Annotated in this window: 66 protein-coding genes and 2 tRNA genes (1 of these 68 only partly in view); 13 read left to right on the top strand and 55 right to left on the bottom strand. The window is 44.3% G+C overall.

Annotated elements, in window-relative coordinates; genetic code table 11:
* The 3 genes in view from HYU97_02250 to HYU97_02240 are tightly spaced (at most 14 nt apart) and all read right to left on the bottom strand, a layout consistent with a single transcriptional unit that may run on beyond the window.
* Positions 1-79 carry the start of a permease gene (locus tag HYU97_02250; protein MBI2335566.1) on the bottom strand. Its footprint begins 881 nt before the window's first position, so the window shows 79 of its 960 coding nt (coding positions 1-79); its start codon is at positions 77-79; its stop codon lies beyond the left edge, outside the window.
* Positions 70-627, bottom strand: coding sequence for an arsenate reductase ArsC (locus HYU97_02245; GenBank protein MBI2335565.1), 558 nt, complete (start codon positions 625-627; stop codon positions 70-72). Before HYU97_02245 ends, HYU97_02250 begins: the two co-directional genes overlap by 10 nt.
* A 14-nt stretch (positions 628-641) precedes the next feature.
* Complete coding sequence (locus HYU97_02240; GenBank protein ID MBI2335564.1) at positions 642-977, bottom strand: winged helix-turn-helix transcriptional regulator; 336 nt, start codon at positions 975-977, stop codon at positions 642-644.
* A gap of 163 nt (positions 978-1,140) precedes the next feature.
* On the opposite strand from HYU97_02240, the gene HYU97_02235 reads away from it, so the two are divergent.
* Entirely contained in the window at positions 1,141-1,410 is a 270-nt protein-coding gene (locus HYU97_02235; GenBank protein ID MBI2335563.1) for a hypothetical protein, read from the top strand.
* A gap of 1 nt (position 1,411) precedes the next feature.
* On the opposite strand, the gene HYU97_02230 is transcribed toward HYU97_02235, so the two are convergent.
* The 3 genes from HYU97_02230 to HYU97_02220 all read right to left on the bottom strand — a co-directional run bounded on the left by HYU97_02230 (position 1,412) and on the right by HYU97_02220 (position 4,680).
* A complete protein-coding gene (locus HYU97_02230; GenBank protein ID MBI2335562.1) occupies positions 1,412-2,866 on the bottom strand; it encodes a hypothetical protein in 1,455 nt (484 codons plus the stop codon).
* A gap of 113 nt (positions 2,867-2,979) precedes the next feature.
* Complete coding sequence (locus HYU97_02225; protein MBI2335561.1) at positions 2,980-3,990, bottom strand: inorganic phosphate transporter; 1,011 nt, start codon at positions 3,988-3,990, stop codon at positions 2,980-2,982.
* On the bottom strand, positions 3,991-4,680 hold the full coding sequence (locus HYU97_02220; GenBank protein MBI2335560.1) for a DUF47 family protein: 690 nt from the start codon (positions 4,678-4,680) through the stop codon (positions 3,991-3,993). It abuts the gene before it with no gap.
* Positions 4,681-4,699: 19 nt separating this feature from the next.
* On the opposite strand from HYU97_02220, the gene HYU97_02215 reads away from it, so the two are divergent.
* Complete coding sequence (locus HYU97_02215) at positions 4,700-6,043, top strand: hypothetical protein (protein ID MBI2335559.1); 1,344 nt, start codon at positions 4,700-4,702, stop codon at positions 6,041-6,043.
* A gap of 6 nt (positions 6,044-6,049) precedes the next feature.
* Here the strand turns inward: HYU97_02215 and HYU97_02210 are convergent, their stop codons facing one another.
* Positions 6,050-7,252: a type II toxin-antitoxin system HipA family toxin gene (locus HYU97_02210; protein MBI2335558.1), complete on the bottom strand. Its 1,203-nt coding sequence runs from the start codon at positions 7,250-7,252 to the stop codon at positions 6,050-6,052.
* Positions 7,249-7,554, bottom strand: a complete 306-nt coding sequence (locus HYU97_02205) for a helix-turn-helix transcriptional regulator (GenBank protein MBI2335557.1) — start codon at positions 7,552-7,554, stop codon at positions 7,249-7,251. Before HYU97_02205 ends, HYU97_02210 begins: the two co-directional genes overlap by 4 nt.
* A 216-nt stretch (positions 7,555-7,770) precedes the next feature.
* On the opposite strand from HYU97_02205, the gene HYU97_02200 reads away from it, so the two are divergent.
* A complete protein-coding gene (locus HYU97_02200; protein MBI2335556.1) occupies positions 7,771-8,028 on the top strand; it encodes a helix-turn-helix domain-containing protein in 258 nt (85 codons plus the stop codon).
* 14 nt (positions 8,029-8,042) lie between these two features.
* Positions 8,043-9,341, top strand: a complete 1,299-nt coding sequence (locus HYU97_02195; protein ID MBI2335555.1) for a type II toxin-antitoxin system HipA family toxin — start codon at positions 8,043-8,045, stop codon at positions 9,339-9,341.
* A gap of 44 nt (positions 9,342-9,385) precedes the next feature.
* Here the strand turns inward: HYU97_02195 and HYU97_02190 are convergent, their stop codons facing one another.
* Positions 9,386-9,892: a hypothetical protein gene (locus HYU97_02190; GenBank protein MBI2335554.1), complete on the bottom strand. Its 507-nt coding sequence runs from the start codon at positions 9,890-9,892 to the stop codon at positions 9,386-9,388.
* Positions 9,893-10,434: 542 nt separating this feature from the next.
* Positions 10,435-10,800 carry a hypothetical protein gene (locus HYU97_02185; protein ID MBI2335553.1) on the bottom strand — a complete coding sequence of 122 codons (366 nt, stop codon included), beginning with the start codon at positions 10,798-10,800 and terminating at the stop codon, positions 10,435-10,437.
* 192 nt (positions 10,801-10,992) lie between these two features.
* Here HYU97_02185 and rpsT point away from each other — a divergent pair, with 192 nt between their 5' ends.
* A complete protein-coding gene (rpsT, locus tag HYU97_02180) occupies positions 10,993-11,295 on the top strand; it encodes a 30S ribosomal protein S20 (protein ID MBI2335552.1) in 303 nt (100 codons plus the stop codon).
* A gap of 189 nt (positions 11,296-11,484) precedes the next feature.
* Here rpsT and HYU97_02175 read toward each other — a convergent pair whose 3' ends face one another.
* From HYU97_02175 to HYU97_02160, 4 genes are all read right to left on the bottom strand, one after another.
* Positions 11,485-12,915 (bottom strand): ATP-binding protein, encoded by a 1,431-nt coding sequence (locus HYU97_02175; protein ID MBI2335551.1) that lies wholly within the window; start codon positions 12,913-12,915, stop codon positions 11,485-11,487.
* 189 nt (positions 12,916-13,104) lie between these two features.
* Positions 13,105-14,043, bottom strand: a complete 939-nt coding sequence (gene holA / locus HYU97_02170; protein MBI2335550.1) for a DNA polymerase III subunit delta — start codon at positions 14,041-14,043, stop codon at positions 13,105-13,107.
* On the bottom strand, positions 14,043-16,517 hold the full coding sequence (locus HYU97_02165; GenBank protein MBI2335549.1) for a leucine--tRNA ligase: 2,475 nt from the start codon (positions 16,515-16,517) through the stop codon (positions 14,043-14,045). The genes holA and HYU97_02165 overlap by 1 nt, the downstream gene beginning before the upstream one ends.
* Before the next feature lie 54 nt (positions 16,518-16,571).
* Positions 16,572-17,237: a tetratricopeptide repeat protein gene (locus HYU97_02160; GenBank protein ID MBI2335548.1), complete on the bottom strand. Its 666-nt coding sequence runs from the start codon at positions 17,235-17,237 to the stop codon at positions 16,572-16,574.
* A gap of 135 nt (positions 17,238-17,372) precedes the next feature.
* On the opposite strand from HYU97_02160, the gene HYU97_02155 reads away from it, so the two are divergent.
* On the top strand, positions 17,373-18,035 hold the full coding sequence (locus HYU97_02155; GenBank protein ID MBI2335547.1) for a 2-hydroxychromene-2-carboxylate isomerase: 663 nt from the start codon (positions 17,373-17,375) through the stop codon (positions 18,033-18,035).
* Between the two features lie 232 nt (positions 18,036-18,267).
* Here the strand turns inward: HYU97_02155 and HYU97_02150 are convergent, their stop codons facing one another.
* From HYU97_02150 to HYU97_02010, 29 genes are all read right to left on the bottom strand, one after another.
* Positions 18,268-18,957 (bottom strand): tetratricopeptide repeat protein, encoded by a 690-nt coding sequence (locus HYU97_02150; GenBank protein MBI2335546.1) that lies wholly within the window; start codon positions 18,955-18,957, stop codon positions 18,268-18,270.
* Positions 18,954-19,550: an RNA polymerase sigma factor gene (locus HYU97_02145; protein MBI2335545.1), complete on the bottom strand. Its 597-nt coding sequence runs from the start codon at positions 19,548-19,550 to the stop codon at positions 18,954-18,956. The genes HYU97_02150 and HYU97_02145 overlap by 4 nt, the downstream gene beginning before the upstream one ends.
* Before the next feature lie 395 nt (positions 19,551-19,945).
* The gene (locus HYU97_02140; GenBank protein ID MBI2335544.1) at positions 19,946-20,731 is read right to left on the bottom strand and encodes a tryptophan synthase subunit alpha; all 786 of its coding nucleotides are present in this window, start codon (positions 20,729-20,731) and stop codon (positions 19,946-19,948) included.
* Between the two features lie 7 nt (positions 20,732-20,738).
* Complete coding sequence (trpB, locus tag HYU97_02135; protein MBI2335543.1) at positions 20,739-21,929, bottom strand: tryptophan synthase subunit beta; 1,191 nt, start codon at positions 21,927-21,929, stop codon at positions 20,739-20,741.
* 190 nt (positions 21,930-22,119) lie between these two features.
* Positions 22,120-22,737, bottom strand: a complete 618-nt coding sequence (locus HYU97_02130) for a phosphoribosylanthranilate isomerase (GenBank protein MBI2335542.1) — start codon at positions 22,735-22,737, stop codon at positions 22,120-22,122.
* Positions 22,724-23,512, bottom strand: coding sequence for an indole-3-glycerol phosphate synthase TrpC (trpC, locus tag HYU97_02125; GenBank protein ID MBI2335541.1), 789 nt, complete (start codon positions 23,510-23,512; stop codon positions 22,724-22,726). The genes HYU97_02130 and trpC overlap by 14 nt, the downstream gene beginning before the upstream one ends.
* Before the next feature lies 1 nt (position 23,513).
* Entirely contained in the window at positions 23,514-24,497 is a 984-nt protein-coding gene (trpD, locus tag HYU97_02120) for an anthranilate phosphoribosyltransferase (protein MBI2335540.1), read from the bottom strand.
* A 285-nt stretch (positions 24,498-24,782) separates the two neighbouring features.
* Positions 24,783-25,352, bottom strand: a complete 570-nt coding sequence (locus HYU97_02115; protein MBI2335539.1) for an aminodeoxychorismate/anthranilate synthase component II — start codon at positions 25,350-25,352, stop codon at positions 24,783-24,785.
* Positions 25,353-25,548: 196 nt separating this feature from the next.
* Positions 25,549-27,003 (bottom strand): anthranilate synthase component I, encoded by a 1,455-nt coding sequence (gene trpE, locus HYU97_02110; protein MBI2335538.1) that lies wholly within the window; start codon positions 27,001-27,003, stop codon positions 25,549-25,551.
* Positions 27,004-27,519, bottom strand: a complete 516-nt coding sequence (locus HYU97_02105; protein ID MBI2335537.1) for an adenine phosphoribosyltransferase — start codon at positions 27,517-27,519, stop codon at positions 27,004-27,006.
* A gap of 19 nt (positions 27,520-27,538) precedes the next feature.
* Complete coding sequence (locus tag HYU97_02100) at positions 27,539-28,084, bottom strand: M23 family metallopeptidase (GenBank protein ID MBI2335536.1); 546 nt, start codon at positions 28,082-28,084, stop codon at positions 27,539-27,541.
* Positions 28,085-28,243: 159 nt separating this feature from the next.
* Positions 28,244-28,888, bottom strand: coding sequence for a protein-L-isoaspartate(D-aspartate) O-methyltransferase (locus HYU97_02095; protein MBI2335535.1), 645 nt, complete (start codon positions 28,886-28,888; stop codon positions 28,244-28,246).
* Positions 28,885-29,643: a 5'/3'-nucleotidase SurE gene (gene surE, locus HYU97_02090; GenBank protein MBI2335534.1), complete on the bottom strand. Its 759-nt coding sequence runs from the start codon at positions 29,641-29,643 to the stop codon at positions 28,885-28,887. Before surE ends, HYU97_02095 begins: the two co-directional genes overlap by 4 nt.
* A 377-nt stretch (positions 29,644-30,020) precedes the next feature.
* On the bottom strand, positions 30,021-30,440 hold the full coding sequence (locus HYU97_02085; protein MBI2335533.1) for a YjbQ family protein: 420 nt from the start codon (positions 30,438-30,440) through the stop codon (positions 30,021-30,023).
* A gap of 175 nt (positions 30,441-30,615) precedes the next feature.
* On the bottom strand, positions 30,616-31,281 hold the full coding sequence (locus HYU97_02080; protein MBI2335532.1) for a hypothetical protein: 666 nt from the start codon (positions 31,279-31,281) through the stop codon (positions 30,616-30,618).
* Positions 31,281-31,778 (bottom strand): methylated-DNA--[protein]-cysteine S-methyltransferase, encoded by a 498-nt coding sequence (locus tag HYU97_02075; GenBank protein MBI2335531.1) that lies wholly within the window; start codon positions 31,776-31,778, stop codon positions 31,281-31,283. The genes HYU97_02080 and HYU97_02075 overlap by 1 nt, the downstream gene beginning before the upstream one ends.
* Positions 31,774-32,031: a hypothetical protein gene (locus HYU97_02070; protein MBI2335530.1), complete on the bottom strand. Its 258-nt coding sequence runs from the start codon at positions 32,029-32,031 to the stop codon at positions 31,774-31,776. The genes HYU97_02075 and HYU97_02070 overlap by 5 nt, the downstream gene beginning before the upstream one ends.
* 30 nt (positions 32,032-32,061) lie before the next feature.
* Positions 32,062-32,135 (bottom strand) — tRNA-Pro (locus HYU97_02065).
* Between the two features lie 197 nt (positions 32,136-32,332).
* On the bottom strand, positions 32,333-32,740 hold the full coding sequence (locus HYU97_02060; protein ID MBI2335529.1) for a MerR family transcriptional regulator: 408 nt from the start codon (positions 32,738-32,740) through the stop codon (positions 32,333-32,335).
* Between the two features lie 210 nt (positions 32,741-32,950).
* Positions 32,951-33,226, bottom strand: coding sequence for an integration host factor subunit alpha (locus tag HYU97_02055; GenBank protein ID MBI2335528.1), 276 nt, complete (start codon positions 33,224-33,226; stop codon positions 32,951-32,953).
* A 21-nt stretch (positions 33,227-33,247) separates the two neighbouring features.
* A complete protein-coding gene (locus HYU97_02050) occupies positions 33,248-35,623 on the bottom strand; it encodes a phenylalanine--tRNA ligase subunit beta (GenBank protein MBI2335527.1) in 2,376 nt (791 codons plus the stop codon).
* A 147-nt stretch (positions 35,624-35,770) separates the two neighbouring features.
* Positions 35,771-36,808: a phenylalanine--tRNA ligase subunit alpha gene (pheS, locus tag HYU97_02045; protein ID MBI2335526.1), complete on the bottom strand. Its 1,038-nt coding sequence runs from the start codon at positions 36,806-36,808 to the stop codon at positions 35,771-35,773.
* Between the two features lie 15 nt (positions 36,809-36,823).
* Positions 36,824-37,171, bottom strand: coding sequence for a 50S ribosomal protein L20 (gene rplT, locus HYU97_02040; protein MBI2335525.1), 348 nt, complete (start codon positions 37,169-37,171; stop codon positions 36,824-36,826).
* A gap of 8 nt (positions 37,172-37,179) precedes the next feature.
* The gene (gene rpmI / locus HYU97_02035) at positions 37,180-37,383 is read right to left on the bottom strand and encodes a 50S ribosomal protein L35 (GenBank protein MBI2335524.1); all 204 of its coding nucleotides are present in this window, start codon (positions 37,381-37,383) and stop codon (positions 37,180-37,182) included.
* A gap of 14 nt (positions 37,384-37,397) precedes the next feature.
* On the bottom strand, positions 37,398-37,934 hold the full coding sequence (locus HYU97_02030) for a translation initiation factor IF-3 (protein ID MBI2335523.1): 537 nt from the start codon (positions 37,932-37,934) through the stop codon (positions 37,398-37,400).
* Between the two features lie 10 nt (positions 37,935-37,944).
* Positions 37,945-39,711 carry a threonine--tRNA ligase gene (thrS, locus tag HYU97_02025; protein MBI2335522.1) on the bottom strand — a complete coding sequence of 589 codons (1,767 nt, stop codon included), beginning with the start codon at positions 39,709-39,711 and terminating at the stop codon, positions 37,945-37,947.
* A gap of 13 nt (positions 39,712-39,724) precedes the next feature.
* Complete coding sequence (locus HYU97_02020; GenBank protein ID MBI2335521.1) at positions 39,725-39,967, bottom strand: DUF2442 domain-containing protein; 243 nt, start codon at positions 39,965-39,967, stop codon at positions 39,725-39,727.
* A complete protein-coding gene (locus HYU97_02015) occupies positions 39,942-40,184 on the bottom strand; it encodes a DUF4160 domain-containing protein (protein MBI2335520.1) in 243 nt (80 codons plus the stop codon). The genes HYU97_02020 and HYU97_02015 overlap by 26 nt, the downstream gene beginning before the upstream one ends.
* A 7-nt stretch (positions 40,185-40,191) precedes the next feature.
* A tRNA-Val gene (locus tag HYU97_02010) sits at positions 40,192-40,265 on the bottom strand.
* 188 nt (positions 40,266-40,453) lie between these two features.
* Here HYU97_02010 and HYU97_02005 point away from each other — a divergent pair.
* Positions 40,454-40,750: a hypothetical protein gene (locus tag HYU97_02005; protein MBI2335519.1), complete on the top strand. Its 297-nt coding sequence runs from the start codon at positions 40,454-40,456 to the stop codon at positions 40,748-40,750.
* On the opposite strand, the gene meaB is transcribed toward HYU97_02005, so the two are convergent.
* From meaB to HYU97_01990, 3 genes are all read right to left on the bottom strand, one after another.
* The gene (gene meaB, locus HYU97_02000; protein MBI2335518.1) at positions 40,740-41,675 is read right to left on the bottom strand and encodes a methylmalonyl Co-A mutase-associated GTPase MeaB; all 936 of its coding nucleotides are present in this window, start codon (positions 41,673-41,675) and stop codon (positions 40,740-40,742) included. The genes HYU97_02005 and meaB overlap by 11 nt on opposite strands.
* 114 nt (positions 41,676-41,789) lie before the next feature.
* A complete protein-coding gene (locus HYU97_01995; protein MBI2335517.1) occupies positions 41,790-42,131 on the bottom strand; it encodes a hypothetical protein in 342 nt (113 codons plus the stop codon).
* 57 nt (positions 42,132-42,188) lie between these two features.
* Positions 42,189-43,547, bottom strand: coding sequence for a radical SAM protein (locus HYU97_01990; GenBank protein ID MBI2335516.1), 1,359 nt, complete (start codon positions 43,545-43,547; stop codon positions 42,189-42,191).
* 242 nt (positions 43,548-43,789) lie between these two features.
* Between HYU97_01990 and HYU97_01985 the strand changes: the two genes are divergently transcribed.
* The 6 genes from HYU97_01985 to HYU97_01960 all read left to right on the top strand — a co-directional run bounded on the left by HYU97_01985 (position 43,790) and on the right by HYU97_01960 (position 48,076).
* Entirely contained in the window at positions 43,790-44,203 is a 414-nt protein-coding gene (locus HYU97_01985; protein MBI2335515.1) for a hypothetical protein, read from the top strand.
* A gap of 61 nt (positions 44,204-44,264) precedes the next feature.
* Positions 44,265-44,720 (top strand): hypothetical protein, encoded by a 456-nt coding sequence (locus HYU97_01980; protein MBI2335514.1) that lies wholly within the window; start codon positions 44,265-44,267, stop codon positions 44,718-44,720.
* Positions 44,721-44,799: 79 nt separating this feature from the next.
* Positions 44,800-45,225, top strand: coding sequence for a hypothetical protein (locus tag HYU97_01975; GenBank protein ID MBI2335513.1), 426 nt, complete (start codon positions 44,800-44,802; stop codon positions 45,223-45,225).
* A gap of 94 nt (positions 45,226-45,319) precedes the next feature.
* Complete coding sequence (locus HYU97_01970) at positions 45,320-46,078, top strand: hypothetical protein (GenBank protein ID MBI2335512.1); 759 nt, start codon at positions 45,320-45,322, stop codon at positions 46,076-46,078.
* A 32-nt stretch (positions 46,079-46,110) separates the two neighbouring features.
* Positions 46,111-47,052, top strand: a complete 942-nt coding sequence (locus tag HYU97_01965; protein ID MBI2335511.1) for a hypothetical protein — start codon at positions 46,111-46,113, stop codon at positions 47,050-47,052.
* Positions 47,039-48,076 carry a hypothetical protein gene (locus tag HYU97_01960; protein MBI2335510.1) on the top strand — a complete coding sequence of 346 codons (1,038 nt, stop codon included), beginning with the start codon at positions 47,039-47,041 and terminating at the stop codon, positions 48,074-48,076. The genes HYU97_01965 and HYU97_01960 overlap by 14 nt, the downstream gene beginning before the upstream one ends.
* 91 nt (positions 48,077-48,167) lie before the next feature.
* On the opposite strand, the gene HYU97_01955 is transcribed toward HYU97_01960, so the two are convergent.
* From HYU97_01955 to HYU97_01915, 9 genes are all read right to left on the bottom strand, one after another.
* Positions 48,168-48,548 (bottom strand): LapA family protein, encoded by a 381-nt coding sequence (locus HYU97_01955; GenBank protein ID MBI2335509.1) that lies wholly within the window; start codon positions 48,546-48,548, stop codon positions 48,168-48,170.
* Positions 48,549-48,596: 48 nt separating this feature from the next.
* Positions 48,597-49,088 carry an HIT domain-containing protein gene (locus HYU97_01950; GenBank protein ID MBI2335508.1) on the bottom strand — a complete coding sequence of 164 codons (492 nt, stop codon included), beginning with the start codon at positions 49,086-49,088 and terminating at the stop codon, positions 48,597-48,599.
* A gap of 7 nt (positions 49,089-49,095) precedes the next feature.
* A complete protein-coding gene (locus HYU97_01945) occupies positions 49,096-49,395 on the bottom strand; it encodes an integration host factor subunit beta (GenBank protein MBI2335507.1) in 300 nt (99 codons plus the stop codon).
* Entirely contained in the window at positions 49,392-50,291 is a 900-nt protein-coding gene (gene sppA, locus HYU97_01940; protein MBI2335506.1) for a signal peptide peptidase SppA, read from the bottom strand. Before sppA ends, HYU97_01945 begins: the two co-directional genes overlap by 4 nt.
* Positions 50,292-50,339: 48 nt before the next feature.
* Positions 50,340-51,992: a 30S ribosomal protein S1 gene (locus HYU97_01935; GenBank protein ID MBI2335505.1), complete on the bottom strand. Its 1,653-nt coding sequence runs from the start codon at positions 51,990-51,992 to the stop codon at positions 50,340-50,342.
* 220 nt (positions 51,993-52,212) lie between these two features.
* Positions 52,213-53,520: a 3-phosphoshikimate 1-carboxyvinyltransferase gene (aroA, locus tag HYU97_01930; GenBank protein ID MBI2335504.1), complete on the bottom strand. Its 1,308-nt coding sequence runs from the start codon at positions 53,518-53,520 to the stop codon at positions 52,213-52,215.
* Complete coding sequence (locus tag HYU97_01925) at positions 53,517-54,362, bottom strand: prephenate dehydrogenase/arogenate dehydrogenase family protein (GenBank protein MBI2335503.1); 846 nt, start codon at positions 54,360-54,362, stop codon at positions 53,517-53,519. The genes aroA and HYU97_01925 overlap by 4 nt, the downstream gene beginning before the upstream one ends.
* A complete protein-coding gene (gene pheA, locus HYU97_01920; protein MBI2335502.1) occupies positions 54,359-55,435 on the bottom strand; it encodes a prephenate dehydratase in 1,077 nt (358 codons plus the stop codon). The genes HYU97_01925 and pheA overlap by 4 nt, the downstream gene beginning before the upstream one ends.
* A 40-nt stretch (positions 55,436-55,475) precedes the next feature.
* Positions 55,476-56,090 carry a hypothetical protein gene (locus HYU97_01915; GenBank protein MBI2335501.1) on the bottom strand — a complete coding sequence of 205 codons (615 nt, stop codon included), beginning with the start codon at positions 56,088-56,090 and terminating at the stop codon, positions 55,476-55,478.
* Positions 56,091-56,361 lie beyond the last annotated feature (271 nt).

Raw genomic sequence — 56,361 nt, 5'->3', positions numbered from 1 at the left:
TTACTGCTCCTCCTATGTGCGTATCGGGGCCAAGACGCATCACATCATATGTCAGCCAATCGGCAAATTTTAACAGCAAGAGGAGCCTCCTTTTTTATTGCCTGTGCAGCATGATGTTTTTTTGGCTTTATCTTCGAGCTTTTTGTCGAGTTGATCGACAATTTTTGCGATGAATCCTTTTTTTGCTTTGTTCAGTGATTCTGGCAAGGTGTCCACAAACGCTTTGATTTCATCTCGAACCTTTCGGTAGCAATTCAGCTGATCCTCTTCAGAAGCACCCCGATCTGCCATGGCTTTTGCCAATCGTGGTGGATCGTCAAACGGGTGGTGTATCTTCGTAGCCTTTCCAGGAAATACCGGGCAGGTTTCATGGGCATGAGAGCAAACCGTAATGACGTAATCAAAAGGGATGCCCAGCACATGATCCACATGTTTTGACTGGTGATGGGATATATCTATACCCACCTCCTTCATGACTAAAACGGCACGGGAATCGAGCCCGTGGGGGTTTATGCCAGCGGAATACGCATTGATGCTGTCGGCTTTCATATGTCGAACCCAACCTTCAGCCATCTGGCTTCGGCACGAATTCCCTGTACACAAAAACAATATGTTCAATTTTTCCATAGTGGGTTTCTCCTTTAGAGATTTTTCACCAACATTTTAAATTGGCGTAATGAGATGGGTTCAAGACAATAACACGTAGACGGCCCTCTAATTTCACCGCGAATCAGCCCCACCTTTTTCAATACCTTGAGGTGCTGAGACACCGTTGCCTGCGACAACGGCAACTGATCAACAAGGTCCCCGCAAATGCAGCCCTTAGTTTTTTTTAGAATAGTAAGGATTTCAAGACGGATGGGATGCCCCAATGCCTTGGCAATTCGGGCCAAGTTCTCCTGATCTTGGCCTGGATTTACATTACGCCGAATGCGCTTGTTATTTTCAGGACAACACTCTTTTTCTTTTTTTGACATCGGCCTACTTTATCGTAAAATTACGATAAAGGAAAGCTATTTTTTGGGTGAAAATATCTATGACTGAGAAAATAAAAAGTAAAATAAGGATAAAAATTGTTTATCCCCTTTAAGGGATTTTCTGAATGCCTCCGACCGACGCGAACGTGACCGATTGGAATTCATGAGGGCACAGCTTGTTTTTTTTCTGCTGGGGGCCATCGGAGATAAAAAACATTGTCATCTCGGGCAAATCCAAAAACGACATTGGGAACAAACAGCCAAAACAGTGGCCTTTCCAACCCAAAACCTTGAACATTTGTTGGAAGACTTGCAAGAACGGGGGCGGCATCTGGAGGATGCGGTCAGCGACTTTAATAAGCTTTTGCCGGCACAGCTCATCACGACCACTCTCGCACAGATTAAAAAACAACTCTCAAAACTCCTCCAATAAGTTAATGCGGAGGGGGATAAAATCGACAAACTTGATCCTGATAGTTAATGAATCCACCTTGAGATTGTTGTTTTGCTATGTCCAAACATGAGCTTAGACAATCAGAGGGGTTAGTAGCGGTTGTGCAGTCATAAAAACAAGAACCGTCATTGTAGCGATATCGTGAATCAGTAGTGTCGTAGCGAAGACAAGAAGGGGTAGCTTCCGCAAGTGACGTGCCAGCAGCCAATGCCTGGCACTGCCAAGCGTTGGTACAGGGGAGCCTTGCACCGCAGGCAAGATCCCCTGCACAATCGGAATCATTACAGTCTGTGGTTCCATCAAAATCGTTATCACTTCCATCGGTGCATTCTCCGGTTTCATAAAGGGTCTCGGCAACGCAACAGTTGCTCACGCAACTCACATTGCTTGTCGTAAATGGGTCGGTGAGATCGGTATCAGCAAACACCTGACAGGCAAAATCACTGGTGCAGGAGATTGTGCCCGAACCACAAGGACCTACTTGGCAATAGGGGTCAGCTGAACAATCGGAGTCATTGCAATCGGTATTGCCATCAAAGTCGTTGTCTTCACTGTCGGAGCATCGCCCGGTTTCGGAAACAACACAGCAACCACTCACACAGGCAACATTGTCTGTATTGAACGCATCATTGGAATTATTGTCTGCAAAAAGTTGACAAGCAAAGTCGCTGGCGCATGAAACCGTTGCGGTGTTGCACGATTCTCCGGATTGCTGACTGCACAGATCATCCAGATCATCCAACTCCGCCACTTCATTATTAATACATGCGCTGCCACTCTGAGAGTCTCCGCTGGTCCCCGTGCTCCATATTGCTGAAAACCCAACCGTATCCGTAGAACTATCTTCATGAGTCGTAACTAACCCCGAACATTCACTTTCAGTTCCAAACGTGGCGGTCAGAGTTTCAGAGGAAGTGCATCCACTGAAGCTATATTCAACGGTACCCTGAATGCTGCCCGTAAGCGTCAAACTCTCGCCGCATTCTTCAATAACACATTGGTCGAAAGTTATGGTGATGTTGCCGCTGATGCTTGAAGATGAACCGCTATCTCCATTCGTCGTTTGACAGCTCTGTTCGGTCCTGTCAGAACTAAAAACCGTCGTGATGGTCCCGGAAGCTTCACCATCAACAGTACAATTGCAGGTTATGGTAAAGCCTGTTGTCGACCCGGTGTTGATGCTTTCTACGCAATCGCTGACACTTGTCGAGGTAGAGATGTTTTCGGCTGATAGCGAAGAATTCAATTCATTGGGATGAACTGCAGACGATAGAAGAGAGGTTTCAATCGCCTTCACCGCTGCCGTAACTGAACCCTGGCCCGAGGAGACGGTTGTACTTGTGTTATTACTTCCCCCGCCGCCACATCCCTCAATGCCACTTCCAAGCAATGCGAGAGATAGACTGAAGCCCCATACAATTGTTAATATTTTCATATAGTTAGGTTATCATCGTGCCATTTTCACAGCACTCTCTAAGTACCCCCGCTTTTTTAATTGTACTGCGTTTTAAAAATTATTTTCAACGCAAAAAGCGGAGGGGGAAGTGTTTAAGCCAAATAGGCAATAAGTCGCGCCAAACCGTAAGTGAGGGCAGCAATTAAAGCAGATGCCGGAATGGTGATAACCCACGCCCACACAATGCGAGAAGCGACTGACCAATGCACGGCCCCCAAACCGTGAGTAGCACCTACCCCCATAATGGCGCCCGTAATCGTGTGAGTTGTCGAAACTGGCACGCCCAATACCGTGGCCCCAAACAATGACAAAGCCGCTGAAGTTTCTGCGCAAAAGCCTCCAGAAGGCTTCAACTCTGTGATGCGCACACTCATGGTCTTGATGATACGCCAACCACCCAGCATGGTCCCTATGGCCATTGAAAAGTAGCAAAAGAAAATAACCCAAAAAGGTACATAGAAAACTGGCCCTAGGTAACCCGCGGTAAATAACAACATTGCAATGATACCCATGGTTTTCTGGGCATCGTTGCCACCATGCCCCAAACTATAAAGTGCCGCCGACAAAAGTTGAAGCCGTCGAAAATATTTATCCACACGCGTAGGCTTAGAACGTGCGAACAAGATATTGACTAGGGCACCCAACACAAACCCCAAGAGCATTCCGACTAAGGGAGAAATAAGAATAAAAATGCCAACCTTGATAATGCCGCCCCACACCAACACAGAAAATGTTTGTGTCTTGGCTAATGCGGCCCCAACTAGGCCACCAATGAGTGCATGAGAGGAAGAGGTGGGAAGCCCCCAATACCAAGTCACCAGATCCCAAATGATGGCACCCATCAGCGCCCCAAAAACTACCCACATGTCAACGATGTGTGGGTCTACGATGCCTTTACCTACGGTTGCGGCTACGTGCAAACCAAATACAAATGCGGCTGCAAAATTAAAAAAGGCTGCCCAGATGACTGCCTGTTTGGGCGAAAGAACTCGCGTCCCCACAATAGTGGCCACCGAGTTGGCCGCATCGTGAAAACCATTGATGAAGTCAAAACCCAAGGCTAGAATTACAAGCGTAATTATGAGAAACAATTGAAGTGTCATTTATGCGTGCTTGAGAATAATCCCTTCAATAATATTAGCTACATTTTTGCATTGATCCGTAGCTGCTTCTAATTTTTCACCCAACTCTTTGAGTTTAATAAGCTGGAATGCATCTAAACCATTACTAAAAATGAGTTCAATCGCAGCATTCAAGACAACATCCGCTTTTTTCTCTAACGATTTAATCTGAATGCAATGTTTAAGCACATCATGAAATCTTTTGGGATGACTTAGGTCTTTAACCGCTAAAGCCACCTCATCGGCTGAAGCCGAAACCAGGTCTGCCAACTCTACCAACTCACTAGGAATGGCATCAACATCATAACGGGTAAGGCGATTACCAATATGATAAACATTGTCTAGGATATCATCCATCCGGACAATGAGATTGTGCATGTCGGACCGATCAAAGGGGGTAAGAAAGGTTTCACGCACTAAATTAATGGTTTCGTGAGTAACGCGATCACCTTTATGTTCACAATCTTTAAGCTCTTTGAGCAGATCGACTCTTCGCTCTTTTTCCGCAATCATCTGACACAACAATCTGGAACCTGCCGAAATATTAGCAGCCAGTTGGTCAAAGTGGATGAAAAAATCATGAGTCTTGGGGAAGAGCCTTAAACCAGAAATGATTTGGCGTAAGCTTCTAAGAGGGGGTTTGGAAATTGCAATATCTTCTTGATTGGTCATAAATCACCTCGCCCGCCTTATGCCACTAGATGAATCAAAGGCAAAGAAGAAAAAGAGAGGAATGAAAAAAGATTACATTCTTGGCTTGGCTATCTACCGTCAATCGATTATGAACAGTACCTTGCTGGACTTTCTCGCAAACACTTTTGTTGCCCATATTCATCTTCCCACCCGCGTGGCCCTCTTTTCCCTCTTTTTGATTATTATTGGTCTTTTGTTCGTTTCATCACGAAATTTTCTTGTTTTGCTTGGCTCAGCCGGCTTGCTGATGTTCATCACCTCTCCGCTCTACATAGGCCTTTTTGTGGGTGTCACCTCGCTGCTTTACCTGATTTTTCGAAGGCTTGAAGAAAGCCCTCATCGCAAAGGCCTAAGCTACCTTTTGGCAGCGTTCTTCGTGTTCATCCATTTTGCCGCGATGAATTTTGAATTGCTTCACTCGCCCTGGACAGGGCCTACGATCCACAAATTTGGCATTGCCTATTCGCTGATTCGCCTGCTTATGGTGGTAGTTGATGTGGGGAATGGCAAAAAAATCCCACTAAAATTTTTTGATTATTTAACCTACCTTTTTTTCTACCCCACTTTTTTTCAGGGTCCCATTGAGAGAATAGAAGAATTTAAACCAAACCTGGCACTTTCATCCCCTCTTCCAACAAAACCATGGGCCCAAATTTTTTTGCGAATCCTTGGGGCGTTTTTAAAAAGTTGGGTCGCCCTTTATTTTTTCACCCTCGATTGGAAAAATTATTTTGATTACCCCCAGCAATACTCTTATTTATATTTACTTTGGGGCATGTATGCCCGCGCGATCAGTTTTTATCTTTTTGCCTCTATGGCCAACGATTTCGCAATCAGCTTCTCAAGTTTAGGCGGCTTTCACCTTGAGGAAAATTATAACTATCCTTATTTCAAACGAAATCTCGCAGAGTTCTGGCGCTCTTGGCACATGACCTTCACCCGTTTTTTAAGAGACTACGTTTATATCCCACTGGGGGGAAGCAAGCGTCATGTTTATTTCAACTATCTGGTTGTTTTTATGGCGATTGCCTTGTGGCATGTGCCTAGCCTTGCCTTTGTCATTTGGGGTTTGTGGCATGGATTGGGGATGTGTTTTTTAAGGCTCTGGAAAAATTTTTGGAGAAAGATCGAAACAAAAGACTCCGGTTACTTAAGAAGCCTGCAACTTTGGATGAGGGCACGGCCCCGTTTCACTTATAGCCTCTCGACTCTCTTCACCTTTCACTTTGTCGCCTTAAGCTGGCTGCCCTTTTGGGGTGGCCACCCCCAGGGCTTGAGCATGATTTTAAGGATTTTGACCGGCAACCAATGGAGCTTGTTTTTATGGGAAATAAAAAATTAACCGATTTCAAGAGAAAAAATCAGAAATTCGTTTTGTTGCAGACAGGCTCACTCCTGCTTTTTTTGCAAACTTTTTCCATGACACCACAGCCGATCGAACCTCCTCCAAAATGGTTTTCATGATGGTTTGAGAAAGCCCCGCCTTTTTACCCAATTCGAAAAAATGTTTCGCTTGGGGATTTTTGCCTTCACCCGCAATCGTCATTTGGTGCTCACCCCCCGGCCCCAAACTGAAGGTTAAGTCATAGGCCGGGGAAAGACTCCAGTCCCCGGTTTCAAAATCCATAAGAAAGGCAAAATTTTTGACATGGTCATCCCGATTATGAGCCAGCCCATTAAAGACCATACGACGAAAAGCTTGCTGCACATCCTTTTGATTTTTTGTAAGAAGCGTTGTTGCCCGAAGCAGATCGGCATAGTCACAGGAGGGAATGCGAAAATTGGAATGAACCAAATTGCCAAACGTGTGCACGTGATACCGATCGTTTTTGCTTCGATCAAAGCGTTTGATTCCAAAAAAAGAGGCGACCTTTGTTTTAAAAAGTTTTGTTTCCGGCATCGTGATGCCTGCCGCCCGCGCCATCAGGGAATAGGCGTATTCTATCGTCCCCGCATCCGGCAGATCTTCTTTGGCACAAAACTTGATGATCCAAGGATCAAAACCTTCTGGCAAATCTTGCGCACCCGAAACAATTTTATCCCCTTGAATACCAACCACAACTTTGGGTCTAGCTCCCGCCGGGCTTCCCCCGGCCTGCAATAATTGGGGCAGAACTTCTCTTGCCCTCCCTGCTAGCAGCGCCTGTGCGTGTGTTGCCAGTATTGATAAATCAAAAGGACCTGCTTTTTGCTCCACCTTTTCAGATGGCGGATGATAGGTCAATGCGCCCATAGTACGCATACCCAACCAAGCCAAACGATCCAGAGGGGAAGCAGCCAGCCTCAACTTTTGAAAGTGACGATTCATTAATAACAAACCCCAACCGTCGGGCAGGGAGTCTTCAAAAAGCCCCGGCAAAGGGCCAAAGGATAAATCCTTGTGTTCAAACAAATTTGGTTCAAAGGGTAATCGGAAGGGAGAAAGATTGAACCCCCGGCTTAACCACTCGGGGGCATATTCAAAAAAAATGCGCCCACTTTCTTCCGCCAGGGTTCCAACTTCAAACGACTCTTTTGGAGTACGGGTGAAACGGACTTGGATTTTTTTCATTCTCTTCCCCTTTTGGGAAAGGCCGCTTCCCTTTCCAGTTCAGCCAGACTATTGGCGGAGGGACGTTCGGCCAGCCTGTTGAATTCATCTAAACACCCTAAGGCATGGGCAAGCCGCAATAAAGAAGCAAGAGAAACTTCACCCGAACTTTCAAACCGCTTTAGAGAACCAAGCGTGACCCCCGACCGAGCAGCCAAGGTCATCTGCTTCCAGCCTTTTCGCAGACGAAACCCCTTGAATCGCTTGGCGATAGATTGCTTAACTTCCTCGGGTGTTTGCAACGACAAGGCCCCTGAAACCATATTAACAAACTATCATGAATGTAAATAAAGGACAATATATTATATATAAATTGATAATTTTATAATTATAGATAATATAATATCTATTATGTCTGACCGGCAATCAATACAGCTTATTTTTATGGGAAATACTATCCTCTCAAAAGGATAAACTTGACTTATCCTTTAAAAAGGATAAAAATTATTTATCCCTTATAAGGGCTAGAAAGGGCTGTCATGACAAAACATTCCAAAACCCATGCACTGGAACCGGTGGTGCGCAATTCGGCTCAGTTGGGGACAGCCTTGCTCCGCTTTCGCAAACAGGCAAAATGGACCCAGCAACAGGCAGGCCTGAAGTCTGGCATCAAACAATCCATCGTATCGCTAATCGAATCAGGGGCACCCGGCACCCAACTCGGCACGCTCTTTAAGCTCACAGCCGGTCTCGATCTAGAACTTGTTTTGAGAAATCGAAAAAAAACCATGCCTTAAAATAAGGAGCTTTGATGGGACGAAAAAGAAAACAGCTTCGTCTTCAGGTGTTACTGAATGGTCAACAAGTTGGCACGCTGACACGAAGCGCTTCCGGGAATGTGGCCTTTGCCTATACCGACAAGTGGTTACAAACAACCGGATCCTTGCCTGTCTCACAATCAATGCCTCTGCGGGAATCACCTTATCAAGGTGCAACCGTCGAGGCTTATTTTGACAACCTGCTCCCCGACAATGATGAGATTCGCCGCAGATTGGCAGAACGAATGGCAACCAATAGCAACAAGGCGGTTGATCTGTTAGCAGCCGTGGGACGTGATTGTATTGGTGCACTGCAATTCATCCCTGAAGGCGAGCCGGTGTCGCCGCCAGGGCCTATTCAGGGCGAGGTACTTTCCGAACAGGAGATCGGCGACCTGCTACGCCACCTAAAAACCGCTCCGTTGGGGCTCGACCGCGAGAAAGAATTTCGAATTTCTATCGCCGGGGTTCAGGAAAAAACTGCTCTTTTGTACTGGAAGGGGCGCTGGCACCGGCCCAAAGGAAGTACACCAACGACCCATATTCTAAAGCCGGCTATGGGCAAACTGTCGAATGGAATCGATATGAGCGCGAGCGTTCAAAACGAATGGTTATGCCTGAAGTTGGCTGAACATTTTGGTCTTAGGGTTGCAAAAGTAGATATAAAAAATTTTGGCGGCATCAATTGCCTTGTCGTTGAGCGTTTCGACCGACTTTGGTCCCAAAATAAGAAAGACATTTCCCGCATACCCCAGGAAGACCTGTGTCAGGCCTTGGGCATTCCTTGGGCACAAAAGTATGAATCGGATGGGGGGCCGGGGATCGCACAGATTATGAGTTTCCTCAACGCCTCCGACCAGCGTGAACGGGATCGCTCAGAATTTATGCGGGCACAACTGGTTTTTTTTCTGCTGGGGGCCATTGACGGACACGCCAAAAATTTCAGCATCAACTTGCTATCAACCGGTTTTTATCTCACACCGATTTACGATGTCGTGACAGTATGGCCTGCCCTGGTAGCGCGACAGATCGAACCAAAACAAGCCAAACAGGCCATGGCCATCGGAAACAGAAAACATTATCACCTCGGGCAGATCCAAAGACGACATTGGGAACAGACAGCCAAAGCGACGGGTTTTCCAGCACGAGACCTTGAGCATTTGTTGGAAGAATTGCGAGAGCGGGGGCAGCTCATGGAGGCTGTAGTCCACAACTTCAACAAGTTTGTGCCGGCACAGCTCATTACAACCGTTCTAATACAAATTAAAAAACAACTCTCAAAACTCTTCTAGTAAAAATCTGCTTTAAATAATTTCAATGAGTTAATTTTCCTCCGTCATAAAATTTCCCTAGTTTTGAATACACGAATAGTGTGCTCTTCATGGGCAGCAATGACAATAGTGCGTGCTTCGCCAAGTTCATCTTTTTTTAATCGAATAAAAATAGCTGGTTTGCCATTGGCTCCACCATATAGGTTGTAGTCTACGTTTTCTACGACCCCCCAATCTAATTGTGCGGTTCTACTGCCTGAAATATCATCTTGCCTTACTAATACCTCTCGATCTCTCATCAGCCCATTAAGAAAACGCGTTTCTTGCCTTGCTTCATTGTGATAGTGCCGAGGTTCAGCTTTTATGTCGTCTACCAATCTTCCAGCTGCCATATTTTGTGCGGAGACAGCACCGAAAAGCTCGTCTGCCTCGCGACGAGGAACACCTGTGGAAAACCTTTGCGTTCGATAAGCCTGAACCAAATGGGGTGACTCTCGTGCCGGTAGCAGATTGGCGCCTAGGGTTGAAAGTCGAACAGTTTCCGCATGCCGGCCATCCATAGTCTGTACCATAATTGTTCCACCAGAACGGTCATGGTACCCCCCATACCCTACCGAAACTTTCGGTTTAGAGGTATAGAGCCAAACAAACGCCCTTTCGTCATGCCCGGAACATATCGTTCTTCGCCAAATTGACGAGCGTATTCCGTAACGTTATTTTGCTCTATTTCTCCCCTTGATCTTGTTACGATACCCCAATCACCTAAACACGGTTCACCGATAACTAAATTTATTCCACAGCCCATACCAGTGCCTACTGTCCCACCTATAGCCACTGCAGTACCCACGAGTGCTGCGCCAGCTGCACCCCCTTCTGCTAGAAGTGTGCCTACGCTTGTAGTACCAATTTCATAAGCAACAACAGCACTGGAAGTGGTTACAGTTGCGGCAACTGCTGTTTCTTTTCCCCTTCGAGCAATAATGGATCGTGTCCAATCTCTGATATTTAGCAATCTATTAAAAAAAGAACTCTCCCAGTATTTATCGTAAACAGATCTTGCAGTTTGAGCTTTCTTTAATAACTCCTCTATTGTTTCAACAGACTGGCTAAATTCTTAAGATGCCGCACCTAGTCTATTTCTAATACCTGGCAGGGCTTGTTCTACAATGTAAGTTGCCAAATTATCCTTTGAGTAGGGGCTTATTCCACGAACTGCTCGAGATGCGCGGGTTAAATATTGAGTAGCCTCTCGAAAAAGCACCTCTACTTCTTCTACGGTGGACCTTTCAACCATGTATTTTATGAACCTGTCTCGAAAATCACGGGTTTTACTGGATGATTCAAGAGAGTCAAACAAAGCCCGAAGGGCATTGGCAACTCTACCTGTACCACCCTCCACAAGAAGTTTATTGACTTCGTATCCAAGACCAGTAGCTTCATGTCTTGCAGTATCAATCAAACCTTTAAGGAAATCAGCCATTTGGTTCTCCTTTAAAAAACCCTGCCCCTTAATTAGTTTTTTCGGGAAAAATAGAAATTTGGTTCCTAGAAACTAGAAACTTCGTATACATTCTGTATACATTCCTACACAAACGCACACCTTATGGATGGTCCATTGACAAAGGGTTCAGGCTTTGTTACGGAAGGGGCCCTTAAATGTTACAGAGGATTTATGGCTGACGCAAAAGCAGTTAAACGCAAGTTGCCCAAAGGGCGACACACTTCGCAAATTAAAAGGCAACGGCAAAACCTAAAACAACAAGCCCGTAACCTCACGGTTCGTTCGCAGGTAAAAACTTTTATTAAAAAGGTTGTGCATAGCATTGAACAAAAAGATAAGGCCCAGGCCACCGCAGCTTTTCAAAGTGCCAGCCGTATCATTCAAAAGGCTGTCACCAAGGGCATACTCCACAAAAATAATGCTGCCCGTAAGATTAGCCGCTTAGCTAAGAAATTAGCCAAACTCGCCGCTTAACAAACCCAACTCCTTACTAAGGACTTCATAAGTTTCTACACATCTTGCTTCAGCTTATGGCCTACGACTTCGTCCGATTTCACAAAAAGTCCTCGATGTAGCACTTTGGCTACACCTCCGGGCTTTTTGCTCATCGTCCTTGTCTCGGCTCATAATCTTGTGCAATATGTGTAGAAACTTATGAACTCCTTAGTAAGCACTCAAGAGCGTGGAGAAATCGATAATGTTAGAAAAAAAATCGCTCTCCAAAACGGAATCATCAACTCCATTGACATGAATGAGAACAGGCCGAACGGAAAAGCCGCGCGGAATTTGTAATCTTCTTATTTTGTCTTCGACTTGACGAACGACTTCCTTCTGTACGGGCCGGCCGTGAAACTTAATCTCACAAAGATAAAGTGTATTGAACTTCGTTTGGATCAAAAAATCAATTTGGCACCCCTCTCTTGCCCCCGCTTTTGTTTGAAAATAAGGGTCAGACCACAAAACCTCATGCGAGGCAATGCCAAGACGTTTAAAAAGAAGAGGCCTGTTTTTTCGCCCAAGCACTAGATTTTCAAACTGCAATCCCATAATGGAAAGCCAGGAAGAGGGCAACTCTCCTGCCGCGCCGCGAAGAATTTTCTTTTTTGCAGGCTCGATGTATTTCAAATAAAATCTAACGTAATTATCACTGAGTCGATAACGACTCAGTTTGGAAGGAGATGCGGTCTTAATGTCCCATGTATAATCCCGCGTGATAAAACCAGTTTTGCATAGATCATCCAGGCAGTGACTGATATCTCCTCCCTTTTTTCGTCCAAGAACCTTTGCGATGACTTCAATGGATGCTTTTTTTTCGCACAGAAGCCCAACGATTTTTTTGTATTTATCGCTTCTTTTAGAGAATAAGTCTGAAAATATTTGTTCAAATTCGTTAAACAAGAACCCTTCTGGCCGAAAACAAAGATGCTTGATATTTTCTTCAGCAGTTTTTTGCGGTTGGATTTCTTCCAAGTAACGTGGAACACCCCCCGTGATGTTCAAAATTTTCAATTTTTCATAAGCCGAAACCAGGAGTTTTTGTTTGAACCAAAATTGATTGCATTCTGGCAAAGAAAGTTCTTCGAGAGTAAGGATGTAAGAAATCCGCCCGACAAAACCTGAGCTACTTAAGATGTTTTTTTCAATCCATGTCGATTGCGACCCTGACAAAATCAAAATAAGCTTCTGATTTTTTTTGAAGTCGTTATCCCAGACAGTTTTTAATTTCCCCAAAAAAGTGGGGTCTTTCATCCCCATCCATGAGATTTCATCGAAAACGACAAGGATCCTTCCGGCATGACATTTTTGCGCAACAGCCTCAAAAAGATCTCCCCAGTCCTGACTGCCGAGAGAAGGAATGCGATAGTGGTGCATTTTTCTTTGGAATTCATCTCTCTGGTGTTGTGCCATTATTCCTTTTGTCGGTGGAAGACCGGAAAAAAAGAAGGCCTGTTGAAAAAAACGCGAAAACTCCTCTCCCAGACGGCTTTTACCAATACGACGCCTTCCTTTGATCACGGCAAGGCTGGCGCTCCTTTTTTCCATAAGGGCCCGAAGCCCCTCCATCTCTTCTTTTCTGCCGACAAAATGGGTCATTTTTATTCCACACCAAATCCATAAATTCTTTTTTGGTGTAGGTTTATGATTACCCAAAAAGCCACACTAAATCAAGTTTTTTGTTTTTAGTGAGAAAAATGACAAAACCTGAAACAAATAGAGATTGCTTCGCCATCATGGATCCTCAGGTCTTGGCCCGGGATGACGTGGACCGCAATGACAGGGAAATTAATTAGATAGGCTCTTGAGTTCAAGGCGAAATCGCCGCTCCCCTTCTCGTTCACTTTTTAAGATTTGATCTAAACGTTGTAATTTTGTAATCACGCTTGGTTGTAAGCGCGCCCCTAATTGCTGCAGCTGTTGTTGGTAGCGGCTTAACGCTGCATGAGGCATGGGGAAAAACCGCTGCACTTCACTTGCCCCTTCTTTTTTCAAAAATAATAAAATATTAAAATGCCTCAGTAACAGGCTTAAAATTTTTACATAGGCTTCGCCACTGGCGACTAAGGCTTTTAAGCGTTGCTCAATCTTTAATGCCTCACCCATGGTAACGGCTTCGACAAAGTCAAAAATGTTTTCTTCTTTAACTTGAAAGATTAATTCCCCCACATACGAAGCGGTAATGGCGTTAACTTGGCCAGCATAAGTAATCACTTGAGCAATAAAATTTTTAATGGCCCACAAATGATTGCCCATTTGCTCGATAATCAGTTGAACCGCATCGGCGCTCACGGACCTACCCTGTTGTTTAAACTCGGCTTGAATAAATTTTAGTATTTCTGCCTCACTTAAGGGCGTGCAGGCAATAACTTCTGCCGTTTGATAGATGGTTTTGGCAAGGCTGGTGCGTTTATCTAAACCTTCACTCACTAAAATACATACCGTAGTGGGCACCGGGCGTTTAAGATATTCTATGATCAATGCTGATTCTTTTTTGTCTGCCCTGTCGACACTAGATAATAAGCATACCCGATAAGTAGCCATACAAGGGTAGTCTTTGGCCTCACGCAAAACTTCTTCCAAAGTATTATCCCCTTTTACCCATCGGCCAAAATTTAAACTTTCCATCCCTTTAGGTAATACTTTGGCTTTTAATTGCAAAATCCATTGCTCCCGCAAGTAACTTTCGGAGCCTTCTAAGAGGTAGACTGGTTTTAAAGTAGACATTAAACCACCAAGCTTACTAGTTTCTCGGGTACATAAATGGCCTTTTTAAGAACCTTACCTTCCAAGTAAGGCCGGACTTTTGGATTCGATTTGGCCAGGGCAACAATTTCTGATTCGACAATACCCCGTTTTACTTCTAGCTTGGCTCGCACCTTGCCATTAACTTGCACGACCACCGTGATTTGGTCTTTTACCGTGGCTTGATCATCATGGGTGGGCCAAGCCACTCCGCTTAAACTTTCATCACCGGTTAGGGTTGTCCAAAGTTCTTCAGCAAAGTGAGGCACAAAAGGCGACAATAAAAGGCAAAGATTTTTGAGGAGAGTGAATAAAAATTTTTTATCTTGTGGGCTCACCAACAACGATGGCGAAAGGCTTTGCAAGGTATTCACTAAAATCATGATGGCTGAAATGGCCGTATTAAAATGAAAATTTTTCTCTAAATCTTCGGTCACTTTTTTGATGGTGATATGCATTTGTTGATATAACTCATGCAACGCCGGGTTACTGGGATGGGCCGTATTGTCACTCTTCACCGCCAAGGGAATCAATTCGCCATAAAGCCGCCATACCCGATTCAAAAAACGAAACGAACCCTCGACCCCTTGGTCGTTCCAATCCAGATCACGCTCGGGGGGTGCAGCAAATAAAGAAAAAAGTCGCGCGGTATCGGCCCCATATTTTTCAATTAAATATTGAGGGTCGACCACGTTGCCTTTACTCTTGCTCATCTTGGCACCATCTTTGATCACCATCCCTTGGGTGAGTAAATTTTGAAAAGGTTCATCGATTTTAACGTAACCTAAATCGCGCAATACTTTGGTAAAAAACCGCGCATACAAAAGATGCAACACCGCATGTTCAATGCCCCCAATGTATTGATCCACCGGCATCCAATATTGAACTTGTTTGGGATCAAAGGGGCTTTGAGTTTCGCTTGGCGAACAGTAACGCAAAAAATACCAGGAAGAATTAATAAAGGTATCCATCGTGTCGGTATCGCGACGCGCTAGCCCTTGACATTGCGGGCATTGGGCTTGAACAAAACTTTGGTGTTTGGCAAGAGGCGACCCACCTTCACCGGTAAATTCAACATCCAGCGGTAATTTGACCGGAAGGTTTTCAAGCTTTTCTGGCACCACCCCACAGTGGGGGCACTCTAACATAGGGATGGGGGTCCCCCAATAACGCTGCCGGGAAATGCCCCAGTCACGTAGTTTATAGGTAACGGTGCCTGCCCCAACTTTTTGCTGTTCTAATTTTTCAACAATCTTTTTCTTGCCCTCTTCACTAGGAAGATCGTCAAATTCTTGAGAGTTGACCATGGTGCCAGGTTCTTCATAGGCAGCCGTTAAATTTTGGGGGTTATTGGGTTGTTCAATAACCACCTTGATGGGTAAGTTATATTTTTTAGCAAACTCAAAATCGCGCTGGTCATGAGCTGGCACGGCCATCACGGCCCCCGTACCATAGTCCATCAATACAAAATTCGCTGCATAGATGGGGACTTTTTCACCCGTCAAAGGGTGAATTGCATAGCGGTCGAGAAAAATCCCTTCTTTTTCATAATCATCAGACAGGCGTTTGTCGCGGTCGATCGAGGCGGCCCGCTCACGAAAAATTTTGATCTCTTGGGCTGACTTAAGGTCTGGCAACCAACGGTCGATTAAGGGATGGCTTGCTGCCAAAGATAAAAAAGTCACGCCATAAAGGGTGTCGGGGCGGGTTGTAAAAATCTCGATTTTCTCATCGCTGCCTTCAACCGTAAAAAAAACATTGGCCCCCTGCGATTTGCCAATCCATTCCCGTTGCATGGTCAAGACCCGCTCGGGCCAACCTTTTAGCTCATAGGTTTTTTGCAACAATTCTTCGGCATAGTGGGTAATTTTAAAAAACCATTGCGCTAGTGGTTTGAGCATAATGGTCGTTTCGCAGCGCCAACAGCGGCCCTGCTCCACTTGCTCATTGGCCAAAACCGTTTCGCACTTTTCACACCAATTGACCAAGCTCTTCTTTTTATACGCCAAGCCCTTTTCAACCATTTGAATAAAAAAAGCCTGTTCCCAACGATAATAGTCGGGAGCAAAGGTCGTAACCTCCCGTTGCCAATCATAGCTAAACCCCATGGCGGTTAATTGCTGTCGCATATAAGCAATGTTGGATTCGGTCCACTCCGCAGGGTGAATCTTTCGTTCAATAGCCGCGTTTTCAGCCGGCATGCCAAAGGCATCCCATCCCATGGGGTGCAACACATTATAACCCCGCATGGTAAGAAAGCGCGCCATCACGTCGCCAATGGAATAATTGCGCACATGGCCCATGTGAATTTTCCCCGAGGGATAGGGAAACATTTCTAATAAATAGTACTTAGGTTTTTTGGGATCTGCCTTAACCGCAAAAGTGTTATTTTGTTGCCAAAATTTTTGCCATTTGGATTCGATCGTTTGTGGCTGGTAGTCTTTGGGTAAACTCATGCAAAAGCATTAGAAAAGGAATGACAAATCATCAAGTGATATTTTAAAACCCATTTATTTAATCATACCCCTCAACCGATCGGCATAGGCCGATTCAAGATGCTCTAATGCCTCAAGCTCTTTTTTGGCTTCCGCATGTTGGCCCTTTTTAATATACCAAAGCCCTAAATTATAGTGAGCCTCTACGACTGTGCCATCCAGTTTGATGGCCTTTTTGTAGGCCTCGCCTTCTTGCTCGGTCATGCCCTTTTTGCCGTACATCAAACCCATGCTGTAATAAGCCGGGGCGAGGTCGGGTTTAACAAGGGCTGCTTTTTGATAATATTCCAAGGCCTTGTCGGTGTTGCCCTTTTCATCCCATACTCGACCCAAATTATAGACCCCTTTAAAATGTTTTGGATCCATGGCAATGGTCTTTTCAAAATCGGCCAAGGCCTGGTCCCAGGCTTGTTTTTCACGATAGGCCACACCCCTGGCAAAGTAATAATCGACTTGACTGGGATCGAGTTGAATCGCCGAATTAAATTCGGCCAAGGCCTTTTCCATTAAATCTGATTTCCCGGCCAAGGCCTCCGATTGAAATTTCCTGCCCACATCATAGTGTTGTTTGGCTTGCACCGGATCGAGTTTGGCAGTTTGAGAAGAAAAGTTTTCATTTGATTTGCCAGAACAGCCTAAGCTAAAAATAAAAAGAATTAAAAAACTATTTACAATTTTCATAAATGCCCCCTAAGATTGCCGTCATCGCGAGGGCCTTCAGGCCCGTGGCGATCTTCAATTTTATAAAACTGAAGATTGCTTCGCCCTGCTGGACTCGCAATGACAACATATAGCATTATCCTGTAACTGAGGCTTATGCGTAAAGCAGAAATTAATTTTTATTTTGATTACTTATCTCCCTACGCTTATCTGGCTTGGTTGCGGGTGCAGAAACTTTGTAACCAATATGGTTGCAATCTTAAAAATCACCCCATTCTGTTAGCGGGTCTACTGAACCACTGGAAACAATTGGGGCCGGCAGAAATTCCGCCCAAGCGGGAGTTTGTCTTTAAAGACACCTATCGCTTTGCAAAAACCCATAACATCCCCTTTCGATTGCCCAAGAGTCACCCTTTTAATCCGCTCATGCCTTTGCGACTTTCTTTAAAAGAAACGGCGGGCGATCAGCAGACGCAAGTGATCAACACGCTTTGGCAAGCCAGTTGGGGCCAAGGCCGCGATATTAGCACGGTAGAAGAACTGACCAAAATTTTAGACGAAGCTCAATTGCCTACTTCAAAATTATTAGAAAAGATCCAAGACCCGGCTATTAAAGAAAAACTAAAATCCGAAACCTCAGATGCCATTGCCCAGGGCGTATTTGGAGTACCAACGTTTATAATAGATGGGGAACTATTTTGGGGTAATGATCAACTTACCTACCTTGAAATGCACATTCAAGGCCAAGACCCACTCGACCTGACCCCTGCTGAGTTAGAATTTCTCCATTCCCATCCTCGTAGTGCTAGCCGTATTTGAAAAATTAAAGAGAAGAGTTGGGGGCAGGCCTTCACGAAACCCTTTGTGCGAGAGCGACGAGTCATGAGCATCAAAAAAATGTATGGTTTGTAGGAGTTAGGGTATGACCAGAGGGAATACACTAACTCCTAAACAAACCAACATTTTTTTGATGCGGATACGAGGAGTCCTTCGCTATGCTCAGGATAAACTCCGCACGGGTTTCATGAAGGCCTACCCCCAACTCTTCTCTTTAATTTTTTAACCAGCGTTCTTGTAATATTTGAGCTCGTTGGGAGTCCACGCTTTTTAGGTAGGAAAATTCTTGCAAGGCTTCATAATTTTTGCCCAAGCGAAACAAGGCATCAATGCGAATCGTTAAAACATCGGCATTGCGTGAATAAGTTGGATGTTCTTTTAAAATTCTTTCTAATAACTCAGCCACACCTTCATAATCACCCTTGGCCCTGAACCGTAAGGCCTGCTGAAATTTAAAGGTCGCCATATATTCCATGACCATGGGGTTTAAATCTCGAGCGGTCAATTGGGGATCCATCGCCATAGTATCAATAGGGTCTTCTTGGTCTCCAAAGCTGGCTAGAGAAATCCCCCTATTCGGCACTACAAAATTTAAATCTTGATTACTCACCGGCGTTGGTAACGCGCTAACAACCTTATGCGTGGTATTTTCGCTCACGTGGGTCGTCGATGTTGTATTATTAAACAGCGCACGAAAATTTTGCAGGCCCAAGGTCAACAACACAGCCGCCGCAATGGGCAAAACATAACGCATGGTTCTTTTTACAAAAGAGGCCTGGCGGGTTGCTTTGGCTAAAATTTTGACATGTAAATAAGGAGAAACCGCAACATCTGGCAATTGGTGAAATAACGCACCTACCTTGCTCATTTCTTGAATTAGTTGTTCGTCTATTCGATCATTCATATTCTTACTAAATCTTTGAACTTAGTTGTTTCAATCGCTCTTTTTAAACCCTCTAAGGCATACCGCATCCGGCTCTTCACCGTATTAACTGAAACTTTTGTCATGTCGGCAATTTCTTCAAATTTAAACCCAAACTTTTCTCGTAACAAAAAAACCTCGCGTTGATCTTCACTCACCTGAGCTAATGCCCATTCTAAAACTCTTTCTAACTCATTGGCACTGCTCTGTACTTCTGGCCCTACGCTCTTACTTTCAACCTGTTCTAACCTCGGTGTCTCTCCATCTTCTTGCACCTCATCGAGCGATTGCACTTTGCGGATCCGTTTCTTTCGATAATGATCTACACAAAGATTACGTGTTACCGTGAACAACCAAGTCTTAAACTTCCCTACTGGTGAATATTCAGCAACACTTTTAAAAATTCTAACAAAGACTTCTTGCAATAACTCTTCGGCTTCTTCGCGGTTACCAATAAATCGAAAGATAAAATTGAAAACGCTATGCTGATGCCGCTTAACTAAAATTTCAAAGGCCTCTTGCTTGCCGGCTTGAAAGGCCAACATAAGACTTTCATCACTTGGCTCCACATTCATACCCTCATGTCTTATGCTTCAAGCCCAAGGCCGTCAAGCTTACTGTTAATACGAGCTAAGGTATTGAAAAGTTTTAAGAAGTTAAAAATATTTCGACCTGGCCCCAAGCCATTCTATGTACAAAAGGCTTTTGTCAGAATATGACATAATTATATGTAATTATTAAGTATTTTATAAATAACCTATTTACCCGAAGTCTTTTCGAAGTAGGCTCAAAGCCAATAGAGAACCTGTAGCGCAGAAGGGAGGCCTATGATAGTTTCTGTCATTGCGAACCCAGCAGGGTGAAGCAATCTTCAATTTTAAAATGTTGGAGATTGCCACGCTCGTTATCATGGGTCCCCGCCTTCGCGGGGATGACACCGCTCGCAATGACAGGGGAAACCCTGCTGGGTTCAGACCTTACTAAGACGATGGGCGAAAGTTTGTAACTTTTTGGCGGCTATTTTAGGAGAAAATTTTTCGATGATTTGCACCAAGGCGCTCCCCACTACAATGCCATCCCCAACCCTCGCCAACTTCTTAGCCGTAACCACATCTTTAATACCAAAACCCACCATTACCGGTAACTTCGACATTTTTTTTATTTTGGGAACTAAACTAAAAATTTTTGCGGATTGGGTAAGTTTTGCGCCCGTAATCCCGGTGAGTGAAACAAAATAAATAAAACCCGAAGCCAACTTGGCAACTTGCTGCATACGTGATTCGTCACTGGTGGGTGCTAAAAGAAAAATAAGGTTGATGTTGTGGCGCCGACATTCTTGGTGTAAAATTTTTGCTTCATCAGGGGGCAAATCCACAATCAACAAACCATCCACTCCAACTTTTTTTGCACTAGCCACAAAATGCTTAACGCCAAATTTGAAGATGGGATTATAGTAACCCATCAAAAGAATGGGAATCTGCGATAGAACTCGAATTTTTTGCACTAAACCTAAAATCGTTTTTAAATGAGTCTTTGCCTTCAGGGCGCGCTCATCAGCCCGTTGAATTACCGGGCCATCGGCCATGGGATCAGAAAATGGCATGCCCAATTCAATAAGATCCACCCCCCCTTTTTCTAAGGCTTCTACAAATTTGAGAGTCGCCGAAGGATGAGGATCGCCCGCAGTTAAAAAACCTGCTAAAATTTTTTGGCCTTTTTTCTTTTTTTGAGAAAATAATTTTTCGATGCGATTCATATTAATATTATTCGAGAGTAATTTTTTTATACTCAGCCACAGTTCCCATGTCTTTGTCTCCCCTTCCCGATAAATTCACCACCACCACCGCACGCCTATCTAATTGTTTGGCTAATTTTTTAAGATAACCTAAGGCGTGCGACGATTCGAGGGCCGGCAAAATGCCTTCTAGTCGAGTGAGCAGATCAAAGCCTTCCATGGCTTCATCATCGGTTACGGCTACATATTGAGCACGGCCGGTTTGTTTAAGGTAGCTATGCTCCGGCCCAACGCCAGGGTAATCAAGGCCCGCTGAAATAGAATGGGTGGGTAAAATCTGCCCATCGGCATCTTGTAATAGATAAGATTTACTGCCATGCAACACGCCCACTTCACCTTTTACCAAGGTAGCTGCATGTTGCTTGGTGTGCAAACCCAAACCCGCGGCTTCAACACCAATGAATTTGACCTTGGTATCTTTAATAAAAGGATAAAAAATCCCCATCGCATTAGAACCACCGCCCACGCAGGCTACGAGGGCATTGGGCAAGCGACCTTCTTGTTGTAAAAGTTGTTTTTTGACTTCACGACCAATCACCGCTTGAAAATCGCGCACCATCACAGGATAAGGATGGGGGCCAGCGACCGTGCCTAAACAATAATAAGTGGTTTGAATGTTAGTGATCCAATCACGCAAGGCCTCATTGAGCGCGTCTTTGAGGGTGCGTGTTCCACTGGTAACCGATAATACCTTAGCCCCTAAAAGTTTCATGCGAAAGACGTTCAACGATTGGCGATGAATGTCTTCTTCCCCCATATAAACTTCACAAGGGATGTCGAGCAAGGCGCACATCGTAGCGGTAGCCACCCCATGCTGGCCAGCACCAGTTTCAGCGATCACGCGCTTTTTCCCCATGCGCTTGGCCAACAAGACTTGACCTAAAGTATTATTAACTTTGTGCGCCCCGGTGTGACAGAGGTCTTCGCGCTTTAAATAAATTTTTGGGCCTTTTAAATGTTCACTTAAATTTTTTGCAAAATACAGCGGAGTTGGCCGCCCCACATAATGGCGAGCATAATCTGCAAAGGTTTTTTTAAAAGCAGCATCTTTGGAAAAGCGCCGGTAAGCCGCTTCTAATTCTGCCAAGGCCGGCATGAGAGTTTCGGCCACAAATTTGCCACCAAATTCACCAAAATGACCATGTTTGTCAGGATTCATTTGATCACCCGTACTAAGGAGGACATAATCTACTGCACATATGACACAGGATCATGAGCCGAGACAAGGAAGATGAGCAAAAAATTCGGAGGCGTAGCCTAAGCTACGTCGATGAATTTTTTGTGAAATCTGACGTAAGTCGCAGGCCATGAGCCGAAGTCAGATGTGTAGTAGATTATGTCCTTCTTAGTTAGCCCGTCCCTTTAACATGATTAATAAAATCAAGCATGCGGATTTTTAATTTAACACCCGGGCTCACTTCAACTCCACTGGCCACATCCACCATCATGGGATGCGTTTGTTGAATGGCATTTTCTACATTATCGGGCGTTAAACCACCTGCTAAAATAATGGGTTTGCCAAACTTTTTTGCTTGATTCACTAAATTCCAATCGCAAACCTGCCCCGTGCCACCATAATGGTTAGCACTATAAGCATCGAGCATGATCCATTCACAATCGTAGCTAGCAATTTTTTCTAAGTCTGCTTCATGATGCAAGCGAATGGCCTTATACCAGGGGCGCCCCAACTCATTGAGCTCTTCGGCCGTTTCATCACCATGAAACTGAAGATAATCTAATTCTAATTGAATGGCCAAATCAACGACCTTATGCAGAGGCTCATTAACAAACACCCCCACCTTCGGAATACCACCAGGCAAATCCGGAAAAATCGCCGCAGCCATTTCTGGATTTAAATAACGGGGAGACTTTGGATAAAAGTTAAACCCCAAATAGTCAGCACCGGCTTCAATGGCATTTAAACAATCTTCTAAATTAGTAAGCCCACAAATTTTAACGAGCACCATGAATCAGTTCCTCTAAAGCACGGCCTGGATCAGGCTTAATAACCAGGCTCTCTCCAATCAGAAAACCTGCGACGCCTTTCTTGTTTAAATCAACCAATTGCTGATGACGGTCAAGGCCACTCTCGCTAATCAATGGCACATTTTTACTAACTAACGGCAAAATTGCTTCTGTCTTACTTAAATCCACTTCAAAAGTATTTAAATCACGATTGTTAACCCCTAATAATTTAGGGTTAGAAGTTTTGGCTAATTCTTGTGGATCATAAACTTCTACTAAGACATCCATGCCTACTTCGCTAGCTAAACCTTGTAAATCCTGGATTTGCAGCTTAGAGAGCATTTTAGCAATGAGTAAAATGGCACTGGCACCAGCCACTTTGGTTTCATAAACTTGATACTCATCAAAAACGAAATCTTTGCGTAAGAGTGGCAGCGTTACTTTATTTTTTATTTGTTTTAAATGCTCAAGGCTCCCGCCAAAAAAATGCTCGTCTGTTAATACCGAAATGGCCACGGCCCCGGCCTTGGCATAGGCCACGGCAATTTCAACGGGGTTAAAATTTTTTCGCAAAATCCCTTTAGAGGGAGAACGATGTTTAACCTCGGCAATAATTTTCAAAGCTGGATTTTTTTGAGAAAAGGCTTTTACCAATGAAGGTGCCATGTCAATATCTTTAGCTTGAGCTTGAAGTTCAGCAAGAGAGACTTGATGCTTAAAATGGGCCAATTCCTCTTGCTTATATTCGTAAATAGTATCGAGAATTGTTTTAGCCATGTTAATTGCTTTGCCTAATTTTATTCAAATATTCAAAGGCTAGCCCTGATGCCATTTGAGTTTTAGCCAACCGCACCCCTGATTTTAAATCTTCAACTTTGCCAACTACCATTAAGGCCGCGGCTACATTGAGGGCAATCGCATTGACTAAAGGGGTATCTTGTTCTTGACCTTGAAAAATTTTTTCTAAACGGTCGGCATTTTTTTGTGCGGTATCGCCTCGTAAGTCGCTGGCTAGGGCTGGTTTTAGACCAGCATCTTCTACAGTGAAAGAAAATTCGCGAATTTTTTTAGGGGTTACTTCTGCCACAAAAGTTTTTCCTAAAAGAGAAACTTCATCAAGATTACCCTCTCCCCATACGACCCAAGCCCGTTTGCGCCTCAACGCTTGTAGGGTTTTAGCTACCGGCATGAGTAATGCCTGATCATAAATCCCCACCAATTGGTGGGTAATCGGGGCTGGATTGGTGAGTGGCCCCAGCAAATTAAAGATAGTGCGTATTTTTAGCTGGCGTCGTACTTTTTGCACCTGAGCAGTGGCCCCATGATAAAGGGGGGCAAATAAAAAAACAAAACCCTCTTCTTTTAAAACTTGAGCGGCCGCTAGTGGATTTAATTGAATTGGGATTCTCAAAGCCTCTAATAAATCGGCACTCCCTGATTGAGAAGTTAAGGCGCGATTACCATGCTTGGCCACTTTTACTCCAAAACTCGCTACCAACAAAGCTGCTGCCGTAGACAAATTAAACGAATGACTTTGATCTCCACCCGTTCCACAGGTGTCAAGTAAGAGTTCACTTTTAAAATCGATCTTTTTAGCGTGTTGCAGCATCAACCGAGCAAGGGCTGTTAAATCTTGCTCATTAATTTTACGGGAAGCAATAGCAGTGAGAAAAGATTCAATCTCTTGATCTGTCACAGCACCCGCAAAACACTGCGCTACAAATTGCGCCAGATCTTCTGTTGTTTTAAAATTATTTCTCATAACTAAATTTGCGAAGAAGTCTTTTCGGGGAGGGTAGAGGTAACTTGAGAACCTGTAGCGCAGGAAGGAGGCCGTAGGAGGGCTATAAAAATTCTATTGTTTTTGTGAGTTGGAGGACGACAGAGGAGTACTCCAACTCACAAAAAACAAAGAATTTTTTAGCCCGACTAGGCCGACTGGGCGCGGGTTCTCAAGTTACCTCTACCCTCCCCGAAAAGACGTGACGAAGAATTGGCAGATAAAATGGAAGATTCTTCGCCCTGTTGGGCTCTGAATGACATTATATTATGTAAGCAACTTCAAAAAATTTTTGAGCAGCTCTTTCCCCACCGTTGTCAAAATCGATTCGGGATGAAATTGCACCCCCTCTACAAGAAGATGCCGATGCCGAATCCCCATGATCTCACCGGCTTCGGTCCAACTGCTCACTTCTAACGACGCTGGCAATGATTCGCGTTCTACAATAAGCGAATGATATCGAGTTGCGGTAAAGGGATTGGGGAGATTTTGATAGATGGTTTTACTATCGTGATGAATCGCTGAGGTTTTACCATGCATCACATGTTGAGCGCGAATAACCTTGCCCCCCAAAGCCTGAGCAATCGTTTGATGCCCCAAACAAACCCCCAACAAAGGAATAACCCCGGTTAATTTTTTTACGACCTCCAAACAAATTCCCGCCTCATTAGGCGTGCAAGGGCCTGGTGACATCACGAGGGCCCGTGGGGCCTTGGCTTTAATTTGATCGACCGTAATTTCATCGTTGCGATACACCAAAACCTCTTGCCCTAATTCACCCAAATATTGAACCAGGTTAAACGTAAAAGAATCATAATTGTCGATCATTAATAACATAATAAAACTAATAACCCTACTTGAGTGGTAAAACAGAAACGGGAAGAGGCTTGTAGGGGTTTGTCGGAGGCTTACACATCCATGGCTATAAAGCCGTGGAAGCCGAGACTTTGAGTGCGCCTGGGGGCCGTAACCCCCAGGCGACACGGACCCCGGAAAGCCTCTGCCCGTTTCTGTTTTACCACTAATTAAACTTTTATATTTGCTTCAACGCCTCCATCATCACCTTGGCTTTATTTTCGCATTCTAAATATTCACGCTCCGGAATCGAATCGAGCACAATCCCCGCGCCCGATTGCGCAAAAATGCGATTCTTATGAAAGGCCAAAGTTCGAATGGTAATGGCCATATCCATATTACCAAAAAAATCAAAATATCCCACACAGCCCCCATAAGGCCCACGCCGATCTTTTTCTAAACCTTCAATGATCTCCATCGCCCGAATCTTAGGCGCTCCCGTAAGCGTGCCAGCTGGAAAGGTTGCTTTGAGCACATCCATGGCATTCATTTCTTTTCGAGCCACTCCCTCCACATTAGAAACAAGATGCATCACGTGGGAATAGCGCTCTACCACCATTTGCCGGGTAACCCTCACCGAACCCGTTTCGGCCACTCGCCCCAAATCATTGCGAGCCAGATCAACCAACATAATATGTTCGGCCCGTTCTTTGGGGTCAGCTAACATTTCTTGCTCCATGGCCAAATCGTGTTCTAAAGTTTTACCACGCCGCCTGGTACCTGCAATCGGGCGCAGGGTCATTTGCCGACCTTCTAACCGCACCATCACTTCAGGCGAAGACCCTGCCAGGGCATCTTCACCCATTTGCAAACAAAACAAATAAGGCGAAGGATTGATTTGCCGCAACCGCCGATACACTTGAAAGGGATCTACCCGCTGCTTGCCTTCCATTCGCAACGACAAAACAACTTGAAAAATATCCCCCGCTCGAATGTATTCTTGGGCTTGCCGAACATTGTCAATGTATTGTGCCTTGCTGGTATTGGCCGTTAAACGAAGATTTTTTTTAGAAACCGGTGGCGAAGCTGGCAAGGAACGCTTTAAACGCTTAACCATTTGCATGAGGCGCACTTTGCCTTTCTCGTATTGTTTAGCGAGGCTCAAATGAGCATCGAGGTGCACTTGCACAATAAAACTTAATTTCTGTTCCAAATTATCAAAGGCAATAACCGAATCTTGCAACATTAAACGCGCATCGGGAAAAGGTGAAGCTTGCTCGATCGCCTTAGGCAATTTTTCCATGAAACGAACCATGTCGTAAGACAAATAGCCAACCCAGCCCCCTGAAAACCGCGGCAATCCCTCCACGGCTACGGGGTGATACTTGGCCAACATGGATTGAATAAATTCCAAAGGATCGCCTTGAAGATTTTCAATCTTTTTCCCTTGAGTTAAACGAATGTGTTGACCTTGGCTTTCTAGAATAAGGCTAGGTTCTGAACCCAAAAAAGAATAGCGACCCCAGGCCTGGCCACCTTCCATACTTTCAAATAAAAACCGATGGGAACCTTGGGTTAATTTAAGATAGGCACTCACCGGCGTTTCGGTGTCGGCAGAAAGGTTCATCACTAAAGGTACTAAATTGCCCTGATTGGCAAGACGCTTAAAATCCGAAAAGGAAGGGAATTTCATCTAATTGTATACCACTTGTGAAAAAATCTCGTAATCTTTTAATCGTTTGGCTCCTCCCAAGGCACCTAACTGCACAACGAAAGAGAGCCCCACTACGGTAGCACCAAATTTTTCAACGAGCTGAGCCGCAGCCAAAGCCGTCCCCCCGGTAGCCAGCAAATCATCGATGACCAATACTCGATCCCCCGGATTCAACGCATCGACATGCATTTCAATCGTATCAGTGCCATATTCCAATTCGTAGGTAACCTCGCGCGTTTTGTAGGGCAATTTGCCCTTTTTACGAGCCAAGGCAAAACCCACACTTAAGCGCTCTGCCAATACCGCCCCAAATAAAAACCCGCGAGATTCTATGCCCACAATTTTATCTAACCTTGAATTTTTATATCGATCGACAAATGTTTGCACAATGTGGCTAAACACCTTGGGGGTTAACAATAAGGGGGTTATGTCTTTAAAAACAATCCCAGGTTTTGGAAAATCCGGAACATCGCGAATATATTGCTTCAAATCCATAGTTTCTCTCCTTATTGGCTCAACGCCCGGGCAAATATAGTAAAGGATCTACAGGCTCTTTGCCATATCTTATCTCAAAATGAATATGTGGCCCGGTGGAACGCCCTGTAGAACCTGACTTAGCAATGACCTGACCCCTTTTTACTTTTTTGCCTTCTTTGGTTAAAATTTTAGAATTGTGAGCATAAGCTGTAAATAAATTATTTTTATGTTCCACCACGACTAATTCTCCATAACCACTCAAATCCCCAGCATAAACCACCTCACCCGGGGCTGCTACCTTCACCTTGGTACCTTTTTCAGCCTGAATGTCAATACCTTGATGAAACCTCCCCCACCTTTTGCCATAAAGGCTGGTTACCGTACCATCATAGGGCCATTGAAAATAACCTTTTTCAATGTTCAACTTTTTTCTTTTATGTTTTTTATATTCTTTAGGGACGCGTTTAGTAGAATTAGGCGCTAAATCAGGGCCCCCAACAAAAATACCCTTAAAAGAAGCACAGCCACTTTCAACCAGCAGCACCGTAATAATACAAATGATAGCCGTCTTGCCTATCGGCACAATAGACCCTCTAACAACTCGATTTTTTGTGGACCTCTAAAAAGGGCCCAGATGCAAGGCGCCCGCAAAGACGCGACCGGAGCGTATATGGAAATACGTGAGGATCGCGGCTTTGCGGGCAACGCGGCAGATGGGTCGTTTTTAGAGGTCCACACAAGGTTATTCCTTCATATAGCCATACTGCCCTTTTAGCTTAACAAATCGACAGGGCAGTAAAGTCTTTTCCAAAACCCTTCCTTGAACCTTTTTAACCAAAACCAGGTCTTGAGATTCTTCGCCTCCAACCGGTAAAATCATTCTACCACCTTCGGCCAATTGTTCTAGTAAAGGTTTTGGAATCAAAGGTGCCGATGCTGCAACAACGATGGCATCGTAGGGGGCATAATCTTTCCAACCTAAGGAACCATCGCCCAATTTTAAAACGATGTTACGCAGGCCTAAACTTTTCAAATTTTGTCGAGCTTTAAAAAATAATTCTTTAACTCGTTCAATCGTATAAATGGTTTTTGCTAAATGGGCCAAGAGAGCGGTTTGATAACCACAACCCGTACCAATTTCTAAAACCTTATCAGTTGTTTGTAGCTCTAATGCTTCTAACATAAAAGCAACAATGTAGGGCTGACTAATCGTCGCCCCCCAACCGATATTAATTGGCCCATCTTCGTAAGCCCTAATCCATAATCCTGAATCAACAAAGTGATGCCTTGGCACCTCACTCATCACTTGCAGCACCCGCTGATCTTTAATCTCCCGGCCCACCAATTGTTCAGCCACCATTCTTTTGCGGGCGATATTAAAACTCATAATTTCCATTGCTTCATGGTTTCGATCATCTCATGATGGGTCATATCAACATAAATCGGAGTTATCGAAATTTTCTTGGCTAAAATGGCATTGCAATCGCTATGTGGAATATTTTCAAACCCTGAATCATCGCCCGTGATCCAATAATATTTTCTTTTCTTGGGGTCCAACTTTTCGACAATCAAAGAACCATAATTGCGTTTGCCTAACTTAACAATTTCAACTCCCTTAAGTTCACGCTCTAATACATTAGGGACATTGACATTGAGCACCACACCATGGGGCAACCCTTGGTTTAATACCTGTTTCACTAATTTAACCGCGAATTTAGCCCCTGCCGTATAAACGGGTTTTCGCCCATTGGCGGTAACCAGAGAAATGGCAACTCCCGGAATCCCAGCAATAACTCCCTCCATAGCCGCTGATACCGTACCCGAATAATGAACATCTTCTCCCAAATTTCCTCCCCGATTAATCCCCGAAACCACCACATCGGGTTTACGTTTCAAGATTTCATGCACCGCCACCACCACACAATCGGTGGGAGTACCTTCTACCGAATAAACATCTTTCGCAATGCGTTCGTAACGAATGGGACGATGCAACGTTAAAGAATGACTCGCCGCACTCTTTTCCCGATCCGGCGCCACCACCACCACCCGCGCATGAGGAATATTCTTCAAAAACCGCGCCAATGTGCGAATCCCCTTGCTCAACACCCCATCATCATTACTCACCAAAATTAGCTTGCTCATATTTGTACCGAGTTGAATTGTAACACGATTATTGAAAAAACGATAGTGATTGAAGTTGGGCTATTTGTGCGAAGTCTTTTCGAAGTAGGCTCAAGGCCAATTGAGAACCTGTAGCGCAGGAAGGAGGACGTAGGAGGGCTACAAAAATTCTATTGTTTTTGTGAGTTGGAGGACGACAGAGGAGTACTCCAACTCACAAAAAACAAAGAATTTTTTAGCCCGACTAGGCCGACTGGGCGCGGGTTCTCAATTGGCCTTGAGCCTACTTCGAAAAGACGTGGAGATAATTGCAGATGAATTGAAGAATAAAATGGAAGATTCTTCACCATCATGGGTCCCCGCCTTCGCGGGGATGACATTGCTCGCAATGACATCGATTACGATCCAATAATCTTGACTAAAACGCGTTTTTTGCGCCTCCCATCAAACTCCCCATAAAAAATCTGCTCCCAAGGCCCAAAATCAAGCCTCCCTTCCGTCACCGCCACCACGACTTCACGGCCAAATAACTGCCTTTTGAGATGCGCGTCGGCATTGTCTTCGCCGGTATCGTTGTGACGATATTGTTCAATAGGCGCATGGGGAACTAACTTTTCTAAAAAGGTTTCAAAATCTTGATGCAAACCACGTTCGTCATCGTTAATAAAAACCGATGCCGAAATATGCATGGCATTCACTAATACCAATCCTTCTTTGATATGACTTTCGGCAAGCGCCTTTTCAACTTCATGGGTAATGTTCATAAAAGCCAAACGCTTTGGAATATTAAACCATAATTCTTTGCGATAAGATTTCATTGGCACCTCTAACAACTTGGATTTGGGGGGACCTCTAAAAAGGGTCCAGATGCAAGGCGCCCGCAAAGACGCGACCGGAGCGTATATGGAAATACGTGAGGATCGCGGCTTTGCGGGTGATCCTTCGCTTGCGCTCTGGACAGGCTCCGCAGATGGGCCCTTTTTAGAGGTCCCCTCATGTTATTTTTACCTCATAGCGACGTTGGTTCCACTTATACCAAAGATGATCAACCAGTGATAAGACCGCAAGCCCAATCACGCCTATAAAAGTTAACATCACCCCTTGATATTGAAAACCTGTTTTGATGTTCACTTCATAATTTGCCCAGGTAAATAAAAATATTCCCGCCATAACTAGCATGAATAGTGAACTTCGTGATCGAATGATGACACTTAATAAGTTAATCAACGCCACAGCCCAAGGGAAAACCACCCACATGAGCCAAAGAGGGTTGAGCAAATATTTATTAGAATAACTTGTATAAGTGGCTTCTTGCCATGCCGTGGTGATGAGGGTCCATTTGAGCAAAGGCCCCATGACGCTTGCAAACCCAAAGGTGAGTGTCAAAAACCATAAAACCACGATTTCCCAATAACGTCGTTTAAGAACGAAGCGTTTTAATTCATCACGCTCAGGTTTATAGTGAGTCGTTTTGATCCCTATGATCAAAAGCAACATCCCTAAGAAAGTTAGGATGACATCTAATTGCGGCGTAAGACGAAAGGTGTAACGAAAAAAGAGAGGCATGCGGACAAGCAAAACCTCCCGGCTAAAATTGACCCAGTAATAGAGGGCAGACCCAATCCAAAGAATACCCAATAAAGATATTAGCTTCCCCATCAAGATCTGCTCCTTTCATGTTTTAATAACCATCCTTTCTTACGCTGACCACAAGCATAACCACCCAATTGCCCATCTTTATTAATTACCCTATGACATGGCACCACAATCACCCAAGGATTTTTTTTATTGGCCATCCCTACCGCCCGCATGGCCTTTGGATTACGCACCCATTGGGCGATTTGAGCATAAGATTCAGTGCTACCAAAAGAAATTTTTTGTAAGGCTGACCAAACCTTTTGTTGAAAGGCCGTACCCTGCTTGGCTAATGGCAAAGAAAATCTTTTGCGTTTGCCTTTAAAATATTCATCGAGTTGATTCACACATTTTTTAAGAACCCCATTATGGATCCCCGCCCCCCGATCGGGGTCGAGGGCATGCTTCGCGAGGATGACATGGCCGCTCTTTGAATTTACAAATTGAATGGAAAGGATGGTTTGATGAACCGCTTCGATTTTTATTAAACCGAGCTTAGAGGAATAATAAGCCGTCTCAATCATCTTCATCTCGCCTACGGTTGGGGCGATTTAAATACAAAATTAACCGGCGATAACTGTTCAATGCCCCACTCAAAAACAGGTAAGCACCTAAAACCGTTACAAGGTAATCAAGATGGGGCAAAAGCCGAAACCCAAATTTAAATAAGGGCGGCAGGGCCTTAGTTGGCACGGTTTGGCCAAACTGCATCCAATAATAAATCGCAATCGAAGATATACCTAAACCAAGGAGGAATTTAAAAAATTGAAACAATTTTCACCTCCAACCATAAAACGTAAAATGTCGGGACGAGAGGATTTGAACCTCCGACCACTCCCACCCCAAGGGAGTGCGCTACCGGGCTGCGCTACGTCCCGATCTTCGAATTCCCACTACCCCAATCCTTTCCTTCCTGCATATGCACTTGACTCCACTCACTCTTTCTTGTCATCCCTGCCCCTGCCTGCGCAGGGGTAAACTCCGGCAGGGATCCAGTCTTTTCAAACACTTCTAGATTCCCGCTTTCGCGGGAATGACAACGGTGGCATCAAGTGCATATGCAGGCTTTCCTTTATCAAGAAGCAACTTCTTTTAAAATATCTGCTAACCCATCGCGGATTTTTTTAAGCAAGTGTTGGGTTGATTCTGCCATGGGTAAACCAAGTGAAATTTGGCCTTCGGTTTCACCTGCTTTATCTTTTTTAGGTTTCTCAACCAGTTTCTTGCGAGCACCATCAATGGTGAATTTTTCTTTATAGAGCAAATCTCGAATTTTCAAGATAGTTTCGACATCTCGTTTTTTGTAAAGCCTTTGCCCTTTCTTACTCTTCGTGGGAGTAATTTCGGTAAATTCTGTTTCCCAATAACGCAAGACATAAGGCTTAACACCGATAATCTTGGCTACCTCACCAATTTTAAAATAAAGTTTATCTGGGATTTGGGGAGTCGAAAAAACTTCTTTTTTTAAGGCTGCTTTTTCCAAGGCTAAAACCCTCTTTTAAATAAGTTTAAACCAAACCATTAACAATTCTAAACAAGCTACTAAAACTTATTTAAAAACAAATCAACTTTTTATTAATGTCATTCCCGCGGAGGCGGGAATCTAGAAATGCTTAAAATCACTGGATCCCTGCCGGAGTTTACCCCTGCGCAGGCAGGGGCAGGGATGACACCCCTTTACAATGACAACTATTTAGGAATTTAAACGCGCTTTAAGAACTTGTGATGGCCGAAAAGTTAATACCTTTCGTGCTGAAATCGTAATTTCTTCTCCGGTTTGAGGGTTACGCCCTAATCGTGAACGTTTGTTACGCACGACAAAATTACCAAAACCGCTTATCTTGATTTTATCACCACGCTCTAGGGTCTCTTTAATAATATCAAAAACCATCTCGACGATATCGGCAGATTCTTTTTTAGAAAAACCAATTTTCTGATAAACTGCTTCGATTATTTCAGCCTTTGTCATAGCTCTCCTCACGAATTAAAATTAAGTTCTCAAACTTGCTTTTAACGTTACCTGTAATTTTTCAATCAGTCGATGATGCGCCTCATTGACCTCTTCATCGGTTAAGGTTCGATCTTGGGTGCCGTATTCGATGGAGTAGGTTAAGGCCTTTTGCCCTTCTGTTAAAGGCTTACCGCGATAAATGTCAAATAACTCTAGCTTGCGAATCCAAGGATTTTGGGCAGTTTCAATCACCTTTTCCACCTCGGCATGTTGGACTTTCTCATCTAAGATAAGATTGAGATCCCGCCACACAGAAGGGAAAGGTGAAAGTGCTTGAAAAACCACCTTACCTTTATGTTTTAACTTTATCTCATCTAAATAAATTTCGCAAAGAATTGTTTTTGTTGGTAATTCTTCCTTTTGGACAAGGCTGGGATGGATTTCACCCAAAAAGCCTATCTTTTGCCCATCCACTTCGACCGACACTTGCCGCTTAGGGTGTAACATATTGATATTACTTGATTTTATTGAAAAATCTTGTTGCAAGGTATCGGATAGCAAACCCTGAAGAACCCCTTTGAGAAAATAAAAATCAACCTCCACCGGGGCTTGAGAAAAATGGAGTTGGCCCCTATTTCCACAAGCAACCATGCCAAGGGCATTTCGCTCACCTGGCACTTTGGATTGTTGGTAAAAAATGTTACCTATTTCAAAAAGCTTGATGTCTTTTTGGCCACGAGCCAAGTTCCAACGCATATTTTGAATAAGCCCTGGCAAAATACTTGTGCGTAAATAACTCCAACTATCGCTGATTGGATTTGCCAAACGAACCCCTTGCCCACCCCAAGTTTTAAGTTCAGCCTCTGAGATAAAACTAAAATTAACGGCTTCGGCAAAGCCTTTTTGCATTAAATATTCACGAGCCATTTTTGCGTGATTCAATTCGACTTGAGGCAGCTGGTTTAAGGCAATTTTTGGGAAATGTGCCGGTACAGTATCATAGCCGGCTAAGCGCACTACTTCTTCAATCAAATCGATCTCGCGGGTAAGATCGGATCGAAAGGTTGGGATGCTTACGGTATAGCCCTCGGGCTGTTCTGAAAAATCCAGCCCCAAATGTTGCAATTGGGGTAAAAATTTTTTTACATTGAGTTGAGTACCCAAAACTTTTTCGACTCGAGCGTTTCGCAACGATACGCGGGGTGATTCTATTTTTTGAGGGTAACGATCAACCACAGCGCTTACTTCTAAAGCTGAACCCTCTGACCATTGAACAATAAGTTCGGTTAAACGATCCAACGCTTCAACCACGGTATTGGGATCGACCCAACGTTCAAAGCGATAGCTGGATTCACTCGCTAAATTTAAACGCCGCGAAGTTTTGCGAATGCTCTCGGGCAAAAAACATGCACTTTCTAAAAGTAAATCTTTTGTGCCTTCTTTTACGCTAGAAAATGCCCCACCCATGACCCCAGCTAAAGCTAAAACTTTTTTAGTATCGGCAATCACCAAATCTTCGGTGGTTAAAGCATAGGTTTTATCATCAAGGGCAAGCAATGATTCACCGGATTTTGCTATGCGCACTTTGATTTCACCACCTTCGATGGTTGAAAGGTCAAAGGCATGCAAGGGATGCCCTAATTCCAGCATCACATAATTAGTGGCATCAACGACTTGATTGATAGGGCGCAAACCCGCACGTTGCAAACGTTGCTGCACCCACAGGGGTGAAGATTTTATAGCTAAATTTTTGATGAGCCGGGTGGCATAACGCAAACCTTGGTTTGGCGCTTGAATTGAAACATTCGTTGGATTGGCAATTTGATTTTTCAATGGAAATGCCCCACCCACTCTTTGTAGGGGCTGATCCAATAGGGCTGCGACTTCACGGGCTATGCCTCGCATGGAGAGGCAATCACCACGATTGGGGGTAACATTGATTTCTAAAATGGCCTCTTGCATCTTCAAAATATCACTTAAAGGTTCACCCAGCGGAGTTGGAGGCGGAAGGATCATAATCCCTGCGCTCGTATCGGCCAGGCCCAATTCTTTTTCTGAACAAAGCATGCCAAAACTTTCTGCCCCACGAATTTTGCTTTTTTTGATTTCCATACCACCCGGCAACTTTGCCCCTACGATAGCTAGCGCCACAACATCTCCAGCCTTCATATTGCTGGCCCCACAAACTACTTCTAAAATTTGATTTTGCCATTGCACTTGGCAAAGGGAGAGGCGATCGGCATTGGGGTGTTTATTCACCTCCAAAAGTTTGGCCGCATAAACATCAGACCACCCCGCTGCTAGCTTGGTAATTAATTCCACTTCTAGCCCGGCAAAGGTCAACCGTTTAGCAATTTCTTCTGCAACCAACGGCTGCTGAAAAAATTCTTGTAACCAAGAAAGAAGAACTTTCATAAATTATCCCTGTCATTGCGAGGCCAGCAGGCCGAAGCAATCCCATCGATTAAGCAGAAGAGATTGCGGAATTTATCCTGAGGCTTACCGAAGGACCTCTGGGTTCGCAATGACAAATAAGCATAGTTTCTGGCTCGCGATGACACCTCAAAACTGCTGCAAAAATCTCAAATCGTTTTCAAAAAATAACCGTATGTCGGGAATGCCCAACTTTAGCATGGCAATGCGCTCAATCCCCATCCCAAAGGCAAAACCCGTATAACGTTCAGCATCCACGCCCACATGGGTAAACACGGCTGGGTCGACCATGCCGCAACCCATAATCTCTAACCACCCACTTTGTTTGCAAACCCGGCAGCCCTGTTGTTGGCACAACACACAGCCAATATCCATTTCTGCACTAGGTTCGGTAAACGGAAAAAAGCTAGGCCGAAACCGCACGGGAGTTTGATCGCCAAACACCCGCTGCACAAACAGGGTCAACACCCCTTTCAAATGGGCAAAAGTAATATTTTCATCGACCCACAAACCTTCTAGTTGGTGAAACATGGGGGTGTGAGTTACATCATGATCGTGACGATAAACCGCGCCCGGGGCAATCATGCGAATGGGGACTCCGTCTTTTTCCATGGCACGGATTTGTACGGGTGAAGTGTGAGTGCGCAGTAAATATTGGGAATTTTCTAGATAAAAGGTATCTTGCATATCCCGAGCCGGATGATGGGCGGGGATATTCAAGGCCTCAAAATTATAATAATCGGTTTCGATTTGTGGGCCTTGATAGCTTTTAAAACCAAGCCCCAAAAAGATGAGTTCTACTTCGGCTAAGGTTTGAGTGATAGGATGTTTGGAACCGCGAGTCGGAGGCAACCCTGGCAAGGTAACATCAAAGCTATCTTTTGCTAAGGCTTCGCTTAACGATTGTATTTCGAGTTTTTCTAATTTTTGTTGTAAGGCCTGTTGCAACTGCTCTTTTACCTGGTTGGCTACTTGCCCAACCGCAGCACGCTCAGGTACATCGAGCTTGCCCAAGCCCTTCATGATTTCGGTGACGGGCCCCTTTTTCCCCAAAAATTTAACCTTTAATTCTTGGAGTCCCTGGATTTGTTCAGTGTGCTCAAGTTCAAGGCTCGCCTCTTTTTGAAAGGCTTTTAGCTTAAGAACTAAGGGATGTTCCCGCTCCAAAACTACCTCATGAATTTAGGCCCTAACTTGTTTGACAACGGATTCAAACCCTTTAGGATCGCTCACCGCTAAATCAGCTAAAATCTTTCGATTGAGAATAATCCCAGCTTTGGAAAGTAGCCCCATGAAAGCGCTGTAAGAAACACCATAACCATCGAGAGCGGCCCCGATACGGTTGATCCATAGGCTTCGATAATCGCGTTTTTTCAAGCGCCGGCCCACATAGGCGTAGCTTAAATTTTTCTTGACCGCTTCAACCGCCGTACGAAACAATTTAGAACGACCTCCACGGCCACCCTTGGCTAATTTTAAAACTTTATTGCGACGACGTCGGGCTTTAAAACCCCTTTTTACTCGTGGCATAACAACTCCTATCGACCTACATAAGGCAAGAGCGCTCGAATGCGCTTAGCATCGCTGTCATTGAGAACAATGTCATTACGCGCCTGCCTCTTTTGTTTAGTGGGTTTATTAGTCAGGATATGAGCCCGCATGGCTTTACGAACTTTTACCTTTCCAGTTTTAGAAACTTTAAATCGTTTTTGAGTACCTTTGTGAGTTTTTAACTTTCCCATAATAAATTCCTTTACTATTTCTTTTTAGGTGCCTTGGGCGCCAATGCCGGTGGCAAGATAATCATATAGAGTTGCCGACCTTCTGAAGACATGGGGGCTTCTAACACACCATGTTCGCCAATTTCATGAACCACTCGATTGAGCAACTCTGCCCCTTTTTGTTTATAAGCCATTTCGCGCCCTCGAAACACTACGGTAATTTTAACTTTGTCGCCGTGTTCTAAAAATTTTAAAATATTCTTAACTTTAAACTCAACATCATGCGTATCGGTTGTGGGCCGAAACCGAATCTCTTTTAAGTGAACTATGATTTGTTTCTTTTTGGCCTCATGCTTTTTGCGGTTTTCTTGATATTTATATTTGCCATAATCTAAAATTTTACATACCGGCGGTTTAGCGGTGGGTGATATTTCAACTAAATCCAAACCTTCTTCTTGAGCACTTTTCATGGCCTCTTCTGTTTTCACCACCCCCAATTGTTCTCCGGTAGAAGAAATGAGCCGAACTTCTCGGACTCGGATGCGGTGGTTGATGCGTAAATCCCTTTCGATACGAACCTCCTTATTGTCTTTTACCTATCTCTTGCTTCAATTTCAAAATAAAATCATTTAAAGCCAAGCGGCCTTGCTCACCTTTTAAGGTGCGAAAGCTTACCTCACGCGCGGCCTTTTCTTTTTCGCCCAACACGATCATGTAAGGCACCTTTTCTAACTGAGCCTGGCGAATCTTCAAGCCTAATTTTTCTTCCCTCAAATCAAGGCCTAAGCGCATGTTCTCTTGTAACAAAAGATCACGAATTTCAAGTGCATAATCATGCACTTGGGTATTAATTGCCAAGATCTTGACCTGATGGGGGGCTAACCACAGTGGAAACGCCCCGGCATAGTGCTCGATCAAAATACCAAAAAAACGCTCGAGCGAGCCCATGAGAGCCCGGTGAATCATGATGGGCCGCTTTCGGCTGCCATCTTCGGCCACATATTGCATGTCGAAACGTTCAGGATTGTTAAAATCGACTTGAATGGTCGAACACTGCCAAGAACGATTTAAAACATCTTTGATTTTAATATCGATTTTGGGCCCGTAAAAAACCCCCTCGCCAGGGTCTATTTTATAGGCAATTTTTTGATCTTCTAAAGCCCCTTTTAAACTGGCGGTGGCTAACTCCCAGTGCTCATCACTGCCCACCGATTTTTGAGGCCGGGTGGAAAGAAAAACCTCAAAATCTTCAAAACCAAAAGTACGCAAAAAACTAAATACAAAATTGAGAACCTTAATCACTTCATTTTGTAATTGCTCAGGGGTGCAAAAGAGATGGGCATCGTCTTGGGTAAAGCCACGTACCCTTAGCAACCCATGCAAAACCCCGGAGCGTTCATAACGATAAACCGTGCCCAATTCTGCCAAACGCACGGGAAGATCACGATAGCTCTGCACCAGCCTATTAACCATGAGCACATGGAAGGGGCAATTCATGGGCTTGATTTCATAATCTTGGCCTTCGACCGGCATGGGGGCAAACATGTTTTCTTTATAAAATTCGACATGGCCGCTGGTTTTCCAAAGATCAAGCTTAGCCATGTGCGGGGTAAAGACAAGCTCGTAGCCCTCTTGGGCATGACGATCGCGCCAAAAATCTTCTAACACCCGCCGAATGCGCGCCCCCTTGGGTAACCACAAAATAAGACCTGGCCCCTCGGCCTCCATACTGGCAAACAGTTCTAAATCTTTACCTAGCTTGCGATGATCACGGGCTTCGGCTTCACGCAAAAAATCTAGATGTTCATCGAGGGCCGGTTGACTAGCAAAGGCAGTCCCGTAGATACGTTGCAGCATCTTGTTTTTTTCATCGCCCCGCCAATAAGCCCCAGCGACACTTAACAACTTAATCGCCTTAACCTCACCAGTAGATTTGACATGAGGGCCGCGGCACAAATCAATAAAGTCACCATGCTGATAACAGGTAATGACTGCATCAGCGGGTAAGGCTTGAATGATTTCAATTTTATAATTTTCACCCAATTTTTTAAATCGCTCAAGGGCTTCACTGCGCGTCATTTCAAAACGCTTGAAAGGCAAATCTTGCTGGATGATTTCTTTCATCTTCGCTTCGATTTTATTTAAATCTTCTTCAGAAAAAGAATGCGAAGCATCAAAATCGTAATAAAACCCCATATCAATGGCTGGGCCAATAGTAAGCCGCGTGCCTTTGAAGAGCTGCTGTACCGCATCTGCCATAATGTGCGCCGCAGAATGCCGCAACCGCTGCAACGGAGAATAATTAAGCGTTTCGTCAAGTGCTTGCTGGGAAATGTTATGTTCGTTCATAATTTTTACGGGGTTAATCGAAGAAGGCCTTGACGCTAATATCTTCATCGATATCAGGCCAATGAATACCATAGCCACCAGGAGAAATTTCGAAATTTTCAAGTTGTTTTAAAGACGCACTTGCTAAGCGAGCAAACCATGCTGTTGGTATAGAAACTTCTCTACCATCGCTCATAAGGGAAGAAATCTTCTCTTTACTCACCTTAACCTTCAGAATGGCTGGATAAGGATTATTTTTTCTTACTGCTAAATTCATTCCATGCCTCCATAAACAGTTTAGTATTTTCTTTAATCACGCCTATTATTTTACGTTGCTCGGTAGGGGAAAGACCATAGGAAAACTCAACCATTATCTTTGGAAGCCATACCTTCATTTCTCCACCTTTTCCAGTGACATGAATATGAGGTGGCTCCTTACCCTCATTGGAATAAAAATGAAACCGATAACCAAATTTTCTTAATACTGTTGGCATTTTATAGTGGGTCCGACTGGGATCGAACCAGTGACCTCTTGCATGTCAAGCAAGCACTCTAACCAGCTGAGCTACGGACCCATTAGATTTGTTCAGCTATTGTAAAAGCCCCATAGGGTCAAGGTTTTTATATCCTCGCAAGAGGAGTTTATTGTAGGAAATGAGTAACTATGATAGGGTTAGCCCGATATGCATTGGAAAATTTTAGATTCAGCAAGAAAAGAAATCCTCTTCGAAAAGGAAACCGTACATTTAGCAAAAATTTGGTTATGAAATTAAAGCAAAACGAAATCCCTGATTATGTGCAAGCTAGCCTTTGGTTTGCTAACCCTAAGGTCATTGATCTAAAAAAAGAACAGCACCAAGTGATCACTGCTATTTTGAATCGGGGGGTATGGGATGCGGTGCGGTGGTGTTATCAATTTTATGGAGAAGAAGCCATCAAAGCAGCGGTTACCTCGCCTCAAAGGGGTTGCTGGTTTCCTCAGGCCCTCCAGTTTTGGTTGGTATTTTTTGCCCTTTCTCTAGATAAGGGCTCTTTCAATCAGGCAATTTTCAAACTTTAAGTTGGCTAGCAGCCGTATAAGGGCTCATTTCCCCGGACTCTACTTGCTGTTTTAATTGAAGGTAACGGGGATCTTTTTGAAATTTTTCTTCTAATTGTTTATTGAAGTTTTCCAGCAAAATGTCTTTGAACTCCTGGCAACGAATTTTAGAGATTCGCTCTGTATATTGACCACCTGTCCTAACAGTTTCTTCATGTTTTTCGATTTGTTCAAAGAGTTCTGATATGCCAACACCATTCACCGCCTGCATTGACAAAACAGGAACTTCCCAACTATTGTTTTGTTGACCCGACCCCATGTGAACCATGCTTTTCAATTCTAAAACAATTTTATCAGCTCCTTCACGGTCGGCCTTATTCACCACAAAGATGTCCGCCACTTCTAAAAGCCCGGCCTTCATGGTTTGAACGGTATCCCCCGATTCTGGAGTCAAAACCACGACCGTGGTACTGGCAATTTCCATAATATCAAACTCGGTTTGCCCCACCCCCACGGTTTCTACAATCACCCAATCCATACCAAAGGCATCAAACAACCGTACAATATCTTGTGTGGCCCTAGAAAGCCCACCATGAGCTCCACGGCTGCCTAGGCTGCGAATAAACACCCCCTCATCACCCACATGGTCTTGCATGCGAATACGATCCCCTAACACCGCCCCGCCAGAAAAAGGGCTTGATGGATCAATCGCAATAACACCTACTTTTTGACCTTTTTTGCGAATTTGGAGGATAAGCTGATTAACCAGGGTCGATTTGCCTGCCCCCGGTGGCCCGGTAATACCTAACACCGAGGTATTACGAACCCGATCATGAATGGCATCCATGATCTTTGCCAATTGATCAGAGCGATTTTCAACCACAGAAACCAACCGTGACAAGGCTAAGCGATCGTGCTTTAAAAACTTTTTTAGAAGTGCGTCCATGGAACGCATTCCCTAACAAACCAAGCTCTAACGACGCAATAAAAAAACCCCTTCCACAAACGGATCGTAGAAGGGGCTTGAAAATCTTTTTAATGGATCCCGGATGACGCTTAATTAAGCGGGTTTAGCGCCTGCAGAATCCATGGTGGCAGCGAAGGCACCATTGTCTTTTTCGGGGGCACTGGATTTGGGATTGGCCATGGCACCGCGCGATTTTTCAACTTCTCCATTCAGGCCAGCCCAGGCTTGATCAACACTTTTATCCATTGAAGCCTGTGCCGTCTTTAAAGCCTCACCCGATACCTTCTTCGCAGCTGCATCTCCTCCGCCTTCTGGTTTAACACCCTTTGTCTTGGCGGCAGCCCCGGCACCTTCAGCTGCACCACCTAAACCTAATGTATTGGCTACTTCTGGGGCTACTGCACCTATAATTCCTGCTAAAGCTGGTCCTGGCATAAAATCCTCCTCAATAGTTTCTAAAGGTTGTATCGTCACCCTTTGAGTTCGAAGTTGCTATAAATACTTGGCCTCGCCTGTAGGATTCATCTCTGTGAATACCTGATTTGAACCAGGTCGTTGATAAATCACATTGTAAAGGGTTTTAAATTCGCCCATGATTTCCATGAATCGTTTGGGGTTAATATTTCGATTCAAATAGGGAAATTCTTCAGTGTTATAATTGGGAAAGAAAGCCGCTTCTTTTAAGATACTAAAATCCATAAAATCATGAACGAGGCCTAACTTTTTACCCTCTTGCCATAAAGCGGTGCCTGGCCAAGGGATGGATACATTCAATTCAACCTGAGAAAGTTTAGCCAGATTATGAGTTAAAAATTCATGGGTGGCTCGCAAGTCTTCTTCTTGTTCCAAGGGATGACCCATTAAGATTGAACAAGCCGGATGAATGCCTTCATCATACAAATAATCAATGGCTTTTTGATTGAGCTCAACACTAGAGCCCGGTTTAATTTGCGCCATCATGCGGCTGGAGCCCGACTCAGCCCCAAAGGCGACATACTTCATATTCATCTTTTTAAAGGTTTTGACCATCGCATCATCAATGAGATTGGCGCGGCCCCAGCAACTAAACGATAGTTTTTTATCCAGACCCTCAGCGTGGATCAACTCTGCAATCTTTTCAACCCGCCCGCGTTGCACAATAAAAAGATCATCAAAAAACCGAATATGCTTAACCTCTGGGAAGTGGTTTTGAATGGCCTTAATTTCTTCCACCACATATTCGGGTGAATGCACCCGATAACCACTGGTAACATTGGGAATGACACAAAATGAACAATTATAAGGGCAACCCCGCGAGGTCATCATGTAAGGCATCCCCATGGTTTGAACAAATTTTTCTCGTTTAGGACGGGGAATGTCGTCTAAACAAGCAATGGCCGATCGTTTGGGATTGACGATTACTTTACCGGCCTTGCGATAAACCACTCCGGGGAAATTAGAAAAATCAATTTGTAATAGAGGTTTTTGTTTTAACAAACCAACCAACTGGGAAAAAGTTTCTTCACCCTCACCGATGACCCCAAGATCAAATTCCGCAGGTAAAGTATGGGGCAAACTGGTTAAATGCACTCCACCCAGAACCGTCAAACAACCCCACTTGGCCTTGGCCTTACGGGCCAACCACTTGGCATATTCAAAATTCTCAGTAACAGACGAAACCCCTAAGACATCAGGATTAAACTGACCAAAATCTGCCAACCGATCTTTAATCTGCACTTCAACTTCAGGATGAGTCTTTTCTAAATAGGCCGCTAAATACATGGGCCCTAAATTGGTGGAATACCTTTTGATGACCCTCTCAAAGGGCTTGGTATGATCTTCGCGAATGGCGGTAATAAACCCTATTTTCATAAGATACATGACTCCCTTGAGGTTTTCGGGTCTGGCTTGGGGTAGAGTTGCTAGGTTATAATTATTTGAAATTACTAGCAAATTTGTTCCTCCGTCATACTAGTTTGATGCTGGCTCTTCTTTTTAAATAAAGCGTCTAGTGTGCTCAAAATAAGGTCATTTGAAGCAACTTCAAGTCGCTGAACTAAAGATAACTCCCTTAGAGTTTGTTTTGTTATTTGGATCTAGAATTGGGGGGAATTATGGTCATTTATATCGCTGTTGCTGCTATTGTTGTGGTTGGTGCGATCGTTACAACTGTCATTGTTACTGAAGCCAGCAAAGAAACCGCCAAAACTAACGCCGAGGCCCAAAAATACACGGCTGATCAAGCTAGAATCGCCCAAGTTGAAGCCGCTACCAAGCAGGCCGATGCGGAAAAACATGGCTACAATATCGACAAAGAAACTGAAGGAATGATCCTCGCCCAAGACGAACGAGAATTTGAAAAAGAACTGGCCAGCGAAAAAGAAATTGATGCCGCCCAATGGGCCTTGCTTCAAACCTATTACACCCCAGAAACCGCTGAATTTTCAGCTATTAGCGAAGAATACGACTATGGTTTCGAAGGTGTTGAGGCCAGTTATGATAGCGAGGGCGATGTGATTTTAGGCTAATTTTGATCGTGTGTCAGTATAGGATGGAATTCAAAGGGGTCTGACCCCTAGGAAGGACCCTATGGTTGTTTTCATTGCTGTCTCTACTACCGCAACTCTTACGGCCAGCGTTATTGCTGCTGGTGTGACTGTTGTGGCAATCGCTGGGATTGCCACTGCTGTTGTTGTCACTGAGGCTTCAAAAGAAACGGCTGAAACCAACGCCGAGGCCCAAAAACACACTGCCGATCAAGCTAGAATCGCCCAAGTTGAAGCCGCTACCAAGCAGGCCGATGCGGAAAAACATGGCTACAATATCGACAAAGACACTGAAGGAATGATCCTCGCCCGAGATGAACAAGAATTCGAAAAAGAATTGGCTAGCGAAAAAGAAATCGATGCCGCTCAATGGGCCTTGCTTCAAACCTATTACACCCCAGAAACCGCTGAATTTTCAGCTATTAACGAAGAATACGACTACGGTTTTGAAGGTGTTGATGCCAGTTATGATAGCGATGGCGATGTGATTTTAGGCTAAACGCAACTCTACCTGCTAAAATCGAAGATAATCCATTTAGAACTTAATTATGGGGGGACTTTGTAAAAGGAGTCTTCCTATGGTTATCAGTGCTGCTGTCCTTATTACCGTTGTTGCTGTCGTAGCCGTTGCTGGCACCGTAGTAGCAGTCGTAGTCTCAGAAGCTTCTAAAGAAACTGCTAGAATCAATGCTGAGGCCCAAAAATATACGGCTGATCAAGCTCGAATCGCCCAAGTTGAAGCGTCTAAACAGCAGGCCGATGCGGAAAGACATGGCTATGATATCGATAAAGAGACGGAAGCCATGATCCTCGCCCGAGATGAACAAGAGTTTGAAAAAGAGTTGGCCAGCGAAAGAGAAATCGACGCCGCCCAATGGGCCTTGCTTCAAACCTATTATACCCCTGAAACAACCGAATTTGCTGTGACTAACGAAGAGTATGATTATGGTTTTGAGGGAGTAGATGCCAATTACGATAGCTCGGGTGATGTTGTGTTGAGCTAAATCAGATTGCTTCTCCGCCAAAGGCGGATCGCAATGATATCGAATTAGCTTTTTCCTTGCTTCGTGGACCCTTTCCAGCCAAAATTAGCCTACTATGCCTAAAGAACCTACCGAGAAGGATTATATTGCTATTAACCGGCTCGCCATGGAGTATATTTGGCGAAAGGTCCAAAAAGTTAAGCGCGAAGGCAAAGACTATATTCGTTACCTGCCCGATGATATCCCTTACCTTTATCAATCAGGCCTCATCGATACCGAACGGGTAAGCTTAAAAGCACTCAACGAATTCTTCGAACCGTTGCGGGGCCCAGATGGTGCCTTTTATGTTGACCATAAAAAAATTATTGAATTAGGCAAATACCGTTACCACAAGATTGTAGGCAAACCCTTTGATCCCCTTAAAATGCGGCGAGGGAAATATACGCTAGAACGTCTAAGACGGATATTTGAAAATAGTCTCATCCCCTCTACCTCGCTGGATCCAAAATTTATTTGGAATCAATTCAACACCACGATTATGTCCAAAGCTAACTCTAGAGGGGAAATCGAGTTTACCGAAGAGATGCTACGTAGCCTTGCCAAGACCCTTGAACTCTACCCCTCACCGCGTCGTAGGCTGGAATTAGATGTAGAGTCACTGCGTGCTCAAGAAGTTCAAGAAAATGTCAAAATTCATCAAAATCCAGAGCTAAGTCAATTCACCCATAAAACGGATATTAAAAAAGCCACGGTCAAGAGTTTAAAGGATGTACTTGTTAAAACTAAAGAAGCTATTGCAGATCCCCATCGCCAGGGTAAAGGTGAAGTAATCGATATCAAAAAATTAAAAAAACCCAAACCTGGCAAAATATGATTCTTGTCTTTCATCAAAAGTCCGACCCTAGTGTGACCATTGCACCATCGATGTTGGCCGATCTTCAAAAAGAATTTTCCAAAATGGAGTTCGTCATTGCTAGCAGTGTCGATGAATATTTTAATCACCTGAGTCGTGCTGAAATTATTTGGAGCAATGTCTTCCCAGTGGGCTTTCCCCAAAATACCCTTCAGTTAAAATGGTTTCATACAACCACAACCCATACGGGTGGGCAAATTCCTGAAACCGCCTTTCGTTCAAGCGTCTTTTTAACAAACAATCGCTCGGTTTATGCTGAAAATGCCTCTGAAATGGTGATGGCTTATTTGTTAATCTTTGCCAAACAATTTGTCACCCTGTACACAGCGCAACAACAAAAGACTTGGCTTAGTTTGAGTCAATTCCCTGAAAAACATCGCATTCGTTCGCTGATGGGCCAAACGTTAGGAATTGTGGGGTTTGGGGCCATGGGTCAGTCCACCGCCAAAAAGGCAAAAATGTTTGGCATGAAAGTTATTGCCAGTGACATCAATCCAACACTCAACACTGCCTTACTCGATGAATTTTATTTGGACGATTTAAAACCCATCTTTGTGAACAGCGATTATGTCTTAATTGCGCTGCCGCTTTGCCCATCTACTCAAGGGATCATTAGCGACAAACTATTAGCCCAAATGAAAGAAACCGCTTGTCTTATTAATTTATCCCTAGGTCAGGTGCTCGATGAAATTTATCTTTATAATATGTTAAAATACAAAGACATTGCGGCTGCGGTGCTGGATAGTTTTCAAATGCAACCCTTGCCTCCCATTCATCCCTTTTTTGAACTCGACAATCTTCTCATCACACCTCATGTTGCGTGTTATGATCAATATGTTTTAACAAAACTCATCACTCATTTTCGAATGAATTTAACTCGCTATTTGGCTGGGGAAACCCTGATCGATCCTATTCCAAACTATGACTATGTCTAAAAACTTTAACATCTTAGATGTCACGGTTCGCGATGGTAGTTATCTTTTAAATCATCAATATAAACCTGAAGATGTGGCTAAAATAGGCAAGGGGCTTTATGAGGCTGGCATTGCATATGCCGAGGTCAGCCATGGCTGCGGCATTGGCAGTTATTTGTTAGGCATACCCTCACTTGCCAAAGATGAAGCATTACTCCAGGCTGTCAAAGAGGCTGCCCCTGATTTGAAGCTGAGCGTGTTTATTTCACCTAATGATCCAACCCTTGATCTGATTGACCAATTGAAAGATTATTTTGAGATCGGCCGGGTGGGGGCGAATGTTCACGAAATCAAGTTGGCTCAAAAATTTATCGAGCGGTTAAAAAAGTTTTCAAAAAAAGTTTCACTACAGCTTGTGCGCTCTCATGCCCGCGATCCGCAATTTGTAGGGCATATGGCTCGCCGCGCTGAGTTGATGGGGGTCGATATTGTTTATTTAGTCGATACCTACGGAAGTTTTAAACCTGAAGAATTAAAACCCTATATTGAAGAAATGAAATCAAAGCTTGATCATGCGCAAGTTGGATTTCATGGCCACAACCATTTGGGACTGGCCAACACCAATGCCTATGCGGCGATTACCCTAGGGGTCGATTGGGTCGATGCAAGCCTGATGGGGGTTGGGCGAGGGGCTGGCAATACTTGTCTGGAAGACCTGATCACCGAGCTACAAACTCAGAACCAATGGGCCCATATCAACCTTGCTCAATTAGAAAAACTCTCCAAGAATATTGTCCTTCCCATTTTTAAAAAGCCCCCTCAGGCCAGTATCTTTGATCGCCTATGTGGCAAATACAAAATTGATTATGCACCCGAGAGCCATTTTATCAAACTTGCTGAATTGTTGGGTTTAAGTATTGAGGGCCTCATGAAAGAATTTCGCTCAGATTCGGAATTTGTGGATGTTAATTCTACTAACCTTCGACGTATCATTAGCAAATATGGAAAAGATTATGACGAGGTTACTAGACAAATGTCATTGTGAGATTGCTTCGCTGCGCTCGCAATGACAGAGACCTCGTCATTGCGAGGCAAGCCTGCCGAAGCAATCTCATACCATCGCAATGACAATTAAATTACGAAAGCCGATCCAACTCATCTTTAATTTTTTGTTCGGGCGGAACATAGTGTTCGCGGTGTAAGTGGCTGCGTAAGTCTTCCATTTCGGCTTCTAATTCACGAATGATGCGGTTTTTAGCCTTGAGGTCTTTTTGTTTATAAAACACACTAAACGAACCCATCAAACCCGCCGTAATCATCCCGATACAAAAAGCCGAAATCAATAAGAGCCCAACGGGAAAATCAACCGATTCTAAATAGATAAAAGGTGGAATATCGAAATGAAAGCTTATTTTATAACCAAGGGTTTGGCTGTTAAAGTTAGAAAGCAAGAAATTAAAAATAATAAAAATAACCAACGTGACTAAAAAAATTTTAATGAATCTCCATAGGGCCATGACAACTCCCCTTTCTTAAGGGCCTTTTACCAAAACTTGACACAATAGTTAAACAATCTTTTTGAGGGCTCGAAGCAAGCGATCATAAGTTTTGGTTAAATATTCTACAATAACTCGATCGCCCTTAAAAATGGGCATAAAGTTGGTATCACCCAACCAACGCGGCACAACATGCATGTGCAAATGTTCTTTGATACCCGCACCAGCCGCTAACCCCAAGTTCATACCTACATTACACCCTTGCGCATAAACGGCCTTTTTTAAAAGGCGGGTACAAAGGCCGGAAAATGCCATCAATTCTTGATTTTCTTCGGTGGATAGACCACCTAATTCATTGGTGTGCCGATAAGGCACAACCATGAGGTGGCCATTAGAATAAGGGTATTTGTTGAGAATAATAAAAGTGTGCTCGCCCCGCCACAAAATGAGATTGGCTTTATCTTTTTTTTTACTTTGCTTGGGATACTTACAAAAGATACAGCCTTTTTCTTGGTGACCTAAGAGATAATGGATTCTCCACGGAGCCCAGAGATTTTTCATGGATGACCTATGCCTTGGCAGGCGCATCGTCTTGATTGATGCGCTCTTTTAATTCTTTACCTACCTTGAAAAAAGGGATTCTGCGACTGCCTACAAAAACCGATTCACCCGACTTGGGGTTACGCCCATTGCGTGCCGGGCGACTGCGAATTTCAAAACTACCAAACCCTCTGATTTCAATGCGATTGCCTTTAGCTAAGGCTTCAACCATTTTATCAAAAACGGTTTCGATGATCATATCAACATCTTTGTGCGATAAATTCTGCACCCTGCCAGCTACAATATCAACCAGTTCGCTTTTATTCATACGGCATCCCCTTTCATCAAATATAAAAACTGCCTCTGCTTTAGATGATAAAACATTTTTAGCAAAGTGGTTTCTGCATCTTCGGTTAATAATAATTCTACAAAACTTTTTTTCTTACGACCCGGATAAGAGACATCGGGTTCGCCTTTAATGCCGGCTAGCTCTCCGGCCACTTTAATGGCGTCGCGCAGCCCACCCAATTGGTCGACTAACTTTTCTTGCAGGGCTTGCTCGCCCGTAAATACCCGGCCATCGGCAAGTGCATTGATTTGGTCGTCGGTAAAGCCTCGACCTTCTTGAACGGCACGCTTAAATTGGGCGTGCATATTGCCCAAAAGACTTTGCAAAAAAGCCCGTTCTTCTTCGGTCATGGGGCGAAGTGAACTGCCAATATCTTTCCTGGCCCCGGCCTTTAAGATTTCAGCTTTTACTTTAAATATGCCCAAGAAGCCTTCAATATTCACGTGATCCATCAATACCCCAATGCTACCCGTAATAGTGCCCGGCATGGCCAAGATTTTGTCGGAGGCTACAGCGATATAATATCCGCCACTGGCCGCCACCGACCCCATAGACACAACGACTTTTTTCTTTAATTTCAGTTTTTTGACGGCTTCGTAGATTTCTTGGGAAGGGCCGACGGCACCACCTGGGGAATCGATGCGTAAAACGACGGCTTTAATGGATTTGTTTTTTTCTACCTTTTCGAGGGTTTCGAGCGTGTCTTTGGCCTCCATGATCGTGCCTTCGATCTCGACCACGGCGACATCAGCGCCCGTATACTCTAAATTATCGGAACGACTGAGCAAGAAAAAGATAGCGACAATGAAGACGGTAAGCGAAGCTAGGAAGAACAGCAGAACACCGCTTAAAATCCACCAACCTCTTTTTTTCACATGAACTCCACCATGGATCCCGGGTCTGCGCCCGGGATGACGTAAGGGCTATTCGTTTTTAGGCTTCATGATGTCAGAAAACGTTGCTTTTACTTCTGACTGTTTGGATTTAAAATCAGCAAATGCCTTCTTTTGGTTAAATTTGCTCAACGCCCTGACGCTTAAGATGATCTTACGTTCTTTTTCATCGATTTGAATCACTTGCATGTCGATTTCGTCACCCACCTTGGGGGCATCGCCATCGAACTGATTCATAGGGATAAAGGCATCGACGGGATCACCTAAATCGATGGTAAAACCCTTAGAATCAATGGCCGCCACTTTACCTTTAACTTGATTATCGATTTCGAACTTTTTATTGATCACCTGCCACAGATCCTCGGGCAATTGTTTAATACCTAAAGAAATTCTTTCATTTTCTTTGTCGATGTTCAGAATAACAGCTTCGATTTCGTCACCCTTTTTGTAAAGGTCGTTGGGATGCTTGAATTTTTGATTCCAAGAGAAATCGGAAATATGCACTAAACCATCGATGTCTTCTTCAATGCCCACAAACACACCAAAATCGGTGATGTTTTTAGCAACACCTTTGACCTTTTGGCCAATGGGGTATTTTTCAGCCAGTGAATCCCAAGGATTGGGCTCGATTTGTTTCATGCCCAAGGAAATCCGCCGATTTTCTACATCGACACTCAATACCATGGCAGTTACTCGATCGCCCACCGAGACAATCTTGGAAGGGTGTTTCACCTTTTTCGACCAGGTCATTTCGGAAATATGAACCAAACCTTCAAAGCCTTCTTCAATTTCAATAAAGGCACCATAGTCGGTCACATTCACCACTCGGCCTTGCACGCGAGTGCCTACGGGGAATTTTTCCAACACCTTTTCCCAAGGATCTTGCAGCAATTGTTTTAAACCCAACGAAACTTTGTGCGAGTTTTCGTCGAATTTTAAAACCACTACTTTAATTTGTTGACCCACCGAAACAACTTCAGAAGGGTGGGCAATGCGCCCCCAGGTCATGTCGGTGATATGCAACAAGCCATCCACCCCGCCTAAGTCGATAAAGGCGCCGTAATCGGTCACATTCTTCACATGACCTTCTACCACTTGGCCTTCTTTAATGTTCTTGAGCAATTCTGTTTTGGCGGCCTCACGTTCTTTTTCTAAAATGGCGCGGCGTGATAGCACCACATTACTCTTTTGTTTATTGAGTTTAAGAATTTTAAAATTAAATTTTTTGCCCAATAGCCGATCTAAACTTTTAACGGGTTTAAGATCAATTTGTGAACCAGGTAAAAAGGCACGTACCCCGCCCACATTAACAACCATGCCGCCTTTGATTTTACTAATCACCACACCTTCAACGTCGCGATTCTCTCGTTCGGCTACTTCTAATTCGTCCCAGGCATGTAAGGCATCGGCCTTTTCTTTACTGAGCTCAACCAAACCTTCTGCATTTTCAACCGATTCAAAAACCACATCAACTGGGTCGCCTTCGGTGACAACTACTTCGCCATCCATATTTTTAAATTCGTGGATAGGAATTTGCCCCTCTGATTTAAAACCGATGTCAACAAACACATAATCGCGGCTCACCTTGACAATCTTTCCCTTGACCAAACTCCCCGTTTCAATTTTTTTTGTTTTGAGACTCTCTTCAAATAAGGCCCCAAATTCTTCTGTCGTATACGTCATAACTTTGTTTTTAAAACTCCTTTCAACTGCAACTTTTTAAATTATGGACCTCTTGCACAACCGTAGCGAGCGACCCAAGGACAAGGCGGGTCGGGGCCCCAAAACCGGAGCGTATATGAAAATACGTGAGGATTTTGGGGTGACCCAACGCAGTCATTGGGTCGCGCAGTAGGTTATGCAAGAGGTCCATTTAAGCTGGCGGAATATAGAGACTTTGACCTTAGCTGTCAAGGGATACCGGCACACCTATGGCCGATAAGTGGTTCCAAAACTCAGGGTAGCTTGTCCCCACACATTCCACATCATCAATACAACTGGGCCCTTGCGCAATCAGAGCGGCCACTGCCATGCTCATGGCAATACGATGATCCCCATGGCTATGAAAATGTGCCCCCTGCAAGGGCCCACCCCCTTGCACCCAAAAGGCTTCGGGCTTTGGCGTTACGGTGACCCCCAGCTTTTGCAATTCATTGGCCAGCGTGGCAATACGATCGGATTCTTTAACCCGCAGTTCACCTACATCTCGAAACTCTGAACGCCCCAAAGCCTTCGCTGCTGCAACTGCCAAGACTGGAATTTCGTCAATGAGCCGTGGCACCAAACGCCCTTTGACGTGGCAGGGTTTTAATTGACTATGCCGCACGACAAGCGTCGCCACGGCTTCCCCGCCTTGGGTAGGAAGCGGGCTAACAAGCACTTTTGCCCCCATTGATTTTAAAACGTCGATAATGCCGGTACGAGTGGGGTTAACCCCAATCTGTTCTAACTCGATCTCGGCCTTCGCAACAATCGAACCTGCTACCAAAAAAAATGCCGCTGAACTAATGTCGCCCGGAACCGTTAAATTTAAAGGAGTTAAACGAGAAGAACGTAATTTTAACTTAGTACCTTTGCTTTCAATATCAACTCCTTTGGCCTTAAATAAAATTTCGGTGTGATTTCGAGAAAGCGAGGGTTCTTCAACCACGGTTTCGCCTTGGGCATAAAGCCCGGCTAAGGCAAGGCAACTTTTGACCTGGGCACTGGCAATGGGAGAAATATAATGAATAGCCTTTAAGCCAGGGCTTGGGTCAATATGAATAAAGCGTTGCGTAGGCGACAAACGCTCTTCTCGAATCTTGGCCCCCATTTGAACTAAAGGCTGCATGACACGATCCATGGGGCGACGATTCAACGAGGCATCGCCGGTTAAGACTGAAGCAAAGCTTTGGCCTGCTAAAATGCCCATCATCAATCGCAAGGTTGTGCCTGAATTTTCACAATCTAAAACTTGCGTGGGGGCCTTAAGACCTTGCAAACCCTGCCCTTCGATGATGACTTGTTGGCCTTGCACTTGGATGGGAACACCCAATGCCTGAAAACACTGCATCGTAGCCTTAACATCTTCGCCGAGCAGCAAATTGTTAATAATACTTTTTCCCTCCGAAATGGCCGAGAACATCACCGCGCGATGCGAAATGGATTTATCCCCTGGAATTTTTATTTTTCCCGACAAATTTTGAGTGGGTTGAATAGAAACAGACTTCATAATTTACGACGCAAGCGAGACCCTAATTGAAAAAACTTTAACAAGGCACTGGCATTTTTTTTTCTTAAGAGTGATTTTAAAAACTGTAACCTGCCAATCATTAAATCAATGCTATCAAGAATAGGCTCGCGATTGGTTAAAAAAATATCTTGCCACATTTTGGGAGAACTGGCCGCCACCCGAGTAAAATCACGAAAACTGCTCCCTGCATAAGGAAACAGACGACCTTGCTGAACTTTTGAAACGACATACACTAACGAATAAGCCACGGCATGCGGCAGATGGCTTAAAAAAGCCACCATTTGATCATGAGCGGAAGCATTGATGAGATGAACATCAGCGCCTAGAACTTTTAACAAGGTAATTAATTTTTTCCCCTGCGAATGTTCATTATTCAACACAAACCATGCTCGCCCAAAAAAAAGATCTACCTTTGCCCCTAAAATACCCTCGATTTCATTGCCCGCCATAGGGTGCGAACCCACAAACTGAGAAATTTTGTAGCGCTTGGCTACTTTTAAAATTTCAGCTTTGGTGCTACCCACATCGATAATCAAACAAGATGGGCGAACCCATTTTTTAAGCCGAGGCAATACCTCTATGATCACCCGAATCGGTAAACACAACACAATCAAATCGGCTTCTTTCAACCAAGGCCCCAATTGGGCATGGGCCTGATCGACAAAACCTTTTTTAAGGGCATGGCGCCTAGGAAAGGCCTTACGATTGTAAGCTAAAATTTTATCGACTGCATGAACCTTTTTTAAAGCCCAAGCTAGCGACCCCCCCATTTGCCCCAAACCCAAAATAGCCACCTTGGAAAAGAGTGGGGACTTTTTCATGGATTGCCCTTGGGGTAAGAACCCAAAATTTTGAGCTGATGACAAAGCGATTCCATTTTTTCTAAAGCTGCCGCCACTTTAGGATCTTGGCGATGCCCATCGAGATCGATAAAAAATACATATTCCCAGGCCTCTTGGCGGCTAGGGCGTGACTCGATCTTGGTAAGATTGATATTAGCCTCGGCAAACACCTGCAAAACTTTGGCCAAAATCCCCACCTCATCTTTGGCCACAAACATGATCGAGGTTTTATCGTGGCCACTGGGTTGGGGGGCATATTGACCAATCACCCAAAAACGGGTGAAGTTTTGAGAAATATCTTCAATATTTGAAGCTAAGATTTTTAATTTATATTTTTCAGCCGCAAAGGCACTGCTAATGGCTGCCGCTTGTTTATCTTTTTTGGCCAAAAGTGCGGCCTGTGCTGTGCTGGGGGCACTGATCACTTTAACCTGAGGCAGTTTTTGTTCGATCCACTGCCGACATTGTGCCAAGGCCTGTTCATGGGAATATAATTTTTTGATCTTTTTAAGATCTTTTGTCACTGCAACTAAATGATGATGAATGGGCAAAAGCAATTCGCCCGAAATTTGTAAGCCAAATTCCATGAATAAATCGAAGGTAATGTTGATCACCCCTTCGGTAGAATTTTCAACCGGCACGACCCCATAGTGCGCACGCCCAGCTTCGACTTCTTCAAAGATGCTACGAATCGAAGGACGATCAAGAAATAACACGGAAGAACCAAATTTAGCTGCGGCGGCAGCATGGGAAAATGTGCCTTCGGGCCCTAAATAAGCAACCTTTAAAGTAGACTCTAAAGCAAGCGATGCCGATAAAATTTCACGAAAAATTACTTCGATGGCACGATCGGGATAGGGCCCTTTATTCTTAGCAATGAGTCGACGCAGCAGCAGTGCCTCCCGCTCGGGAACATGAAACGCGCCTTTGGCTGCTTGCTTTATTTTAGCAATTTGCTGAACTAAATCGCCTCGCTCCTGCAGTAAATGAAGCATTTTGTCATCGATGGCATCAATGGCTTGGCGAACCGGTTGCGAGGCAGGGGTAACCATGAAGGGAGATATAGATTTTAGGTTAACCAACGTCAATCATTTACTGCAACAGGTGGGTCCGAAAGGCCTTGATAAAATTCTTAAAACACCCATCTTCTAAAGCTAACATATCACTATCGGTTAAACCCGGTGGTGGTTCAAAACTGCCAATCAACTTTTTTACATGACGCAAATGATCGGATTCATCTTGGATGATCTTTTGAACGATGATTTTAATCGGTGAAGCCCCCAAACATTGCAAATAGGCAGGGTAAGTCTGCATGGCACGCAATTCGATAATGTAACTCACATAGGCATAAGTGCGATAGGGATCGTAATAGCCGCTGAGCTTTTGAAGGTAATCATTAATAGAACTATCGAGGGATTGAAAATACTCTTCTGAAATACCACAAATCTTAGCACGAATGGGTTCGGCCAAATTTAAGTGGCCAAACACCCTATGAGCCATTTGTTTTAGCATCAGACTATGCTGAATCTCATCGCCCAAGTGATGAACCTCTGAAGTGCTAACGGCATCGAAGGGCAAGGCCTTCACCATTTTACGATAACCAATATATTCTAAATAGCTTAAGGCCCGAAGCCAAAAAAAATGGGTATGTTCTTGCCCTACTACCTCTTCAATAAAGGTAGAAAAAAAAGTGTTCGGGTTATTCATATGCATAGATGGATGCCCTTACTGCTAATCGTACAGACCGTCAACATGGTTTTTGTACTTCATGTAATGCTTCAGTCTTGCAGGGAGAGCGCTTGGGTTGTTGAGGAAGCCATCGCGGAAGCGGCGGGGCGCCCCCATGCGGGCTAGCCGGCATGGAAAGCCGAGGCCCGCCGCAGGCGGGAACGCGGAAGGCTTCCGTGCCGGCTAGCCCCATGAGAAGATATGGATGACCTCAGCACTTGCCACCGGGCGCTGGTTAGCCCAATAAGAG

Source organism: Deltaproteobacteria bacterium, from assembly GCA_016183235.1.
GTDB lineage: Bacteria > UBA10199 > UBA10199 > DSSB01 > JACPFA01 > JACPFA01.
Note: the sequence above shows the minus strand (reverse complement) of the source record. Positions and strands in the feature narration are given on the sequence as shown.

Excerpts from the sequence above, each read along its gene's own strand:
- HYU97_01980 (MBI2335514.1), top strand. The coding sequence starts at position 44,265 with ATGGTTGTTTTCATTGCTGTCTCTACTACCGCAACTCTTACGGCCAGC.
- HYU97_01990 (MBI2335516.1), bottom strand. The coding sequence starts at position 43,547 with ATGAAAATAGGGTTTATTACCGCCATTCGCGAAGATCATACCAAGCCC.
- HYU97_02095 (MBI2335535.1), bottom strand. The coding sequence starts at position 28,888 with ATGAGTTTTAATATCGCCCGCAAAAGAATGGTGGCTGAACAATTGGTG.
- trpE (MBI2335538.1), bottom strand. The coding sequence starts at position 27,003 with ATGAAATTCCCTTCCTTTTCGGATTTTAAGCGTCTTGCCAATCAGGGC.
- holA (MBI2335550.1), bottom strand. The coding sequence starts at position 14,043 with ATGTCTACTTTAAAACCAGTCTACCTCTTAGAAGGCTCCGAAAGTTAC.
- HYU97_01955 (MBI2335509.1), bottom strand. The coding sequence starts at position 48,548 with ATGGCCCTATGGAGATTCATTAAAATTTTTTTAGTCACGTTGGTTATT.
- HYU97_02150 (MBI2335546.1), bottom strand. The coding sequence starts at position 18,957 with ATGAATGATCGAATAGACGAACAACTAATTCAAGAAATGAGCAAGGTA.
- HYU97_02195 (MBI2335555.1), top strand. The coding sequence starts at position 8,043 with ATGGGACGAAAAAGAAAACAGCTTCGTCTTCAGGTGTTACTGAATGGT.
- thrS (MBI2335522.1), bottom strand. The coding sequence starts at position 39,711 with ATGAACGAACATAACATTTCCCAGCAAGCACTTGACGAAACGCTTAAT.
- HYU97_02165 (MBI2335549.1), bottom strand. The coding sequence starts at position 16,517 with ATGAGTTTACCCAAAGACTACCAGCCACAAACGATCGAATCCAAATGG.
- trpB (MBI2335543.1), bottom strand. The coding sequence starts at position 21,929 with ATGAATCCTGACAAACATGGTCATTTTGGTGAATTTGGTGGCAAATTT.
- HYU97_02130 (MBI2335542.1), bottom strand. The coding sequence starts at position 22,737 with ATGGTGCTCGTTAAAATTTGTGGGCTTACTAATTTAGAAGATTGTTTA.
- HYU97_01995 (MBI2335517.1), bottom strand. The coding sequence starts at position 42,131 with ATGCCAGGACCAGCTTTAGCAGGAATTATAGGTGCAGTAGCCCCAGAA.
- HYU97_01935 (MBI2335505.1), bottom strand. The coding sequence starts at position 51,992 with ATGACGTATACGACAGAAGAATTTGGGGCCTTATTTGAAGAGAGTCTC.
- HYU97_02245 (MBI2335565.1), bottom strand. The coding sequence starts at position 627 with ATGGAAAAATTGAACATATTGTTTTTGTGTACAGGGAATTCGTGCCGA.
- HYU97_02185 (MBI2335553.1), bottom strand. The coding sequence starts at position 10,800 with ATGGCTGATTTCCTTAAAGGTTTGATTGATACTGCAAGACATGAAGCT.
- HYU97_02050 (MBI2335527.1), bottom strand. The coding sequence starts at position 35,623 with ATGAAAGTTCTTCTTTCTTGGTTACAAGAATTTTTTCAGCAGCCGTTG.
- HYU97_02155 (MBI2335547.1), top strand. The coding sequence starts at position 17,373 with ATGCGTAAAGCAGAAATTAATTTTTATTTTGATTACTTATCTCCCTAC.
- rplT (MBI2335525.1), bottom strand. The coding sequence starts at position 37,171 with ATGCCACGAGTAAAAAGGGGTTTTAAAGCCCGACGTCGTCGCAATAAA.
- meaB (MBI2335518.1), bottom strand. The coding sequence starts at position 41,675 with ATGGACGCACTTCTAAAAAAGTTTTTAAAGCACGATCGCTTAGCCTTG.
- HYU97_02055 (MBI2335528.1), bottom strand. The coding sequence starts at position 33,226 with ATGACAAAGGCTGAAATAATCGAAGCAGTTTATCAGAAAATTGGTTTT.
- HYU97_02225 (MBI2335561.1), bottom strand. The coding sequence starts at position 3,990 with ATGACACTTCAATTGTTTCTCATAATTACGCTTGTAATTCTAGCCTTG.
- trpD (MBI2335540.1), bottom strand. The coding sequence starts at position 24,497 with ATGAGAAATAATTTTAAAACAACAGAAGATCTGGCGCAATTTGTAGCG.
- HYU97_02105 (MBI2335537.1), bottom strand. The coding sequence starts at position 27,519 with ATGGATTTGAAGCAATATATTCGCGATGTTCCGGATTTTCCAAAACCT.
- HYU97_02140 (MBI2335544.1), bottom strand. The coding sequence starts at position 20,731 with ATGAATCGCATCGAAAAATTATTTTCTCAAAAAAAGAAAAAAGGCCAA.
- HYU97_02240 (MBI2335564.1), bottom strand. The coding sequence starts at position 977 with ATGTCAAAAAAAGAAAAAGAGTGTTGTCCTGAAAATAACAAGCGCATT.
- HYU97_01945 (MBI2335507.1), bottom strand. The coding sequence starts at position 49,395 with ATGAATAAAAGCGAACTGGTTGATATTGTAGCTGGCAGGGTGCAGAAT.
- surE (MBI2335534.1), bottom strand. The coding sequence starts at position 29,643 with ATGAGCAAGCTAATTTTGGTGAGTAATGATGATGGGGTGTTGAGCAAG.
- rpsT (MBI2335552.1), top strand. The coding sequence starts at position 10,993 with ATGGCTGACGCAAAAGCAGTTAAACGCAAGTTGCCCAAAGGGCGACAC.
- HYU97_02175 (MBI2335551.1), bottom strand. The coding sequence starts at position 12,915 with ATGACCCATTTTGTCGGCAGAAAAGAAGAGATGGAGGGGCTTCGGGCC.
- HYU97_02015 (MBI2335520.1), bottom strand. The coding sequence starts at position 40,184 with ATGCCAACAGTATTAAGAAAATTTGGTTATCGGTTTCATTTTTATTCC.
- HYU97_01975 (MBI2335513.1), top strand. The coding sequence starts at position 44,800 with ATGGTTATCAGTGCTGCTGTCCTTATTACCGTTGTTGCTGTCGTAGCC.
- HYU97_02160 (MBI2335548.1), bottom strand. The coding sequence starts at position 17,237 with ATGAAAATTGTAAATAGTTTTTTAATTCTTTTTATTTTTAGCTTAGGC.
- HYU97_02190 (MBI2335554.1), bottom strand. The coding sequence starts at position 9,892 with ATGGTACAGACTATGGATGGCCGGCATGCGGAAACTGTTCGACTTTCA.
- HYU97_02220 (MBI2335560.1), bottom strand. The coding sequence starts at position 4,680 with ATGACCAATCAAGAAGATATTGCAATTTCCAAACCCCCTCTTAGAAGC.
- HYU97_02115 (MBI2335539.1), bottom strand. The coding sequence starts at position 25,352 with ATGTTATTAATGATCGACAATTATGATTCTTTTACGTTTAACCTGGTT.
- HYU97_02200 (MBI2335556.1), top strand. The coding sequence starts at position 7,771 with ATGACAAAACATTCCAAAACCCATGCACTGGAACCGGTGGTGCGCAAT.
- HYU97_02020 (MBI2335521.1), bottom strand. The coding sequence starts at position 39,967 with ATGAATTTAGCAGTAAGAAAAAATAATCCTTATCCAGCCATTCTGAAG.
- HYU97_01970 (MBI2335512.1), top strand. The coding sequence starts at position 45,320 with ATGCCTAAAGAACCTACCGAGAAGGATTATATTGCTATTAACCGGCTC.
- HYU97_01915 (MBI2335501.1), bottom strand. The coding sequence starts at position 56,090 with ATGAATAACCCGAACACTTTTTTTTCTACCTTTATTGAAGAGGTAGTA.
- rpmI (MBI2335524.1), bottom strand. The coding sequence starts at position 37,383 with ATGGGAAAGTTAAAAACTCACAAAGGTACTCAAAAACGATTTAAAGTT.
- HYU97_02235 (MBI2335563.1), top strand. The coding sequence starts at position 1,141 with ATGAGGGCACAGCTTGTTTTTTTTCTGCTGGGGGCCATCGGAGATAAA.
- HYU97_02005 (MBI2335519.1), top strand. The coding sequence starts at position 40,454 with ATGAAATTAAAGCAAAACGAAATCCCTGATTATGTGCAAGCTAGCCTT.
- pheA (MBI2335502.1), bottom strand. The coding sequence starts at position 55,435 with ATGGTTACCCCTGCCTCGCAACCGGTTCGCCAAGCCATTGATGCCATC.
- aroA (MBI2335504.1), bottom strand. The coding sequence starts at position 53,520 with ATGAAGTCTGTTTCTATTCAACCCACTCAAAATTTGTCGGGAAAAATA.
- HYU97_01925 (MBI2335503.1), bottom strand. The coding sequence starts at position 54,362 with ATGAAAAAGTCCCCACTCTTTTCCAAGGTGGCTATTTTGGGTTTGGGG.
- HYU97_02205 (MBI2335557.1), bottom strand. The coding sequence starts at position 7,554 with ATGGTTTCAGGGGCCTTGTCGTTGCAAACACCCGAGGAAGTTAAGCAA.
- HYU97_02080 (MBI2335532.1), bottom strand. The coding sequence starts at position 31,281 with ATGGGGAAGCTAATATCTTTATTGGGTATTCTTTGGATTGGGTCTGCC.
- HYU97_02230 (MBI2335562.1), bottom strand. The coding sequence starts at position 2,866 with ATGAAAATATTAACAATTGTATGGGGCTTCAGTCTATCTCTCGCATTG.
- HYU97_02215 (MBI2335559.1), top strand. The coding sequence starts at position 4,700 with ATGCCACTAGATGAATCAAAGGCAAAGAAGAAAAAGAGAGGAATGAAA.
- HYU97_02210 (MBI2335558.1), bottom strand. The coding sequence starts at position 7,252 with ATGAAAAAAATCCAAGTCCGTTTCACCCGTACTCCAAAAGAGTCGTTT.
- trpC (MBI2335541.1), bottom strand. The coding sequence starts at position 23,512 with ATGGCTAAAACAATTCTCGATACTATTTACGAATATAAGCAAGAGGAA.
- HYU97_01950 (MBI2335508.1), bottom strand. The coding sequence starts at position 49,088 with ATGAAAAATCTCTGGGCTCCGTGGAGAATCCATTATCTCTTAGGTCAC.
- HYU97_02145 (MBI2335545.1), bottom strand. The coding sequence starts at position 19,550 with ATGAATGTGGAGCCAAGTGATGAAAGTCTTATGTTGGCCTTTCAAGCC.
- HYU97_01985 (MBI2335515.1), top strand. The coding sequence starts at position 43,790 with ATGGTCATTTATATCGCTGTTGCTGCTATTGTTGTGGTTGGTGCGATC.
- HYU97_02085 (MBI2335533.1), bottom strand. The coding sequence starts at position 30,440 with ATGAAATCTTATCGCAAAGAATTATGGTTTAATATTCCAAAGCGTTTG.
- HYU97_01960 (MBI2335510.1), top strand. The coding sequence starts at position 47,039 with ATGACTATGTCTAAAAACTTTAACATCTTAGATGTCACGGTTCGCGAT.